The sequence below is a fragment of the Kluyvera sichuanensis genome (genome assembly GCF_014218705.1).
GTDB classification, from domain to species: domain Bacteria; phylum Pseudomonadota; class Gammaproteobacteria; order Enterobacterales; family Enterobacteriaceae; genus Kluyvera; species Kluyvera sichuanensis.
Window position 1 is genome coordinate 1 of the sequence record NZ_JABBJF010000014.1, and the last position, 57,671, is coordinate 57,671.

The 57,671-nt window shown below is 51.6% G+C and carries 54 protein-coding genes, 1 other RNA gene, 2 pseudogenes and 1 other annotated feature (1 of these 58 running past the window's edge); of the genes and pseudogenes, 39 read left to right on the top strand and 18 right to left on the bottom strand.

Annotated elements, in window-relative coordinates; translation table 11 throughout:
• Nucleotides 1–158: 158 nt before the first annotated feature.
• Entirely contained in the window at nucleotides 159–455 is a 297-nt protein-coding gene (locus HII27_RS14795; RefSeq protein ID WP_061285240.1) for a YciI family protein, read from the bottom strand.
• Between the two features lie 220 nt (nucleotides 456–675).
• Between HII27_RS14795 and tonB the strand changes: the two genes are divergently transcribed.
• A complete protein-coding gene (gene tonB, locus HII27_RS14800) occupies nucleotides 676–1,389 on the top strand; it encodes a TonB system transport protein TonB (RefSeq protein WP_223883231.1) in 714 nt (237 codons plus the stop codon).
• 29 nt (nucleotides 1,390–1,418) lie between these two features.
• Here tonB and HII27_RS14805 read toward each other — a convergent pair whose 3' ends face one another.
• Both HII27_RS14805 and pfkB read right to left on the bottom strand, forming a co-directional pair.
• Nucleotides 1,419–2,279 (bottom strand): fructosamine kinase family protein, encoded by an 861-nt coding sequence (locus HII27_RS14805; RefSeq protein WP_185668620.1) that lies wholly within the window; start codon nucleotides 2,277–2,279, stop codon nucleotides 1,419–1,421.
• 274 nt (nucleotides 2,280–2,553) lie between these two features.
• A complete protein-coding gene (pfkB, locus tag HII27_RS14810; RefSeq protein WP_185668621.1) occupies nucleotides 2,554–3,486 on the bottom strand; it encodes a 6-phosphofructokinase II in 933 nt (310 codons plus the stop codon).
• A 316-nt stretch (nucleotides 3,487–3,802) separates the two neighbouring features.
• On the opposite strand from pfkB, the gene HII27_RS14815 reads away from it, so the two are divergent.
• Both HII27_RS14815 and HII27_RS14820 read left to right on the top strand, forming a co-directional pair.
• Nucleotides 3,803–4,561 (top strand): DUF481 domain-containing protein, encoded by a 759-nt coding sequence (locus HII27_RS14815; RefSeq protein WP_185668622.1) that lies wholly within the window; start codon nucleotides 3,803–3,805, stop codon nucleotides 4,559–4,561.
• Between the two features lie 268 nt (nucleotides 4,562–4,829).
• A complete protein-coding gene (locus HII27_RS14820) occupies nucleotides 4,830–5,075 on the top strand; it encodes a YdgH/BhsA/McbA family protein (RefSeq protein ID WP_185668623.1) in 246 nt (81 codons plus the stop codon).
• Nucleotides 5,076–5,343: 268 nt separating this feature from the next.
• Here HII27_RS14820 and yniD read toward each other — a convergent pair whose 3' ends face one another.
• On the bottom strand, nucleotides 5,344–5,451 hold the full coding sequence (yniD, locus tag HII27_RS14825; RefSeq protein ID WP_185668624.1) for a small membrane protein YniD: 108 nt from the start codon (nucleotides 5,449–5,451) through the stop codon (nucleotides 5,344–5,346).
• Between the two features lie 292 nt (nucleotides 5,452–5,743).
• Between yniD and thrS the strand changes: the two genes are divergently transcribed.
• The 14 genes from thrS (at nucleotide 5,744) to selO (ending at nucleotide 18,470) form a co-directional block, all read left to right on the top strand.
• Nucleotides 5,744–7,672 (top strand): threonine--tRNA ligase, encoded by a 1,929-nt coding sequence (gene thrS, locus HII27_RS14830; protein WP_035896278.1) that lies wholly within the window; start codon nucleotides 5,744–5,746, stop codon nucleotides 7,670–7,672.
• 3 nt (nucleotides 7,673–7,675) lie between these two features.
• Nucleotides 7,676–8,218 (top strand): translation initiation factor IF-3, encoded by a 543-nt coding sequence (infC, locus tag HII27_RS14835; protein ID WP_071828920.1) that lies wholly within the window; start codon nucleotides 7,676–7,678, stop codon nucleotides 8,216–8,218.
• Nucleotides 8,219–8,314: 96 nt separating this feature from the next.
• Complete coding sequence (rpmI, locus tag HII27_RS14840) at nucleotides 8,315–8,512, top strand: 50S ribosomal protein L35 (protein WP_003030583.1); 198 nt, start codon at nucleotides 8,315–8,317, stop codon at nucleotides 8,510–8,512.
• Nucleotides 8,513–8,564: 52 nt separating this feature from the next.
• Nucleotides 8,565–8,921 carry a 50S ribosomal protein L20 gene (rplT, locus tag HII27_RS14845; protein WP_000124850.1) on the top strand — a complete coding sequence of 119 codons (357 nt, stop codon included), beginning with the start codon at nucleotides 8,565–8,567 and terminating at the stop codon, nucleotides 8,919–8,921.
• A gap of 118 nt (nucleotides 8,922–9,039) precedes the next feature.
• Nucleotides 9,040–9,164, top strand: a sequence feature (Phe leader region).
• Entirely contained in the window at nucleotides 9,045–9,089 is a 45-nt protein-coding gene (pheM, locus tag HII27_RS14850) for a pheST operon leader peptide PheM (RefSeq protein WP_001386830.1), read from the top strand. It overlaps the preceding feature by 45 nt.
• A gap of 60 nt (nucleotides 9,165–9,224) precedes the next feature.
• Entirely contained in the window at nucleotides 9,225–10,208 is a 984-nt protein-coding gene (gene pheS, locus HII27_RS14855; RefSeq protein ID WP_185668625.1) for a phenylalanine--tRNA ligase subunit alpha, read from the top strand.
• A gap of 15 nt (nucleotides 10,209–10,223) precedes the next feature.
• Nucleotides 10,224–12,611, top strand: a complete 2,388-nt coding sequence (gene pheT / locus HII27_RS14860; RefSeq protein ID WP_185668626.1) for a phenylalanine--tRNA ligase subunit beta — start codon at nucleotides 10,224–10,226, stop codon at nucleotides 12,609–12,611.
• A 4-nt stretch (nucleotides 12,612–12,615) separates the two neighbouring features.
• Entirely contained in the window at nucleotides 12,616–12,915 is a 300-nt protein-coding gene (gene ihfA, locus HII27_RS14865) for an integration host factor subunit alpha (RefSeq protein ID WP_003030571.1), read from the top strand.
• A 99-nt stretch (nucleotides 12,916–13,014) separates the two neighbouring features.
• Nucleotides 13,015–13,998: a vitamin B12 ABC transporter permease BtuC gene (gene btuC / locus HII27_RS14870; protein WP_185668627.1), complete on the top strand. Its 984-nt coding sequence runs from the start codon at nucleotides 13,015–13,017 to the stop codon at nucleotides 13,996–13,998.
• 100 nt (nucleotides 13,999–14,098) lie between these two features.
• A complete protein-coding gene (locus HII27_RS14875) occupies nucleotides 14,099–14,653 on the top strand; it encodes a glutathione peroxidase (RefSeq protein WP_185668628.1) in 555 nt (184 codons plus the stop codon).
• A complete protein-coding gene (gene btuD, locus HII27_RS14880; RefSeq protein ID WP_185668629.1) occupies nucleotides 14,650–15,411 on the top strand; it encodes a vitamin B12 ABC transporter ATP-binding protein BtuD in 762 nt (253 codons plus the stop codon). The genes HII27_RS14875 and btuD overlap by 4 nt, the downstream gene beginning before the upstream one ends.
• 96 nt (nucleotides 15,412–15,507) lie before the next feature.
• Nucleotides 15,508–15,972 carry an NlpC/P60 family protein gene (locus HII27_RS14885; protein ID WP_185668630.1) on the top strand — a complete coding sequence of 155 codons (465 nt, stop codon included), beginning with the start codon at nucleotides 15,508–15,510 and terminating at the stop codon, nucleotides 15,970–15,972.
• A gap of 280 nt (nucleotides 15,973–16,252) precedes the next feature.
• A complete protein-coding gene (locus tag HII27_RS14890) occupies nucleotides 16,253–16,966 on the top strand; it encodes an EAL domain-containing protein (protein ID WP_185668631.1) in 714 nt (237 codons plus the stop codon).
• A gap of 61 nt (nucleotides 16,967–17,027) precedes the next feature.
• Complete coding sequence (gene selO / locus HII27_RS14895) at nucleotides 17,028–18,470, top strand: protein adenylyltransferase SelO (protein WP_185668632.1); 1,443 nt, start codon at nucleotides 17,028–17,030, stop codon at nucleotides 18,468–18,470.
• A gap of 31 nt (nucleotides 18,471–18,501) precedes the next feature.
• Here the strand turns inward: selO and hemP are convergent, their stop codons facing one another.
• From hemP to ppsR, 3 genes are all read right to left on the bottom strand, one after another.
• Nucleotides 18,502–18,690, bottom strand: coding sequence for a hemin uptake protein HemP (hemP, locus tag HII27_RS14900; protein WP_185668633.1), 189 nt, complete (start codon nucleotides 18,688–18,690; stop codon nucleotides 18,502–18,504).
• A gap of 129 nt (nucleotides 18,691–18,819) precedes the next feature.
• Complete coding sequence (gene aroH / locus HII27_RS14905; RefSeq protein ID WP_185668634.1) at nucleotides 18,820–19,866, bottom strand: 3-deoxy-7-phosphoheptulonate synthase AroH; 1,047 nt, start codon at nucleotides 19,864–19,866, stop codon at nucleotides 18,820–18,822.
• A gap of 153 nt (nucleotides 19,867–20,019) precedes the next feature.
• A complete protein-coding gene (gene ppsR / locus HII27_RS14910; RefSeq protein ID WP_185668635.1) occupies nucleotides 20,020–20,853 on the bottom strand; it encodes a posphoenolpyruvate synthetase regulatory kinase/phosphorylase PpsR in 834 nt (277 codons plus the stop codon).
• A 329-nt stretch (nucleotides 20,854–21,182) separates the two neighbouring features.
• On the opposite strand from ppsR, the gene ppsA reads away from it, so the two are divergent.
• Nucleotides 21,183–23,561 (top strand): phosphoenolpyruvate synthase, encoded by a 2,379-nt coding sequence (ppsA, locus tag HII27_RS14915; protein WP_185668636.1) that lies wholly within the window; start codon nucleotides 21,183–21,185, stop codon nucleotides 23,559–23,561.
• 232 nt (nucleotides 23,562–23,793) lie between these two features.
• Nucleotides 23,794–26,163, top strand: coding sequence for a glycoside hydrolase family 3 N-terminal domain-containing protein (locus HII27_RS14920; protein WP_185668637.1), 2,370 nt, complete (start codon nucleotides 23,794–23,796; stop codon nucleotides 26,161–26,163).
• Nucleotides 26,164–26,223: 60 nt separating this feature from the next.
• On the opposite strand, the gene rprA is transcribed toward HII27_RS14920, so the two are convergent.
• Together rprA and ydiK are read right to left on the bottom strand one after the other, a co-directional pair.
• Nucleotides 26,224–26,323, bottom strand: an RNA gene (gene rprA, locus HII27_RS14925) — antisense sRNA RprA.
• A gap of 175 nt (nucleotides 26,324–26,498) precedes the next feature.
• Nucleotides 26,499–27,620 (bottom strand): AI-2E family transporter YdiK, encoded by a 1,122-nt coding sequence (gene ydiK / locus HII27_RS14930; protein WP_185668638.1) that lies wholly within the window; start codon nucleotides 27,618–27,620, stop codon nucleotides 26,499–26,501.
• A gap of 258 nt (nucleotides 27,621–27,878) precedes the next feature.
• On the opposite strand from ydiK, the gene ydiJ reads away from it, so the two are divergent.
• Together ydiJ and menI are read left to right on the top strand one after the other, a co-directional pair.
• Nucleotides 27,879–30,935, top strand: a complete 3,057-nt coding sequence (gene ydiJ / locus HII27_RS14935) for a D-2-hydroxyglutarate dehydrogenase YdiJ (protein ID WP_185668639.1) — start codon at nucleotides 27,879–27,881, stop codon at nucleotides 30,933–30,935.
• Nucleotides 30,932–31,342, top strand: coding sequence for a 1,4-dihydroxy-2-naphthoyl-CoA hydrolase (menI, locus tag HII27_RS14940; RefSeq protein ID WP_185668640.1), 411 nt, complete (start codon nucleotides 30,932–30,934; stop codon nucleotides 31,340–31,342). Before ydiJ ends, menI begins: the two co-directional genes overlap by 4 nt.
• A gap of 55 nt (nucleotides 31,343–31,397) precedes the next feature.
• On the opposite strand, the gene HII27_RS14945 is transcribed toward menI, so the two are convergent.
• Nucleotides 31,398–33,098 (bottom strand): penicillin-binding transpeptidase domain-containing protein, encoded by a 1,701-nt coding sequence (locus tag HII27_RS14945; protein WP_396401389.1) that lies wholly within the window; start codon nucleotides 33,096–33,098, stop codon nucleotides 31,398–31,400.
• A 757-nt stretch (nucleotides 33,099–33,855) separates the two neighbouring features.
• Between HII27_RS14945 and HII27_RS14950 the strand changes: the two genes are divergently transcribed.
• Together HII27_RS14950 and ompA are read left to right on the top strand one after the other, a co-directional pair.
• A complete protein-coding gene (locus HII27_RS14950) occupies nucleotides 33,856–35,028 on the top strand; it encodes an OmpP1/FadL family transporter (RefSeq protein ID WP_185668700.1) in 1,173 nt (390 codons plus the stop codon).
• Between the two features lie 170 nt (nucleotides 35,029–35,198).
• On the top strand, nucleotides 35,199–36,245 hold the full coding sequence (gene ompA, locus HII27_RS14955; protein ID WP_185668642.1) for a porin OmpA: 1,047 nt from the start codon (nucleotides 35,199–35,201) through the stop codon (nucleotides 36,243–36,245).
• Between the two features lie 48 nt (nucleotides 36,246–36,293).
• Here the strand turns inward: ompA and HII27_RS14960 are convergent, their stop codons facing one another.
• Nucleotides 36,294–36,611 carry a hypothetical protein gene (locus HII27_RS14960; protein ID WP_185668643.1) on the bottom strand — a complete coding sequence of 106 codons (318 nt, stop codon included), beginning with the start codon at nucleotides 36,609–36,611 and terminating at the stop codon, nucleotides 36,294–36,296.
• 279 nt (nucleotides 36,612–36,890) lie between these two features.
• On the opposite strand from HII27_RS14960, the gene HII27_RS14965 reads away from it, so the two are divergent.
• Nucleotides 36,891–37,760: a hypothetical protein gene (locus HII27_RS14965; RefSeq protein ID WP_185668644.1), complete on the top strand. Its 870-nt coding sequence runs from the start codon at nucleotides 36,891–36,893 to the stop codon at nucleotides 37,758–37,760.
• Between the two features lie 20 nt (nucleotides 37,761–37,780).
• On the opposite strand, the gene HII27_RS14970 is transcribed toward HII27_RS14965, so the two are convergent.
• Nucleotides 37,781–38,866, bottom strand: a complete 1,086-nt coding sequence (locus tag HII27_RS14970; protein WP_223883228.1) for a membrane-associated sensor domain-containing protein — start codon at nucleotides 38,864–38,866, stop codon at nucleotides 37,781–37,783.
• 178 nt (nucleotides 38,867–39,044) lie between these two features.
• Here HII27_RS14970 and HII27_RS14975 point away from each other — a divergent pair.
• The 4 genes and pseudogenes from HII27_RS14975 (at nucleotide 39,045) to HII27_RS14990 (ending at nucleotide 43,391) form a co-directional block, all read left to right on the top strand.
• A pseudogene (locus HII27_RS14975) lies at nucleotides 39,045–40,188 on the top strand (BamA/TamA family outer membrane protein).
• A gap of 30 nt (nucleotides 40,189–40,218) precedes the next feature.
• Nucleotides 40,219–41,157: a porin family protein gene (locus tag HII27_RS14980; RefSeq protein WP_185668646.1), complete on the top strand. Its 939-nt coding sequence runs from the start codon at nucleotides 40,219–40,221 to the stop codon at nucleotides 41,155–41,157.
• Nucleotides 41,157–42,284 carry a BamA/TamA family outer membrane protein gene (locus tag HII27_RS14985; protein WP_185668647.1) on the top strand — a complete coding sequence of 376 codons (1,128 nt, stop codon included), beginning with the start codon at nucleotides 41,157–41,159 and terminating at the stop codon, nucleotides 42,282–42,284. Before HII27_RS14980 ends, HII27_RS14985 begins: the two co-directional genes overlap by 1 nt.
• Complete coding sequence (locus HII27_RS14990; RefSeq protein ID WP_185668648.1) at nucleotides 42,285–43,391, top strand: DUF4056 domain-containing protein; 1,107 nt, start codon at nucleotides 42,285–42,287, stop codon at nucleotides 43,389–43,391.
• A 66-nt stretch (nucleotides 43,392–43,457) separates the two neighbouring features.
• Here the strand turns inward: HII27_RS14990 and ydfZ are convergent, their stop codons facing one another.
• Complete coding sequence (gene ydfZ / locus HII27_RS14995; RefSeq protein WP_185668649.1) at nucleotides 43,458–43,661, bottom strand: putative selenium delivery protein YdfZ; 204 nt, start codon at nucleotides 43,659–43,661, stop codon at nucleotides 43,458–43,460.
• Between the two features lie 138 nt (nucleotides 43,662–43,799).
• On the bottom strand, nucleotides 43,800–44,045 hold the full coding sequence (locus HII27_RS15000; protein WP_185668650.1) for a hypothetical protein: 246 nt from the start codon (nucleotides 44,043–44,045) through the stop codon (nucleotides 43,800–43,802).
• A 677-nt stretch (nucleotides 44,046–44,722) separates the two neighbouring features.
• On the opposite strand from HII27_RS15000, the gene HII27_RS15005 reads away from it, so the two are divergent.
• Both HII27_RS15005 and HII27_RS15010 read left to right on the top strand, forming a co-directional pair.
• A complete protein-coding gene (locus HII27_RS15005) occupies nucleotides 44,723–45,115 on the top strand; it encodes a hypothetical protein (RefSeq protein WP_185668651.1) in 393 nt (130 codons plus the stop codon).
• Nucleotides 45,116–45,156: 41 nt separating this feature from the next.
• Nucleotides 45,157–45,795 (top strand): helix-turn-helix transcriptional regulator, encoded by a 639-nt coding sequence (locus HII27_RS15010; protein WP_185668652.1) that lies wholly within the window; start codon nucleotides 45,157–45,159, stop codon nucleotides 45,793–45,795.
• Between the two features lie 246 nt (nucleotides 45,796–46,041).
• Here the strand turns inward: HII27_RS15010 and HII27_RS15015 are convergent, their stop codons facing one another.
• A complete protein-coding gene (locus HII27_RS15015) occupies nucleotides 46,042–46,413 on the bottom strand; it encodes a hypothetical protein (protein ID WP_185668653.1) in 372 nt (123 codons plus the stop codon).
• Nucleotides 46,414–46,895: 482 nt separating this feature from the next.
• Between HII27_RS15015 and HII27_RS15020 the strand changes: the two genes are divergently transcribed.
• Together HII27_RS15020 and HII27_RS15025 are read left to right on the top strand one after the other, a co-directional pair.
• The gene (locus tag HII27_RS15020) at nucleotides 46,896–47,312 is read left to right on the top strand and encodes a DNA breaking-rejoining protein (protein ID WP_223883230.1); all 417 of its coding nucleotides are present in this window, start codon (nucleotides 46,896–46,898) and stop codon (nucleotides 47,310–47,312) included.
• Between the two features lie 210 nt (nucleotides 47,313–47,522).
• Nucleotides 47,523–48,376 (top strand): annotated as a pseudogene (locus HII27_RS15025) (IS3 family transposase).
• A 252-nt stretch (nucleotides 48,377–48,628) separates the two neighbouring features.
• On the opposite strand, the gene HII27_RS15030 reads toward HII27_RS15025, so the two are convergent.
• Nucleotides 48,629–49,330: an outer membrane protein gene (locus HII27_RS15030; protein WP_185668654.1), complete on the bottom strand. Its 702-nt coding sequence runs from the start codon at nucleotides 49,328–49,330 to the stop codon at nucleotides 48,629–48,631.
• Nucleotides 49,331–50,391: 1,061 nt separating this feature from the next.
• Here HII27_RS15030 and sufA point away from each other — a divergent pair.
• The 7 genes from sufA (at nucleotide 50,392) to ldtE (ending at nucleotide 57,043) form a co-directional block, all read left to right on the top strand.
• Nucleotides 50,392–50,760: a Fe-S cluster assembly scaffold SufA gene (gene sufA / locus HII27_RS15035; protein ID WP_185668655.1), complete on the top strand. Its 369-nt coding sequence runs from the start codon at nucleotides 50,392–50,394 to the stop codon at nucleotides 50,758–50,760.
• Between the two features lie 10 nt (nucleotides 50,761–50,770).
• A complete protein-coding gene (gene sufB / locus HII27_RS15040; RefSeq protein WP_185668656.1) occupies nucleotides 50,771–52,258 on the top strand; it encodes a Fe-S cluster assembly protein SufB in 1,488 nt (495 codons plus the stop codon).
• A 17-nt stretch (nucleotides 52,259–52,275) separates the two neighbouring features.
• Nucleotides 52,276–53,022 carry a Fe-S cluster assembly ATPase SufC gene (gene sufC, locus HII27_RS15045; RefSeq protein WP_185668657.1) on the top strand — a complete coding sequence of 249 codons (747 nt, stop codon included), beginning with the start codon at nucleotides 52,276–52,278 and terminating at the stop codon, nucleotides 53,020–53,022.
• Complete coding sequence (gene sufD / locus HII27_RS15050) at nucleotides 52,997–54,271, top strand: Fe-S cluster assembly protein SufD (RefSeq protein WP_185668658.1); 1,275 nt, start codon at nucleotides 52,997–52,999, stop codon at nucleotides 54,269–54,271. Before sufC ends, sufD begins: the two co-directional genes overlap by 26 nt.
• Entirely contained in the window at nucleotides 54,268–55,488 is a 1,221-nt protein-coding gene (sufS, locus tag HII27_RS15055; protein WP_185668659.1) for a cysteine desulfurase SufS, read from the top strand. Before sufD ends, sufS begins: the two co-directional genes overlap by 4 nt.
• Nucleotides 55,489–55,500: 12 nt before the next feature.
• On the top strand, nucleotides 55,501–55,917 hold the full coding sequence (gene sufE, locus HII27_RS15060) for a cysteine desulfuration protein SufE (protein ID WP_185668660.1): 417 nt from the start codon (nucleotides 55,501–55,503) through the stop codon (nucleotides 55,915–55,917).
• A gap of 109 nt (nucleotides 55,918–56,026) precedes the next feature.
• On the top strand, nucleotides 56,027–57,043 hold the full coding sequence (gene ldtE, locus HII27_RS15065) for a L,D-transpeptidase LdtE (RefSeq protein WP_185668661.1): 1,017 nt from the start codon (nucleotides 56,027–56,029) through the stop codon (nucleotides 57,041–57,043).
• A gap of 65 nt (nucleotides 57,044–57,108) precedes the next feature.
• On the opposite strand, the gene HII27_RS15070 is transcribed toward ldtE, so the two are convergent.
• Both HII27_RS15070 and pykF read right to left on the bottom strand, forming a co-directional pair.
• Nucleotides 57,109–57,345: a major outer membrane lipoprotein gene (locus tag HII27_RS15070; RefSeq protein ID WP_002908860.1), complete on the bottom strand. Its 237-nt coding sequence runs from the start codon at nucleotides 57,343–57,345 to the stop codon at nucleotides 57,109–57,111.
• 311 nt (nucleotides 57,346–57,656) lie between these two features.
• Nucleotides 57,657–57,671 carry the 3' end of a pyruvate kinase PykF gene (pykF, locus tag HII27_RS15075; RefSeq protein ID WP_185668662.1) on the bottom strand. Its footprint extends 1,398 nt past the window's final position, so 15 of the gene's 1,413 nt are visible here — the last part of the coding sequence; its start codon lies off the right edge, out of view; the stop codon is at nucleotides 57,657–57,659.

Below are 57,671 nucleotides of genomic sequence, written 5' to 3' on the forward strand. Positions count from 1 at the left end.
TAGCGGAGCAGGAAGGACATCTGATGGAAATGGAAGCCACGCAAGCACCTTAAAATCACCATCATACACTAAATCAGTAAGTTGGCAGCATTACCAAGGGCACGAATAAAGTGTACTTATTTATGTCCTTCATTGATTTTTATAGTTATTTTAAAATATCAGAATACCTTTTTGAAAGGTTTTACTGAAACCTGCTGATATACACCCGCGGCAACGTACGGGTCGTCCTGCGCCCATGACTGCGCGGCTTCCAGTGATTCAAATTCTGCAATAACCGTTGAACCGCTAAAACCGGCGGCGCCCGGATCGTTGCTATCAACGGCAGGCATCGGGCCTGCGGTCAGCAGACGGCCTTCGTCGTGCAGAAGCTGCAGGCGAGCGAGGTGGGCAGGGCGAACGGAAAGACGTTTTTCAAGAGAGTCGGCGATATCCTGGGCATAGATGACGTAAAGCACGGGCGGAACTCCTGTTTAAATAATTTGCGAATTACGGTAAGGGAAAGCGTCAGCGACTGCAATGCAAAGTTTTAGCGGCGTGAAAAGTTGTGTTTTGGCGGGGGTTTTTTAGGCAGGAAGGGGAAAAAATTGATCGAAGATAAGATGTCTTATTGAATATGATTGTCATTTGCATTTAAAATCGGGGTCTCATTTTTCAACTGTAACGACTATGACTGCAATGACCCTTGATTTACCTCGCCGCTTTCCGTGGCTGACGTTACTCTCTGTTGGTATTCACGGTGCCGTCGTCGCTGGTCTGCTTTATACCTCGGTACATCAGGTTATTGAACTGCCCGCACCCGCTCAGCCGATTACCATTACCATGGTCGCGCCTGCCGATTTAGAGCCGCCACAGGCGGTGGTTCAGCCACAACCGGTCGTCGAGCCTGAACCCGAACCAGAGCCGGAACCGATCCCTGAAGTACCGCAGGCTCCGGTCGTTATTCATAAACCGAAGCCTAAGCCGAAACCTAAACCGAAGCCGGTGAAAAAGGTCGAGCAGCCGAAACCGGAAGTTAAGCCGGTTGAACAGCGTCCGCTTTCTACGGTGAACAACGATGCGCCGCCTGCGCGTTCCGTTGCTAACAATCTGCCGGGGGCAAGTGCGCCTTCGGTGAATACGCCAACGGGCCCACGTGCGCTAAATCGTCCGCAACCGGGTTACCCAACGCGTGCGCAGGCATTACGTATTGAAGGCAAGGTGCGAGTGAAGTTTGACGTGACCGCCGATGGCCGCGTTGAAAATGTAGAAATTCTCTCCGCTCAGCCATCTAACATGTTTGAACGTGACGTGAAAACGGCGATGCGCAAATGGCGCTACGAATCTGGTAAGCCGGGAACGGGGCTGATTATGAATATTGAGTTCCGCCTGAAGGGCGTACAGATGAACTAAAGCAAAGCCCCCGAAAGGGGGCTTTGTCGTTATACGGCAAGGACGTTATCCAGCGCCTTTTGCGCGATCACCAGATGCTGCCCGCCAAACAGAATGGCCCGGTTAATGAGGGTATACAGCTGATACACCGGCTGGCGTTCAAGGAAATCGGCCGGCAGCGGTGAGACGGACTGATAGCCATCGTAGATTTGCGGCGGCTGGTCAGGATGCAGCGGCAACATGGCAAGGTCGCACTCGCGGTCTCCCCAATAACAGGCAGGGTCAAATATATATGGCCCGTTTGGCCCCAGCGCGCAGTTGTTTGACCACAAATCACCGTGCAGTAAAGACGGCTGCGGCTGGTGGGAACTCAGGCGCTGCTGGACGTGGTCGACAATCGCATCGATATCCCCAAACTCCATACCTTTCTCTGCTGCTAATTCCAGCTGCCAGCCAATACGCTGTTCGGCGAAAAAGTTGGACCAGCGCCGTTGCCAGGCGTTGGGCTGCGGGGTGGTGGATAGGTCGTTGTCGAAGTCGAGACCAAACTGCGGCTGATCGCTCCATTCGTGCAAGCGGGCCAACTGTTGCCCCAGCAAGAAAGCATTATGCGCATCCAGCGGACGCGGCGGGAGATACTCCATGACCAGGAAGCTGTAGTCGCGATCGGAGCCGACGACGAAGACTTCAGGGACGGCCACGGTTTTGCTGCGAGAGAGCAGCTCAAGCTGGTCGGCCTCCGCAGTAAAAATGGGCAGTAATTCTCGTTCATCGCATTTGACGAAAAAATCTCGACCCGCATAGCGCATATGCCATGCGGCATGGATCTCTCCGCCGGGCAGTTCAGTACGCTGATCGATTTCGCCACTTCCAAGTTGCTCGCCTAACAGGTTACTGATCGCTTGCCACATGATGTCTCTCCCCATGTTTTCTGCCATATCATAAGGTTAGCGCATAAAGACCGGGTAAAAATACGAGCTAGACCGCACAACGGGTAAAAAGAGTGTAGAAAGCAGAGGCAAGGTCGTATGCCTTCTGCGACAAACGCATGATGGCTCACCCGTGGCAATGGTTGGTTCCACCATCGCGATGCACACCATTGTTAACAATGGAGTTTTGTTAGCATAGCCGATAACGGCAATTTCGCGACTCGCGGCGGGCTCCGCGAGTCCGATTTTTGAACATTTAGTGCTGTTGCAGATAATCGTAGATTTTTTGGGTATTTTCCCGTGAGCACAGGCGAGTACCCTGGTTGATCGTGGCTGCGCTGCCTGCGGCAACCCCAAAGCGGACCATCTCTTCAAGACTAGCGTGCTCAGCAAGTTTCAGAGTCATCGCGCCGACCATGCTATCCCCCGCACCCACGGTGCTCTGGCTTTTAATTGGTGGGGGAACGACCTGCACGCAGTTTTGTTCATCCACTGCCAACGCCCCCTGTGCTCCTAATGACACCACTACCCGACGCGCTTTACCGCTGCGGACAATCTCCTGCGCGGCATTGCGAACGTCATCAGGCTGGATGAGTTCACGCTGGACCAGCGCACTCAACTCTTTCTGATTCGGTTTAACCAGCTCGATTTGACCAATGGCTAACGCGGCGGTCAACGCATCACCAGAGCTGTCGATAACGCACCGCAGCCCATGGTGTTGAGCCGTTTTAATGAGCGTCGTGAACTGCTCCAGGGAAACGCCGGGCGGCAGGCTGCCGCTGATAACCAGCAGAGAGCCAGGCGCAATCAGCAGGATCTTTTGCTGAATTTGTTGCAGTTCATCTTCATTGAGCGTCGCACCGGGCATGACAAAGCGATATTGCTCGCCGCTGGTATTGACGTGGACGTGAAGGTTCTGGCGGGTCCACTCGTGCGCATTGATACTTTCAACGGGAACATTTTCCTGCTGGAGCAGGGCGACCAGGTGCTCGCCGGTGGCACCACCGGCAGGGAAGATGGCGGTAGCTCGGCCTCCGAGAAAGTTAATTGCGCGGGCAACGTTAATGCCGCCGCCGCCGGGCTCAAACACAGGGGAACTGCAGCGCAGTTTACCTTCTGGATAGATTTGTGGCGTTTGGGTGGCGCTGTCGAGTGAAGGGGCGAGCGTCAGCGTGTAGATCTGGACCATAGCGATAACCTCCCTTTATGAGCCGGCAAACGGCTCTGAACACAGTTGGGTTTAAGTCTGGCACTGGTTCATCGATAAGAAAAGTAACAACGGACTGATTTTTATAGAAAAGTGTAAAGAAGTCGTCGTTTTTTATTATGAAATAAAACGTGCTTTGAGAGGGCTCTTATTCAAAAAATGAAAGAAGAATAGATTGCTATGTTATACGTGCCTTTTTATAATTTGTTGCCTTTCTACGGACCACCCCATCGTTGATCCTCGCGAAAGTTTCCCGGGACGGAATCGTCTCCTATTTTGTTGTACGGACCTTTAATAAATGAAGCTTTTGAAGACAGTACCGGTAGCGGTTGTGCTGCTGGGGGGCGTGTTTGCGTCTATGTATGCAACCGCCAGTGATACCGTTTTTACTGTCATGGATGACCCAACTACCGCTAAAAAGCCTTTTGAAGGCAACGTCAATGCGGGCTATCTCTCGCAGTCTGGCAACACTAAAAGTACGTCAGCGACTGCAGATTCCACGCTCACATGGTACGGTAGCGAGACGGCATGGTCCTTGTGGGGCGCTGCCAGCAACACCTCTGCAAATGATGAACGTTCTTCCGAGAAATACTCCGTCGGTGGTCGTAGCCGTTACAATATGACACACGAAGACTACCTGTTTGGTCAGGCTAGCTGGTTAACCGATCGCTATAATGGTTACCATGAGCGCGACGTGTTTACGGCAGGTTATGGTCGCCAGTTCCTGAACGGGCCAATCCACAGCTTCCGTTTTGAATTCGGTCCTGGTGTTCGTTATGACGAATATACCGATGGCAATACGGAAACCCAGCCGCTGGGCTACGCTTCCGCTACCTACGCCTGGCAGATGACCGACACGGCTAAATTCACTCAGGGCGTTTCCGTCCTTGGGGCTGAAGATACCACCGTGAACTCAGAAACCGCGCTGAACGTTGCGATTAACGCACACTTTGGTTTGAAAGTGGCTTACAACGTGACCTGGAACTCTGAGCCACCAGCAACGGCGCCGAATCATACCGATCGCCGTACATCGCTGACCCTGGGTTACACGATGTAATCATTTACAGGCTGGGGAATCCCCGGCCTGTATTTTCAATTTATCGTTTTGTGTTATTATTAAAAACAACCGCTGTTTTATTTTATTAAAAATACAAGTTCTCCATAATATCTCCATATTCGACCTTTCTGACATATATTCAGTAAATTTGACACGAATAGCTAAATATTTTGACTAGGCAAAAGTGTGATCTGGATCTAGACTATGTTCAAGGGCGGAATGATGCCTTAGCGTTCTAAAGTCTTAATCAAGTCAGAGAATAAACATTATGAAAAATATCAAAATCGCATCTGCAGCTATTTTGCTGTCAGCACTCTCTTTCGGCGTATTTGCTGCCGAACCAGTAACTCAACCTGCCAGTTCTACAAACACCACTACCGCACAGCACATCGGTATCTCCAATGCGCACGACGTTGAAGCAGGCTCTAACATGGCGCCAGGCTCACAGTCTACCGGTCAGTCTATGGATGACGCATTTAACGTACACACCCTGGTTGCGGGCGGTTGGTCCTAATATTTCTGTGCTGTAATAATTTGATTTTTGTTCAGTTATTAATACCGGCAGAGAAAACCGGGTAGAGTGGTACCGGTTTTTCTTGCTGCTATTATTTTAAATTCAAATTTCAATTTTTGTATTTTACATGTAAATCTGTATTGGATTTAGCCGCACGTATTGTCAATTAATCTGCGTTAACAGCATTTTCTGTATATATTTTAATGTGCTGGCCAGAATGTTAAATTGGCTTCAATGCCTCACGTTATTAACCGTAACGCCCTCGTCATTATCCCCAGATCATCGCCGCCCATCGGAGCAGAAGCATTGCGCCGCAGATAGCGATCAGTACCAGTACCATTTTCCAGTGTTTTTTCGCGAATCGATGTGATGGCATTTTCTGTCTCTATGTCATTAAGATTAAACGTAGTGTATCAGAATTGTTGGTAAAGATAGCAGTGTGTACCCCATAGGGTAATTGCGGCTTTTATCATGTCCTGATGATGTGTAAACTAACCCACGGTGTTATCGGCAGGCGGATGCAGGCGGAGCAGGGTACATAATTTGTACACACTCCTCATTTTTTGCAGAGTGAAGCAGAAATCAATCCATAACCTGTTGATAAATTTAATCATATAGTTTTGTATGTGCTCTTTCGTGTGGGGCACCACTGCAAATAAGGACATTAAATGCCTGTAATTACTCTTCCTGATGGCAGCCAACGCCATTACGACCACGCCGTTAGCCCAATGGATGTTGCTCTGGACATCGGTCCTGGCCTGGCAAAAGCCACCATCGCTGGGCGCGTAAACGGTGAGCTGGTTGACGCTTCCGATCTGATTGAAAACGATGCCACCCTGTCGCTCATCACCGCAAAAGATGAAGACGGTCTGGAAATCATTCGTCACTCCTGTGCCCACCTGCTTGGTCATGCGATCAAACAGCTTTGGCCAAACACTAAAATGGCTATCGGCCCGGTGATTGACAACGGTTTCTATTATGACGTTGATCTTGACCATACGCTGACCCAGGAAGACATCGACGCGCTCGAAAAACGTATGCACGAGCTCGCCGAGAAAAACTACGATGTCATCAAGAAGAAAGTGAGCTGGCACGAAGCCCGCGAAACTTTCGTCAAACGTGGTGAGAACTATAAAGTTTCCATCCTCGATGAAAACATCGCGCATGATGACAAGCCTGGCTTGTATCATCACGAAGAATACGTCGACATGTGCCGTGGTCCGCACGTGCCGAATATGCGTTTCTGTCACTACTTCAAGCTGATGAAAACCGCCGGTGCTTACTGGCGCGGCGACAGCAACAACAAGATGCTGCAGCGTATCTATGGTACTGCATGGACGGACAAAAAAGCCCTCAATGCTTATCTGCAGCGTCTGGAAGAAGCGTCAAAACGCGATCACCGTAAAATCGGTAAGCAGCTCGACCTGTATCATATGCAGGAAGAGGCACCGGGTATGGTGTTCTGGCATAACGATGGCTGGACTATCTTCCGTGAACTGGAAACTTTCGTACGCTCTAAGCTGAAAGAGTACCAGTATCAGGAAGTGAAAGGCCCGTTCATGATGGACCGTGTGCTGTGGGAAAAAACCGGCCACTGGGACAACTACAAAGATGCGATGTTCACCACCTCTTCAGAGAACCGTGAATACTGCATCAAGCCAATGAACTGCCCAGGCCACGTTCAGATCTTCAACCAGGGTCTGAAATCCTACCGCGACCTGCCGCTGCGTATGGCGGAGTTCGGTAGCTGCCACCGTAATGAACCGTCAGGTGCACTGCATGGCTTGATGCGTGTACGCGGCTTCACTCAGGATGACGCCCATATCTTCTGTACGGAAGAGCAGGTGCGTGATGAAGTGAACGCATGCATTCGTTTAGTCTATGATATGTACAGCACTTTCGGTTTCGAAAAAATCGTGGTCAAACTTTCAACGCGTCCGGAAAAACGTATCGGCAGCGATGAAATGTGGGACCGTGCTGAAGCGGATCTGGCGGTTGCGCTGGAAGAAAACAACATCCCGTTTGAATATCAATTGGGTGAAGGCGCATTCTACGGTCCGAAAATTGAATTTACCCTGTATGACTGCCTCGATCGTGCATGGCAGTGCGGTACTGTACAGCTGGACTTCTCTCTGCCGTCTCGTCTGAGCGCCTCTTATGTAGGCGAGAACAACGAGCGTCAGGTACCGGTGATGATTCACCGCGCAATTCTGGGGTCTCTGGAGCGCTTTATTGGCATCCTGACCGAAGAGTTCGCTGGTTTCTTCCCAACATGGCTTGCCCCTGTGCAGGTTGTGGTGATGAATATCACTGATTCTCAGTCTGAATACGTTAACGAATTGACCCGTAAACTGCAAAATGCTGGCATTCGTGTAAAAGCGGACTTGAGAAATGAGAAGATTGGCTTTAAAATCCGCGAGCACACTTTACGTCGTGTCCCTTATATGTTGGTCTGCGGTGACAAAGAGGTGGAAGCTGGCAAAGTTGCCGTTCGCACCCGCCGTGGTAAAGACCTGGGCAGCCTGGACGTAAGTGAAGTGATTGAGAAGCTGCAACAAGAGATTCGCAGCCGCAGTCTTCAACAACTGGAGGAATAAGGTATTAAAGGCGGAAAACGAGTTCAAACGGCACGTCCGAATCGTATCAATGGCGAGATTCGCGCCCTGGAAGTTCGCTTGACAGGTCTGGAAGGCGAAGCTTTGGGTATTGTGAGTCTGAGAGAAGCTATCGAAAAGGCTGAAGAGGCCGGAGTAGATTTAGTTGAAATCAGCCCTAACGCCGAACCGCCAGTTTGTCGTATCATGGACTACGGCAAGTTCCTTTATGAAAAGAGTAAGTCTTCTAAGGAACAGAAGAAGAAGCAAAAAGTTATCCAGGTTAAGGAAATTAAATTCCGTCCTGGGACCGATGATGGCGATTACCAGGTAAAACTCCGCAGCCTGGTTCGCTTTCTCGAAGATGGCGATAAGGCTAAGATCACACTGCGTTTCCGCGGTCGTGAAATGGCCCACCAGCAGATCGGTATGGAAGTGCTTACGCGCGTCCGTGACGATCTGAGTGAACTGGCAGTAGTCGAATCCTTCCCTACGAAGATCGAAGGCCGCCAGATGATCATGGTGCTCGCTCCTAAGAAGAAACAGTAAGGCCTTCAAGTAGCAATGTTGGTGGAGCCTTAGGGCTTCACTGATATTGTTCGCCTACGTTTCGTTTATTAACAATGCGAAGTGGAAGTTATTAAGATGCCTAAAATTAAGACCGTACGCGGTGCTGCTAAGCGCTTCAAAAAAACCGGTGGTGGTGGATTTAAGCGTAAGCACGCAAACCTGCGTCATATTCTGACCAAAAAATCTACTAAACGTAAACGTCACCTGCGTCCAAAAGGCCTCGTGTCTAAAGGCGATCTGGGTCTGGTTATCGCGTGCCTGCCGTACGCATAAGCCGTTAACGTTTAATTTTTTTTACTAAGAATATAGATACAGGAGAGCTCACATGGCTCGCGTAAAACGTGGTGTAATTGCTCGTGCACGTCACAAAAAAATTCTGAAACAAGCTAAAGGCTACTACGGTGCGCGTTCTCGCGTATACCGCGTTGCCTTCCAGGCTGTTATCAAAGCTGGTCAGTACGCTTACCGTGACCGTCGTCAACGTAAACGTCAGTTCCGTCAGCTGTGGATTGCACGTATCAATGCAGCAGCACGTCAGAACGGTATTTCTTACAGCAAATTCATCAACGGCCTGAAAAAAGCCTCTGTTGAAATCGACCGTAAGATCCTGGCTGACATCGCAGTATTCGACAAAGTAGCGTTCACCGCTCTGGTCGAAAAAGCGAAAGCAGCACTGGCATAAGCCAGTTGGAAGAGGGAGCTAGTCTCCCTCTTTTCATTTTAACCGTATCAATGCATTGACATTTATCAGCGTAGACCTTTCAATAAAGACTCTACGGTTATTACCACACAAGGTAACGCAAGCATGAATGCTGCTATTTTCCGCTTCTTCTTTTACTTTAGCACCTGAACTCAGGAGGCTTGCGCGTGAAAGAAGAAACGAAAAATCAGCGCCAATAAGCCTCCGGATGGAGGCTTTTTTTGTATCTGAATTCGAGATTAAGTCCACCAAACCGGTGTCTGCACCGACATAATGAGGAAAACCATGTCACATCTCGCAGAGCTGGTTGCCAGTGCCAAGGCAGCCATTAACCAGGCTTCAGATGTTGCCGCGTTAGACAATGTCCGCGTCGAATATCTGGGTAAGAAAGGGCACTTGACCCTTCAGATGACCACACTGCGTGAACTGCCGCCAGAAGAGCGTCCAGCAGCGGGTGCCGTTATCAACGAAGCGAAAGAGCAGGTGCAGCAGGCACTGAACGCGCGTAAAGCCGATCTGGAAAGCGCCGTACTGAACGCCCGTTTGGCCGCAGAGACCATCGACATCTCCCTGCCGGGCCGTCGTATCGAAAACGGTGGTTTACACCCGGTTACTCGCACCATCGACCGTATTGAAAGTTTCTTCGGTGAGCTCGGCTTTACCGTGGCGACGGGTCCGGAAATCGAAGATGACTATCACAACTTCGATGCGCTGAATATTCCCGCGCACCACCCGGCACGCGCTGACCACGACACTTTCTGGTTTGATGCTACCCGTCTGCTGCGTACGCAGACCTCCGGCGTACAGATCCGCACCATGAAGGATCAGGAACCGCCAATCCGTATTATCGCGCCGGGCCGCGTATATCGTAACGACTACGATCAGACGCACACCCCAATGTTCCATCAGATGGAAGGTCTGATTGTTGATAAGAACATCAGCTTCACTAATCTGAAGGGCACGATTCACGACTTCCTGCGTAACTTCTTTGAAGAAGATCTGCAGATTCGTTTCCGTCCGTCCTACTTCCCGTTCACCGAACCTTCCGCTGAAGTGGATGTGATGGGCAAAAACGGTAAATGGCTGGAAGTTCTGGGCTGCGGCATGGTGCACCCGAACGTCCTGCGTAACGTCGGTATCGATCCGGAAGTTTATTCCGGCTTCGCCTTCGGTATGGGCATGGAGCGTCTGACCATGCTGCGTTACGGCGTCACCGACTTACGTGCATTCTTCGAAAACGATCTGCGTTTCCTCAAACAGTTTAAATAAGGGCAGGATAAAACAATGAAATTCAGTGAACTGTGGTTACGCGAATGGGTGAATCCGGCGATTGATAGCGAAGCGCTGTCGGGCCAAATCACCATGGCTGGTCTGGAAGTGGACGGCGTAGAAGCCGTTGCCGGTAGCTTTAACGGCGTGGTTGTTGGTGAAGTGGTGGAGTGCGGCCAGCACCCGAATGCAGACAAACTGCGTGTGACGAAAGTGAACGTAGGCGGCGAACGTCTGCTGGATATCGTCTGCGGTGCGCCAAACTGCCGTCAGGGCCTTAAGGTTGCCGTAGCGACCATCGGTGCCGTACTGCCAGGTGACTTCAAAATTAAAGCCGCTAAGCTGCGCGGTGAGCCGTCTGAAGGGATGCTGTGCTCGTTCTCTGAGCTGGGCATTTCCGACGACCATAGCGGTATTATCGAACTGCCGGCCGACGCGCCGCTGGGTACCGATATCCGTGAATACCTGAAGCTTGATGACAACACCATTGAAATCAGCGTGACGCCAAACCGCGCCGACTGCTTAGGCATTATCGGCGTTGCACGTGATGTCGCTGTGCTGAACAAGCTGCCGCTGAACGAGCCGGAAATCAACGCCGTTGCCGCTACCGTTGCCGACGTGCTGCCGATTCAGGTCGATGCTGCCGACGCGTGCCCACGTTACCTCGGCCGTGTGGTTAAAGGCATCAACGTTAAAGCGCCAACCCCGCTGTGGATGAAAGAAAAACTGCGTCGCTGCGGTATTCGTTCCATCGATGCAGTTGTTGATATCACCAACTACGTCCTGCTTGAACTGGGCCAGCCAATGCATGCGTTCGATAAAGATCGCATTGAAGGTGGCATCGTTGTACGTATGGCAAAAGAGGGTGAAACCCTGGTTCTGCTCGACGGCACCGAAGCGAAGCTGAACGCCGATACCCTGGTGATTGCTGACCATAACAAAGCGCTGGCGATGGCCGGTATCTTTGGCGGCGAGCACTCTGGCGTGAACGATGAAACGCAAAACGTGCTGCTGGAATCCGCATTCTTCAGCCCGCTGTCTATCACCGGCCGTGCACGCCGTCATGGTCTGCACACCGATGCGTCTCACCGTTATGAGCGCGGCGTTGACCCGGTACTGCAGTACAAAGCGATTGAACGCGCTACCGGCCTGCTCCTCGAAATCTGCGGCGGTGAAGCGGGTCCAATCATCGATGTCACTAACGATGCTACGCTGCCGAAGCGTGCGACCATCACCCTGCGCCGCAGCAAGCTGGATCGTCTGATTGGTCATCATATTGCCGATGAACAGGTGACCGATATCCTGACCCGTCTGGGCTGTGAAGTGACCGTGGGTAATGACGAATGGCAGGCGGTTGCACCGACCTGGCGCTTCGACATGGAAATTGAAGAAGATCTGATTGAAGAAGTGGCGCGTATTTACGGCTACAACAGCATCCCGAACGAGCCAGTACAGGCTGGTCTGGTGATGGGCAGCCATAAAGAAGCTAATCTGTCGCTCAAGCGTGTGAAAACCATGCTTAACGATAAAGGTTATCAGGAAGTGATTACCTATAGCTTCGTGGATCCGAAAGTTCAGCAGCTGGTTCACCCAGGTGAAGAAGCGCTGATTCTGCCAAACCCGATTTCCAGCGAAATGTCGGCCATGCGTCTGTCCCTATGGACCGGCCTGCTGTCTACCGTGGTTTATAACCAGAACCGTCAGCAGAGCCGCGTACGTATCTTTGAAACCGGTCTGCGCTTTGTGCCGGACACTCAGGCTCCGCTGGGTATTCGTCAGGACGTGATGCTGGGTGGTGTTATCTGCGGTAACCGCTACGATGAGCACTGGAACCTGGCAAAAGAGACCGTTGATTTCTATGATCTGAAGGGCGATCTGGAGTCCGTTCTCGACCTGACCGGTAAATTATCTGAAATTCAGTTCAAGGCAGAAGCAAACCCAGCCCTGCATCCGGGCCAGTCTGCGGCGATTTATCTGAAAGGTGAACGCGTTGGTTTCATTGGTGTTATTCACCCGGAACTCGAACGTAAGCTGGATCTGAACGGCCGCACTCTGGTGTTCGAACTGGAGTGGAACAAGCTCGCAGACCGCGTGGTTCCTCAGGCTCGTGACGTTTCTCGCTTCCCGGCAAACCGTCGCGACATCGCGGTTGTGGTTGCTGAAAACGTGCCTGCAGCAGATATTTTAAACGAATGTAAGAAAGTTGGCGTAAATCAGGTAGTTGGCGTAAACTTATTTGACGTGTACCGTGGTAAGGGTGTTGCGGAAGGCTATAAGAGCCTTGCTATCAGCCTGATCCTACAAGATACCAGCCGTACACTCGAAGAAGAGGAGATTGCCGCTACCGTCGCCAAATGTGTAGAGGCATTAAAAGAGCGATTCCAGGCATCATTGAGGGATTGAACCTATGGCGCTTACAAAAGCTGAAATGTCAGAATATCTGTTTGATAAGCTTGGGCTTAGCAAGCGGGATGCCAAAGAACTGGTTGAGCTGTTTTTCGAAGAGATCCGTCGCGCTCTTGAAAACGGTGAGCAGGTAAAACTCTCCGGTTTTGGTAACTTTGATTTGCGTGACAAAAACCAACGCCCGGGACGTAACCCTAAAACGGGTGAAGATATTCCCATTACAGCCCGGCGTGTGGTGACCTTCAGACCAGGACAGAAGTTAAAAAGCCGGGTCGAAAACGCAACACCCAAAGAAGAGTAATCTGAACTAACTAAAAAGGCCGCGCATGCGGCCTTTTTCTTTTCCTGGTGGCGTAACCACCGTAAAATCAAACGCTTCTCTACGAGCTTACGGATAACTATGCAGGTCTATGCATCCCAACAGCAGCGGCTTCACCGGCGCTGGCTCATCGCACTGTCGCTTCTTCTCCTGTTTATGCTGGCTATCGGCCTGTGTGCGGGCGACCAATGGATTGCACCTGGTGAGTGGTTCACGGCGAAAGGGCAGCTCTTTATCTGGCAAATCCGCCTGCCGCGTACGCTGGCGGTGGTGCTGGTGGGCGCTGCGCTGGCGTTGTCAGGGACCGTGATGCAGGCGCTGTTTGAGAACCCGTTGGCTGAGCCAGGTCTACTTGGAGTTTCAAATGGGGCAGGTGTAGGGCTGATTGCCGCGGTGATGCTGGGGCAAGGGCTGTTACCGGCCTGGGGGCCAGGGCTGGCGGCCATCGTTGGTGCGCTGACCATCACCACGATTCTGATGCGCTTTGCTCGCCGACACTTATCGACCAGCCGCCTGCTGCTGGCTGGGGTCGCACTGGGGATTATCTGTAGTGCACTGATGACCTGGGCCGTCTATTTCTCAACCTCGTTCGATCTGCGTCAGTTGATGTACTGGATGATGGGCGGTTTTGGCGGCGTTGACTGGCAGCAGCTCTGGCTGATGGCGGCGCTGGTTCCGGTCATCATCTGGCTTTGTTGGCAATCGCAGCCGCTAAACCTGTTAGCGCTGGGTGAAACCTCCGCGCGCCAGCTTGGGGTACCTATCGCGTTGTGGCGTAAACTGCTGGTGATGGCGACCGGCTGGCTGGTGGGCGTCAGCGTGGCGCTGGCAGGCGCTATCGGCTTTATCGGGCTGGTGGTGCCGCATATGCTGCGCCTGTGTGGCCTGACTGACCACCGGGTGCTGCTGCCAGCCAGCGCACTGGCTGGGGCCAGCACGCTGCTGTTTGCCGATATCGTGGCGCGTCTTGCGCTGTCCGCCGCTGAGTTACCGATTGGCGTGGTCACGGCCACCCTGGGCGCACCGGTGTTTATCTGGCTGCTGCTTAAATCGGGTAAATACTGAATTAACATCCTGGCTAAAAAGCCTTGGTGTCGCGCCCGCGTCTCTGGCTATTATGAAAGGCCGGGCGATAAGACCCCAAACACGCTGAAAAGAGGATGCTATGCAAACCAATGTTCTGAATACCCCCGTGACCACCATTGATGGTGAAAAAACCACCCTTGAAGGCTATAAGGGCAAGGTGCTGCTGATCGTTAACGTGGCCTCGAAATGTGGCCTGACGCCGCAGTATGAGCAGCTGGAAGCGCTGCAGGAGTCTTTGCAGGGGGAAGGCTTTACCGTGCTGGGCTTCCCATGTAATCAATTCCTGGGCCAGGAGCCGGGCAGCGAAGAAGAGATCAAAACCTTTTGCAGCACTACTTACGGCGTGACTTTCCCGCTGTTTAGCAAAGTTGAGGTGAACGGCGAGCAGCGCCATCCGCTCTATAGCCTGCTGACGCGCGCAGCGCCAGACGCCATTGCGCCAGAAGGCAGCGGTTTCTACGAGCGTATGGCGAGCAAAGGCCGCGCGCCCGCCCAGCCCGGCGATATCCTGTGGAACTTTGAGAAGTTTTTAATTGGTCGCGATGGTGAGGTGATTAACCGTTTCTCTCCTGATATGACGCCTGACGATCCTATTCTGACCTCAGCCATTAAGCAGGCTCTCGCGCAGTCATGATGCCCTTGATGCAGCTTCAGAACGTCAGTGAAAACGGCAGACTCCAGGGTATTACCGCCGACGTTAAGCGCGGTGAAATGGTGCATCTGGTGGGGCCAAACGGTGCCGGGAAAAGCACGTTGCTGACGAGAATGGCCGGGCTCAGTCGGGGGAAAGGGGTGATAACGCTCAACGGTCAGTCATTGGATGACTGGCCTGCAGCGCAGTTGGCTCGCCATCGCGCCTATCTTTCCCAACACCAGTCTGCACCGTTCGCTATGCCGGTCTGGCAGTTTCTGATGCTGCATCAATCTCATACCCAGGACGCTCCTTTGTCTGCTCACGTGGCGCAGGCGCTGGGATTAAGTAATAAGCTGGGCCGTAATGTCAGCCAGCTCTCCGGTGGGGAGTGGCAGCGCGTACGGCTAGCGGCGGTGATATTACAGATTCATCCCGCAGCCAACCCGGACGGTCAGTTATTATTACTGGATGAACCGATGAACAGCCTCGATGTTGCCCAGCAGGCGGCGCTGGATAAGCTGCTGGTGGAGTTGTGTGCTGCGGGCGTCGCCGTGGTGATGAGCAGCCATGATCTTAACTACACGCTGCGCCATGCTGACCGCACATGGTTATTATGTGAAGGGCAGATGATTGCCAGTGGCGAAACTGAAAGCGTATTGCAGACTGATTATTTAGCCGCCGCTTATAATATGACTTTCCAGAAACTGGAAATAGCTGGTCACCAAATGCTCATTTATGACAATGACGGCGAAAATTAATCCATACTCTTCTTGCCGCTATAGGCATTGCTTGCCAGCCGATCGCGAATCGATATAATTTGTTAGCTGATTAAAAAAACAGAGGATGCGCTGGATATGCGTTTCTGGACTCTTTTTCTTGTGGCATTCATTTTAGCAGGGTGTAGCAGCCACCGTGCGCCGCCGCCGAATCCCCGACTTTCGGATTCTATTGCCGTGATTGCCGGTCTTAATGACCAGCTACAAAACTGGCACGGTACGCCTTATCGCTACGGAGGCATGACTCGCCGTGGTGTGGACTGCTCGGCGTTTGTGCTGATGACTTTCCGCGATAAGTTTGAAATGCAGCTGCCGAGGGAGACGCGGCAACAGGCGAAGATTGGTACTGAGATAGACAAAGGCGATCTGTTACCCGGTGATCTGGTCTTTTTCAAAACCGGAGCGGGTGAAAGTGGGCTACACGTTGGTATTTACGATACCGATAACCAGTTTATTCACGCTTCGACCAGCCAGGGCGTGACGCGGTCCTCGCTGGATAACGTCTACTGGCGAAAAAATTTCTGGCAAGCCAGGCGAATTTAATCAAAAAGAAAAGGAGGCGAAATGCCTCCTTTTCTTTTAATAGGTTGTGAAATTTATAATAAGTAGCCTGCTATATTCATAATTTTGTTAGGCAAGATCATAGAACTTAAGGTTGATTGTGTTATTCCATTACTTTCGATTACAATCATTACGATCCAGTGACGGATTGATGAAATAAAAAGGAACCGATGAAAGGAATAGATACCGTCTCCATCACCGCAGGTTTTTTGCTTTGTGACGTCAGGAACCCGGACATGGCTTTAAGTGAAGGGCAGTCGCAATGATTGTATCGCTGGATAATACATATACTTCTCAGTTGTATTTTCTTCCCGCCCGAAATAGCGAGGGGCAACTTGTTGGTCTGAAGGTGGTGTGCCAGTTTACAGGCCTTAATAACCACGTCCGAATTCCTACAAGTCTGGTGTTACCCCGTCTTACTCAACAACAAGAAATAACGTTGTTTCAGGAAAAACTAGCCTTGCTGACCACCTGTCAGCTGTTCTTTATGCAGCATAATTTAACCGCATGGATAATGATCCCGCCGGGCGTGGTTGAAGCACTACTCAGCGACGATGAACTGGCCGCCAGCGTTCAGCGTTTACCTTTTCTTGAACTGGCCGTTAGTGAGCAGTATCCAGGTCTGAATGATATTGATGAAAACCATCCGCTCACCCGCTTGAGCCAACGTTTTCCGCTCGCACTCAGCGACTTTGGCGCAGGAAATGCGTCCACGAAGGCCGTTTTTGCCGGGCTATTCAAACGCATCGTGCTGGATAAGAGCTTTGTGCAGCGTCAGCTGAAATCACTCTCTTTTGAGCCGTTTATGCGTGCCATTGTGAGCCAGATTCAGCCTTACTGTCAGGGAATTATGGTGTCAGGTGTTGATGATGAAAATATCCGCCAGCGCGTTATTCCTTATGGATTTAGCGCGATGCTCGGTACGCTGTGGCCGGTGGTATCGGAATCTTCATTAATAACATTAGTGCAACAATAACCCTGCGTTTCCTCGGGTGTTTAACGTACCGTAACCCAATACACTACGGGCAGGAGGAACCATGAACCTGTCATTTAACACTCGCTGGCGCGATGAGCTGCCGGGATTTTACAGTGCGCTACAGCCGACGCCGTTAACCAATGCCCGTCTCATCTGGCATAACGCGCCTTTGGCGCACGAACTCGCTGTTCCTGATTCTCTATTTGCCCCTGAACACGGAGCTGGCGTCTGGGGCGGTGAAACGCTCTTGCCGGGCATGTCGCCGCTGGCGCAGGTCTATAGCGGGCACCAGTTTGGCGTCTGGGCCGGTCAGCTAGGCGATGGTCGGGGGATCCTGCTCGGTGAGCAACAGCTGGAAAACGATAAAACGGTTGACTGGCACCTGAAAGGCGCCGGGCTGACGCCCTATTCACGAATGGGGGATGGGCGCGCGGTATTACGCTCCACGCTGCGGGAGAGTCTGGCCTCTGAAGCGATGCACTACCTGGGCATCCCGGGCACCCGTGCGCTAGCGATCGTCACCAGTGACACGCCGGTTTATCGTGAAACCGTAGAGTCTGGCGCGATGCTGATGCGTATCGCCGAAAGCCACATTCGCTTTGGCCACTTCGAGCATTTCTACTATCGCCGGGAGATGGACCGCGTTCGTCAGCTGGCGGAATACACCGTTCGCCACCACTGGCCACATTTACAGGATGAGCCGGACTGCTATGGTTTGTGGTTCAAGGACGTAGTCGCCCGTACTGCCCGCATGATTGCCCGCTGGCAAACGGTCGGCTTCGCCCACGGGGTGATGAACACTGACAATATGTCGATTCTCGGCTTGACGCTGGACTACGGTCCGTTCGGCTTCCTTGATGATTACCAGCCGGGGTACATCTGTAACCACTCGGATCACCAGGGACGCTATCGCTTTGATAATCAACCTGCGGTTGGTCTGTGGAACCTGCAGTGCCTGGCGCAGGCGCTGTCGCCGCTCATTGACGTGGATACGCTCAATGCGGCGCTGGATAGCTATCAGTCGGTGCTGTTCCGGGAATACGGTCAGCGGATGCGTCAGAAGCTTGGACTCTTCAGCGAAGAGAACGGCGATAATGATCTGCTAAACGGGCTGTACGCGCTGATGGAACGTGAGGGCAGTGACTACACGCGAACCTTCCGTATGCTGAGCGAAACCGAGCAACAGAACGCTGCTTCACCGCTGCGCGACGAGTTTATTGACCGCGCAGCCTTTGATGCGTGGTTTACACAGTATCGCACGCGCTTGCAGCAGGAGCAGGTTGATGATGCCCTGCGCCAACGGGCGATGAAGCAGGCGAATCCTACCGTTGTCCTGCGTAACTGGCTGGCACAGCGCGCCATTGAACAGGCCGAAAAGGGCGATTATCAAGAGTTGCACCGTCTGCATGAAGCGCTTCGCGATCCGTGGAGCGACCGTGAAGATGACTATAGCCGCCGTCCGCCGGACTGGGGTAAACGGCTGGAAGTGAGCTGTTCAAGTTAATCAATACGCTGCGCTGCCGGTGGTGGCGCAGCTATTTCGTCAAAATGAGTTTTCCCGCCTGAGTCTGGCGCAGTAAATATTGCTGTTCACCGTGTTCGATGATGACTCGACCTTCCTGACCTAATAGCGCAAGGCTATCAATCCGACGATCGTTAGGGAGAGGACGAGGGGTGTTATCCTTTTGCGGTTCCACTGCTGCGCACGTATCCATTAGCGACATTTTTCATAATGAAAATCAATGTAACAATGATAACCATTATCAGTAATCGTTATATTAACCGCAAGCGTTATTTATCATTTTGTGTGATAAGGGATTTATTGCCCGCTGTAAAACAGCGGGCGGGGGAGACTACAGGCGGGTGGCGACGGCTGCAGCCAGTTTTTCCAGCAGCAGTTCGGTATCTTCCCAGCTCAGGCAAGGGTCGGTGATCGATTGACCGTAGGTCAGCGGTTGGTCGGCAACGATTTTCTGCGTGCCTTCGCGCAGGAAGCTTTCGGCCATGATCCCGGCAATCGCCGAGGAGCCGTTGCGGATCTGCTGACAGATGTCATCGCACACTTCCAGCTGACGGCGGTGCTGTTTCTGACAGTTACCGTGGCTGAAATCGACGACCAGATGCTCGGGCAGGTCGAATTCGTGCAGCGTATCGCAGGCTGCGGCAATATCGTCGGCGTGGTAGTTCGGCTTTTTGCCACCGCGCATGATGATATGCCCGTACGGGTTGCCGCTGGTCTGGTAAATGGTCATCTGGCCATTTTTGTCTGGCGACAGGAACATGTGGCTGGCGCGGGAGGCGCGAATGGCATCCACCGCGATCCGCGTGTTGCCGTCGGTGCCGTTTTTAAAGCCGACCGGGCAGGAGAGCGCAGAGGCCATCTCGCGGTGGATCTGACTTTCCGTGGTACGAGCACCAATAGCGCCCCAGCTGATGAGATCGGCGATAAACTGACCGGTCACCATATCGAGGAACTCGGTTGCCGTCGGCACGCCGAGGGTATTCACCTGCAGCAGTAATTTGCGTGCCTGCTCAATGCCGTGATTCACGCGGTAGCTGCCGTTTAGATCCGGGTCGGAGATCAGTCCTTTCCAACCAACTACGGTGCGCGGTTTTTCAAAATAGGTGCGCATCACGATTTCGAGTTCGCCCTGATGTTTTTCACGCAGCACCTGTAAACGGCGAGCGTAATCCATTGCAGCATCGAGGTCGTGAATGGAACAAGGGCCGACAATCGCCAGCAGACGGCGATCTTCGCCGTTGAGGATTTTTTCAATGCGACGGCGTGAAGCGGTAACGTGCGCAGCAACGTCCGCTGATACAGGGTGGCGCTGAGCAAGTTCAGCAGGCGTAATCAAGCTCTCAATGCGAGCGGTACGCAGTTCATCGGTCTTATTCATGGATATCTCAGAAATTTGTTGCTTCGCCAGTCAATATGCTGGGAAGTGATGCACATCACGATAAACCAATCCCCGCTAAATTCAAGGGCGGCGCGTAATGTGCGCTCAATCACACTGCTATGATAAACAAATTCGATGCATTGTACTAGTGTATTAGTACATTCTGCGGCTTAATCCCATGATGTCCATGATTTTAGTGGCAATTTCTTCAACCGAATAGTTGGTGCTGTTCAGCCACGGGATCTGATGTCGGCGGTACAGCGCCTCAACCTCGGCGACTTCCATTCGGCACTGGCGCATTGACGCATAGCGGCTATTTTCCCGGCGCTCCTCGCGGATGGCTGCCAGGCGTTCAGGGTTGATGGTCAGCCCGAAGAGTTTATGCTGCAGCGGCTTGAGCGACGCGGGCAGCACGAGGTTATCCATGTCGTCGGCAATAAACGGGTAGTTGGCGGCGCGGATACCAAACTGCATTGCCAGGTATAGGCTGGTAGGGGTTTTTCCACAGCGCGACACGCCAAGCAGAATAACCTGCGCCTGGTCGAGATTGCGCAGCGAGATACCGTCGTCGTGCGCCAGCGTGTAATCAATGGCGGCAATACGGGCGTCGTACTTGGTCAGGTTACTAGGCGTTAAGCCATGGGTGCGATGGGCGATAGGCGTCGGGTCAAGCTTCAGTTCTTCCTGCAATGGCGCCACCAGCGCCTGAACGATGTCCTGACAAAACCCTTCACATTGCAGAATAATGTCACGAATTTCGGGAATAACGATGGAATAGAAGACCAGCGGGCGAATACCGGTTTGCTGGTAGATAGCGTCAATCTGCTCCTTTACCGCCCTGGCACGACTCTCGCTTTCGATAAACGGCAGGGTGATGCTGTTAATCGCCACCGGAAACTGCGACATCACCGCATGGCCGAGGACTTCCGCCGTGATGGCGGTACCGTCAGAAATATAAAACACCTGCCTGTCGACTGCGTTATCCATATTGCTTGACTCCCATTAATTGCCTGAAAGGGTAAATTAAATTTAAACACAAGCCCGTGGTATTTGTCTTAAATTTAAAAATGAAACCGTATTTTTATTTTTAATGAAATGGCCGTTTCAATTTCCAAAAGCTACCAATAGACCGCTGGTTGCTGTGCCTTTTTAGCTGAATCAGTAGGTTATGAATAACCTGGAATCAATCCGAAAAAGTAAAAAAATAATTTGCTTACACGATTCACCGTTTTTTTCAGCCGTTTAAATATGCGAGGATAATTTAAGTAGTCAGTCGTTACTTATCACTGCTTCTTTAATCAAAAAAGGATTGTTCGATGTCCAACAATGGCTCGTCACCGCTGGTGCTTTGGTACAACCAACTCGGCATGAATGATGTAGACAGAGTTGGAGGCAAAAATGCCTCCTTGGGTGAAATGATTACGAATCTGTCCGGAATGGGTGTTTCTGTACCCAACGGATTTGCCACCACTGCCGATGCGTTTAATCAGTTTCTCGACCAGAGCGGCGTGAACCAGCAGATCTATCAACTGTTGGATAACACCGATATTGACGACGTTACCGCCCTGGCGAAAGCCGGCGCGCAGATCCGCCAGTGGATCATCGACACACCTTTCCAGAGCGAACTGGAACAGGCTATTCACGAAGCCTACAACCAACTGGCTGCCGACAACGCCAACGCCTCTTTTGCCGTGCGCTCCTCAGCCACTGCGGAAGACATGCCGGATGCGTCCTTCGCCGGTCAGCAGGAAACCTTCCTTAACGTCCAGGGCTATGAAGCGGTGCTGGTGGCGGTGAAGCACGTGTTTGCTTCGCTGTTCAACGACCGTGCCATCTCCTACCGCGTTCACCAGGGTTACGACCACCGCGGCGTCGCGCTCTCTGCTGGCGTTCAGCTGATGGTACGTTCTGACCTCGCGTCTTCTGGTGTGATGTTCTCTATTGATACTGAATCCGGCTTTGATCAGGTGGTATTTATCACCTCTGCGTGGGGCTTAGGTGAGATGGTCGTACAGGGCGCGGTCAACCCCGATGAATTCTACGTCCACAAACCGACGCTGGCCGCAGGCCGCCCGGCAATTGTGCGCCGTACCATGGGGTCGAAAAAGATCCGTATGGTTTACGCGCCTACGCAGGAGCACGGTAAGCAGGTACGTATTGAAGATGTGCCGCAGCAGCAGGGTGACATTTTCTCACTGACCAACGATGAAGTGCAGGAACTGGCGAAGCAGGCCGTGCAGATCGAGAAACACTACGGTCGTCCAATGGACATCGAGTGGGCAAAAGACGGTCACACCGGCAAACTGTTTATCGTTCAGGCTCGCCCGGAAACCGTGCGTTCCCGTGGTCAGGTGATGGAACGTTACACGCTGCACTCCCAGGGGCGTATTGTCTCTGAAGGCCGTGCCATCGGTCATCGCATCGGTGCAGGCCCGGTGAAAGTCATTCACGATATCAGCGAAATGAACCGTATCCAGCCTGGCGATGTGTTGGTCACCGACATGACCGACCCGGATTGGGAACCGATCATGAAAAAAGCGGCGGCGATTGTTACCAACCGTGGCGGTCGTACCTGTCACGCGGCGATTATCGCCCGTGAACTGGGTATTCCAGCGGTGGTGGGCTGCGGTGACGCCACCGAGCGCATGAAGGATGATGAGAAAGTCACCGTCTCCTGCGCCGAAGGCGACACTGGCTACGTCTACGCCGACCTGCTGGACTTCAGCGTGAAAAGCTCCAGCGTTGATACCATGCCGGATCTGCCGCTGAAGATTATGATGAACGTCGGTAACCCTGACCGTGCGTTCGACTTTGCCTGCCTGCCGAACGAGGGCGTCGGTCTAGCGCGCCTGGAGTTCATCATCAACCGTATGATCGGCGTGCACCCACGTGCGCTGCTGGAGTTTGATGACCAGGAGCCTAAGCTGCAAAACGAAATCCGCGAGATGATGAAAGGCTTCGACTCGCCGAAAGAGTTTTACGTAGGCCGTCTGACCGAAGGGATCGCGACACTGGGTGCGGCGTTCTACCCGAAACGCGTTATCGTCCGTCTCTCTGACTTCAAATCGAACGAATACGCCAACCTGGTGGGCGGCGAGCGTTACGAGCCGGAAGAAGAGAATCCGATGCTGGGCTTCCGTGGCGCTGGTCGCTACGTTTCCGATAGCTTCCGCGACTGCTTCGCGCTGGAGTGCGATGCGGTGAAGCGCGTGCGTAACGACATGGGGCTGACTAACGTTGAGATCATGGTGCCGTTCGTGCGTACCGTGGAGCAGGCGAAAGCGGTAGTGGACGAACTGGCGCGTCAGGGGCTGAAACGCGGTGAGAACGGACTCAAAATCATCATGATGTGTGAGATCCCGTCTAACGCCCTGTTGGCGGACCAGTTCCTTGAGCACTTTGACGGCTTCTCCATCGGCTCAAACGACATGACGCAGCTGGCGCTGGGTCTTGACCGTGACTCCGGCGTTGTCTCTGCGCTGTTCGACGAACGCAACGACGCGGTGAAAGCGCTGCTGTCGATGGCGATTCGCGCTGCGAAGAAGCAGGGGAAATATGTCGGTATTTGCGGTCAGGGTCCTTCTGACCACGAAGACTTTGCCGCCTGGCTGATGGAAGAGGGAATCGACAGCCTGTCGCTGAACCCGGACACCGTCGTACAGACCTGGCTGAGCCTGGCTGAACTGAAAAAGTAACGCTATCACGTACTAAAATCCCGGGCATCGTCCCGGGATTTTTTTGCCTATAGGGTTGCGGCGGATCACACTCCGGTAAGAAAACCAAAAATCATAAATCTGCTGGCAATTTCTACAATTGTTCCCCACGCATCACTTCTGAATACTGATTCGCAAATGTTAACACCGTGTGCTTACCCCTCATCATTAGCCAATGATTTCGGGTACTTATCAGCGACTCAGGAGAACGGCTATGACCCCGATTTATAAAGACCCTCAGCGCCCGATTCAGGAACGCGTGGCAGACTTACTGGCGCGCATGACCCCCGAAGAAAAATATGCCCAGATGCACGCCTGGTGGCTGGTGCTATCGGAAGACGGCAATCACCGTGAAAGAACGGATATGAGCGATGAGTTTGCTGGCGTCAGCGAGCAGACGTCGCTGCACGAGCGTTTAAAACTCGGCGTCGGGCAAATCACCCGCCCGCTGGGCACCCATATTGTGGATGCCAAAACTGGCGTTCGGGCGGCTAACCGGCTGCAAAAAATGATGATGGAAGAGACGCGGCTGGGTATTCCTGCGCTGTTCCACGAAGAGTGCCTGGTTGGGTTGCTGTGTAAAGACGCGACGCTGTTCCCGTCCTCGCTGAACTATGGATCCACCTGGGATGCGGAACTGGTTAAGCGTGCCGCCCAGCAAATCGGCGAAGAAGCGCGCTCTACCGGCTGCAAGCAGGGGCTCGCCCCGGTGCTTGATGTCTCCCGCGACGTTCGTTGGGGACGCACGGAAGAGACCTTTGGCGAAGACCCGTGGCTGGTGGGGGTGATGGCGTGTGCCTATGTTGAGGGCCTGCAGGGCGAAAAGCGAGACGTGCTGGCGACGCTGAAGCACTACGTTGGTCACTCGTTTAGCGAAGGGGCGCGTAACCATGCGCCGGTACATCTGGGTTTTCGTGAACTGAACGATAGCTTCCTGCTGCCGTTTGAAATGGCGGTCAAGCAGGCCAATGCTGGTTCGGTGATGCCGGCCTATCATGATATTGATAATCAACCGGGCCACAGTGACAGCTTCCTGCTGACCACCGTTCTGCGTGAGCGCTGGGGCTTTGACGGCATTGTGGTGGCGGATTACGGCGGGGTGAGCCTGCTGCATCAGCATCACGGCGTTGCGCAGGATGCGGCGGAATCGGCGGCGCTGGCATTCAACGCCGGGCTGGACGTTGAACTGCCAAAAGACGACTGTGCGCGTCATCTGGCGGAGGCGGTCGCTCGCGGGTTGATGACGCCGGAGAAAATCGATGAGATTGTGGCGCGTACTCTGACGGAGAAATTCCGTCTCGGCCTGTTTGAGCATCCGTATACCGATGAAGACGCCATTTCGCTGCAGTCTGATGCCACCCGGAAGGTGGCGCGCGAAGTCGCTACGCGTTCCATGACGCTGCTGGAAAATCGTCAGGCGCTACCGCTGACCGGTAAACCGACGCTGGCGGTAGTGGGCCCGACGGCGGATGATCCGCTGGCGCTGTTAAGCGGTTACAGCTTCCCGGTGCATCTGATCATCAGCGACATGATGGAGAAAACCTCACAGGTTACTACGCCGCTGGCGGCACTGCGCCATTATCTGGGGGATGACCACGTCCGCTTTGCTAAAGGCTGCCATATCATTGAGCAGCGTATGGCCGGTGCACCGGTCTTCCCAGGTGATAGCTCCGGTAAACCGATGCAGTCATCTCCAGTTTCGCACGATCTGAGTCTGATCCCGGAGGCGGTATGTGCCGCACAGGCGAGCGATGTGGTGGTGGCCTGCGTGGGCGATCTGGCCGGGCTATTCCAGAGTGGCACCGTCGGGGAAGGTTCCGATACCGACAGCCTGAACCTGCCGGGCGTGCAGCAACAATTGCTGCAGGCGCTGGTGGATACCGGTAAACCGGTAATTGTGGTGATGACCGGCGGTCGGCCATACAACCTTCAGGGGTTAGAATCCAAAGTGGCGGCCTTACTGCTGGCCTGGGCGCCGGGTCAGGAAGGTGGCTGGGCTGTTGCCGATGTCTTAACCGGTCGTGCCGAACCGCAAGGGCGTCTGGTGGTCAGTGTACCGAAAAGTGCAGGAGCGATGCCGTTTTACTATAACCACAAGCTGAAAAGCGGCGGCACGCCGTTTGCCTTCCACTTCGGCGCGCTGTACCCGTTTGGCTATGGTAAGGGCTGGGGCGAATTTAGCTACGGCACGCCGCAGTTACTGCAAAACCAGGTCGCTATCGACGGTGAAATTACCCTTAGCGTCACGGTTAAAAATAACGGCGAGCACAGCGGCAGCGAAGTGGTTCAGCTGTACGTGCGGGACAAGGTTGCCTCAATGGTGCGTCCATTACAGGAGTTAAAAGCCTTCCAGCGTGTGACGTTGTCACCGAATGAACAGGCCACGCTCACCTTCACCGTGCCGGTTGATATGCTGAATTTCACTAGCTACGACGGTCAGCGCATTGTTGAGCCCGGTGAGTTCGAACTGCAGTTGGGCAGCTCGTGCGCGCAGATTCATGGGCGAGCAACGGTGCAGGTGACGGGTGAAACTCGCATGCTGCCATTTGACTGGCGCATGATGAGCCGCTGCGAAGTACGTTAATTTCCTCTTATTCCCGGAGTCGGTGTAGGGCGCTGACGCCGGAATTTTGCCAGATGACAGACAAAAAAAAGCCCAACGTGGGAGTTGGGCAAAGACTACACACAGCAATTCGGTGTTTCTCTCAGGGGATATATAAATCAAGGGGTTGATCTAGTACCTTGGAACTTATACTAGGCCATGCCCGGTTTTAGCGTCGATCAGATTCGTCTCAATAGTTAAAGAAATGTGAATAATTTCCGTAGCATGTCGCAGGAAGCGAAGGAAAGGCGCTGGGCAAGAAGGGGTAACGGTGAATTTTGCTTAAGTATAAGGCGGGTTGCCCCGCCTTTTTTACCTTACGGTTTTGGATAGTTATTCTGCTCAAGCTCGGCCAGCTCTTCCAGAACCTGATCCGGGTCTCGTGACGGCGGCGGCACTTCGTGCAGCCAGGCATCAAACAGACGCCAGGAGACGGCCAGCAGCACCGGGCCAATGAACAGGCCGATCATGCCGAATGCGACCAGGCCGCCGATAACGCCGGAGAGGATCAGAATCATCGGCAGGTCAGCACCCATACGGATTAGCATCGGGCGAATCACGTTATCCATCGTCCCAACCACACAACTCCAGACCAGCAGCACCGTGCCCCAGGTGGTATCACCCGTCCAGTAAAGCCAGATAATGCACGGAACCAGCACGATCAACGGCCCCAACTGCACCAGGCAGGAGAAGATCATCACCACCGTCAGCAGCGTAGCGTACGGCACGCCAGAGATACCGAGGCCGATGCCGCCAAGCACCGCCTGCGTCAGTGCGGTGACGACCACGCCCAGCGCCACGGCGCGAATCGCCTGGCCCGCCAGCAGCACCGCCGCATCGCCGCGTTTTGCCGCCAGACGGGTTGCGAAGTAGCGCATACCAAACGCCACCTTTTCACCTTGCCAGTACAGCAGGGCGCTGAACAGCAGCATCAGGGTGCTGTGCATCAGGAATCGTCCGACGTGCGCGGCTTGACCGACAAACCAGGTGGTCGTGGTGCCGATATACGGGCGAACTTTCGCCATCAGCGCACTGCCGCCCATATCCAGCAGGCTGTGCCAGCCACTGTAGAGTTTGGCACCCACAAAGGGAATGCTGTTCAGCCAGGCCAGATCGGGCAGGCTCAGCGTACCGCTGGTAATGGCGTGCACCAACGGCGTGGATCCATCAACCAGGCTGTTAACCAGCAGCGCGATGGGGATAACGAACAGTAAAAAAAGCAGCAGCGTCATGACCAGTACGGCCAAAGAACGGCGGCCAAAAAGTTTGCGCTGGAACCAGAGCAGGACCGGCCAGGTGGCAATAACGATAGTCGATGCCCAGGCGAAGCCCAGAATAAACGGCTGAACTATCCATAAACAGGCGATGATCATCAGTGCCAAAAACAGCACGGATAGCAGTATTTGTGGAATATCACGAGGCCGAGGATTCGTGTTCATAAATGAGTTTTACCTTCAGTTGCTTGTCAGCGTGTTGACGCAGCGTAAATCCGTTCATTGATAATAATATCAATAAATTCCCGGCGCTGATTCTGCGACAAAATCTACCGGGCGTATAAGAAAAAAATGTGATAAAAGAATAACTGCACGACGCAAACGATTAATAACTCTCTACACATCATCTTTGCCGCTTGTTGCCTCGCGTAAACCGGCAAGATTTTGTGCGTACAACACAACATTCAGAAAGGGTCACAAGTAATGATCCCACAGATTTCCCAAGCACCTGGCGTAGTTCAGCTGGTGCTGAATTATTTGCAAGCACTGGAGCAACAAGGCTTTACCGGCGACACCGCCACCCGCTATGCCGACAGGCTGACGATGGCGACCGATAACAGTATCTACCAGCTTCTTCCCGATGCGGTGATCTTCCCGCGTTCGACCGCAGACGTTGCGCTTCTGGCCCGTTTAGCGGCAGAAGAGCGCTTCCAGTCCCTGATTTTCACCCCGCGCGGCGGCGGTACTGGCACCAACGGCCAGGCGCTGAATCAGGGCATCATTATTGACATGTCTCGCTACATGAACCGCATTATTGAGATCAACCCGGAAGAGGGGTGGGTGCGCGTTGAAGCGGGAGTCATTAAAGATCAGCTTAACCAGTATTTAAAACCTCATGGTTATTTTTTCGCCCCTGAGCTGTCGACCAGTAACCGCGCAACGCTGGGCGGGATGATTAATACCGATGCCTCCGGGCAGGGTTCGCTGGTGTACGGTAAAACGTCTGACCATGTACTAGGCGTGCGCGCCGTGCTGTTGGGCGGCGATATTCTTGATACCCAGCCGGTGCCGGTGGCGCTGGCCGAAACGCTGGCGAAAGAACAGTCGGCGGCGGGGCGTATCTACCGAACCGTTTATGAACGCTGTCGGGAAAACCGTCAGCTGATTATCGATAAATTCCCGAAACTGAACCGCTTCCTCACGGGCTACGACCTGCGCCACGTCTTTAATGACGAGATGACCCAGTTTGACCTGACGCGCGTGTTGACGGGCTCAGAAGGCACACTGGCCTTTATCACTGAAGCGCGGCTGGACATCACGCCGCTGCCGAAGGTGCGCCGACTGGTCAATATCAAATATGACTCCTTTGATTCTGCACTGCGTAACGCGCCGTTCATGGTCGAAGCGCGTGCGCTGTCCGTTGAAACGGTGGACTCAAAGGTGCTAAACCTGGCGCGGGAAGATATTGTCTGGCACTCGGTGAATGAACTGATTACCGACGTGCCGGACAAAGAGATGCTGGGGCTGAATATCGTCGAGTTCGCGGGTGACGACGACGCGCTGATTGAAGGTCAGGTGTCGGCGCTTTGCCAGCGGCTGGACGAGTTGATTGCCCAGCAGGAAGCGGGCGTTATCGGCTGGCAGCGCTGTAACGAGCTGGACGGCATCGAGCGTATTTACGCGATGCGTAAAAAAGCGGTCGGACTGCTCGGCAACGCTAAAGGGGCCGCCAAGCCGATTCCGTTTGCGGAAGATACCTGTGTGCCGCCGGAACATCTGGCGGACTATATTGTTGAATTCCGCGCGCTGCTCGATAGCCACGGCCTGAGCTACGGCATGTTCGGCCACGTCGATGCTGGCGTGCTGCACGTGCGCCCGGCGCTGGATATGTGCGACCCGCAGCAGGAGATCTTAATGAAACAGATCTCCGACGATGTGGTCGCGCTGACCGCGAAGTACGGTGGCCTGTTATGGGGCGAGCACGGCAAAGGTTTCCGCGCCGAGTACAGCCCAGCGTTCTTTGGCGAACAGCTTTACGGCGAACTGCGCAAAGTAAAAGCGGCTTTTGACCCGGATAACCGCCTGAATCCAGGGAAAATCTGCCCGCCGGAAGGCGTGGATTCGCCAATGATGAAGGTGGATGCGGTAAAACGCGGCACCTACGATCGCCAAATCCCGGTGACGGTTCGTTCGGCATGGCGCGGGGCGATGGAGTGCAACGGCAACGGCCTGTGCTTCAACTTTGATGCCAAAAGCCCGATGTGTCCGTCGATGAAAATCACCAACAACCGTATGCATTCGCCGAAAGGCCGCGCGACGCTGGTGCGTGAATGGCTGCGTTTGCTGGCGGATCGTGGCGTAGACCCGCTGCTGCTGGAAAAAGAGCTGCCGGAGAAACGCGCCAGCCTGCGCTCGATGATCGAACGGACGCGCAATAGCTGGCATGCCCGCAAAGGGGAATACGATTTCTCGCATGAAGTGAAAGAGGCGATGTCCGGCTGTCTGGCCTGTAAAGCCTGTTCCACTCAGTGTCCGATAAAAATTGATGTGCCGGAGTTCCGCTCTCGCTTCCTGCAGCTCTACCACACCCGCTACCTGCGCCCGGTGCGCGATCACCTGGTGGCAACGGTTGAAAGCTATGCGCCGCTGATGGCACGCGCGCCGAAAACCTTCAACTTCTTTATGAGCCAGCCGCTGGTACGTAAGCTGTCGGAAAAGCATATCGGCATGATCGATCTGCCGCTGCTTTCGGTACCGTCGCTGCAAAAACAGATGGTGACCCACCGTTCGGCAAATATGACGCTTGAACAACTGGAGTCGCTGGCGCCTGAACAAAAAGCGCAGACCGTGCTGGTGGTGCAGGATCCGTTCACCAGCTACTACGATGCGCAGGTGGTGGCAGACTTTGTCCGTCTGGTTGAAAAACTGGGCTTCCAGCCGGTGCTGCTGCCGTTCTCGCCGAACGGCAAGGCACAACATATTAAAGGCTTCGTCAGCCGCTTTACGAAGACGGCGCAAAAAACCGCTGATTACCTCAACCGTGTGGCGGAATTGGATATGCCGATGGTCGGGGTCGACCCAGCGCTGGTGCTTTGCTATCGCGATGAGTACAAGCAGGTGCTTGGTGATAAGCGCGGTGACTTCAACGTCATGCTGGTGCACGAATGGCTACCGCAGGTGCTGGAGCGCAAAGAAAATGCGCTGCCGTCCGGTGAACCCTGGTATCTGTTTGGTCACTGCACCGAGGTGACGGCGCTGCCAACCGCGCCTAAGCAGTGGGCTTCAATCTTTGCCCATTTCGGCGCGAAGCTTGAGAACGTCAGCGTAGGCTGCTGCGGTATGGCCGGAACCTATGGACATGAAGTCAAAAACCACGCCAATTCACTGGGCATTTACGAGCTTTCCTGGCATCAGGCGATGCAAAAGCTTCCCCGTAATCGCTGCCTGGCGACCGGCTACTCTTGTCGAAGCCAGGTGAAACGTGTGGAAGGTAACGGCGTGCGCCATCCACTGCAAGCGCTGCTGGAGATGATGGGATGATCTGGAAACGACAAACAACGCTCGAAGCCCTCAATGCGATGGGTGAAGGCAATATGGTGGGGCTGCTGGATATTCAGTTTGACCATATCGATGGCGATTCGATTGCGGCGACGATGCCGGTGGATCACCGTACGCACCAGCCGTTTGGGCTGTTGCACGGCGGTGCTTCAGTGGTGCTGGCGGAAACGCTGGGTTCGGTGGCGGGCTATCTGTGCACCGAAGGGGAAGATCGGGTGGTAGGGTTGGAAGTGAACGCCAACCATATTCGTTCGGCCCGCAGCGGGCGCGTACGCGGCGTATGCAAAGCGCTGCACGCCGGTCGTCGTCATCAGGTCTGGCAGATTGAAATTTTTGATGAGCAAGGTCGTTTATGCTGCTCGTCGCGCTTAACCACCGCCGTCGTCTAGTCTAACCGGCCGGTATGGCTACCCATTCCGGGGAGCCATACCGTTTCCTGCCTCATTACTGCAACAGCGCATCCGGCGCGATATTCATATTCTTCAGCACTGGCCCCATGATATTGCCAAAGATAGGCGCTGCCACCGAGCCACCAAAGTGGGTGCCTGCGGTTGGATTGTTCACGACCACCACCAGCGCCACTTCAGGATGGCTGACCGGTGCGACGCCCGCGGTGTAGTTCACGTAGCCGCCATCGTATTTACCGCTGTCGCCCAGTTTCTCTGCCGTACCGGTTTTGGTCGCCAGTCTATAGCCAGGCACGGCCGCTCTCACGCCGCTGCCGCCGGGCAGCACGTCGCTCTCCATCATATGGACCACGGTTTTGACAATGTTCGGATCGGCAACCTGCTGGCCCATCACCGGCGGCGTGACTTTGGTTATCGACAACGGGCGATAGACGCCATAGGAGCCCATCGTGGCGTATTCTCGGGCAATTTGCAGCGGCGTGACGCGGAGACCATAGCCGAATGAGAAGGTGGCACGTTCAATGTCCGCCCACTGCTGGCGGTGGAGCGGGAAGTAGCCCACGCTTTCGCCGCTCAGGCCAAGATCGGTTGGTTTACCGAGGCCAAATGCCTGATAGGTGTCGACCAACGCCTGCGCCGGCATCGCCAGGGCAATGTGGGATACACCAATATCGCTCGATTTTTGCAGAATACCGGTTGGCGTGAGCTGAGGCCAATGACCAACGTCACGGATCAGATGCCCATTCACGCTATACGGCGTGGTGTTCAGCAGCGTATTAGGCTGGATGATATTGCGTTCCAGCCCTTCAATAATCACCAGCGGTTTCACCGTAGAGCCCGGTTCAAAGCTGTCGTTGATCGCCACATCGCGCATCTGCGTCTGGGTGGCGTTATCAAAGTTATTCGGGTTGTAAGAAGGGTAAGAGGCCATCGCGAGGATTTCGCCGGTATCAATTTTGACCAATACCGCCGCGCCGGAATCGGCCTTATTCAGCAGGACGCCGTCGCGCAGTTTGCTATAAAGCGTGTACTGATCGAATTTATCGATACTGAGTTGCACCGTCGGTGCCTGTTTTGGCGCATCGTAATTTAATACGCTGATAATGCCGCCATTGGCATCCTTACGGTAAATTTCTTTTCCCGGCTCACCCTGCAGAATATTGTCGTAGCCTTTTTCCACCCCGTTCAGGCCGGTATTATCCGCGCCGACAATGCCAATTAAGGGGGCGGAGGCTTCACCCATTGGATAGAAGCGGCTGTCGTCGTAAATTTCGCTGATGCCTTTTATATGGAGGTCAGCAACATCTTTGGCGATACCGAGCTCAACTTTGCGACCGAGAAAAAGAAAGTGACGGTGCGCGTTCTGATAAATTTTGCTCGCAATTTGGTCTGGCGTGGTATTTAACGCCGAGGCGAGGTACTGCCATTTGGGATCGCGGAAATTAGGGCTATCCTCAACCACTTTTACCGGATCGACCACCACATCGCGCGAAGGTACGCTCATCGCCAGTGCTTCACCGTTCCGGTCTACCAGCGTTCCACGGTTTGTTGGCAGCACCACGGTACGCAGCGAACGTTGATCGGCCTCGCGCGTCAGCATCGGGTGATTTAAAAATTGCAGATCCGCCACTCGCACCAGTAAAACAGCAAGGCAAAACAGAATACCCAGACAGAGTATTATGTAACGAGATGTAATAAATGAGTCTTTATTTTGCTTTTCTGTTGATTTTGTTTTCATTTGTAACATTAAACCACATGAATTTTTATTTTTTTAATTAAATGCTAGGCGGTCAGCGGTTTAATCGTGACCACAATGATGCGATGCAAATATCCATTTACCAGACGAGCTGAATAATCAGTTTACAGGGAACGTCATTGATAACAAGTCATTAAGTTAACAGATTATTTCAACATGAAAGGGATATTATCCTGAGCCAGTTAGGGGACGTTAGATGGGATATAGCGAATGATAGCGACAGAAAAACCATCCGATGGTGGTTTTTATCGTTACTGACTGTATGGTTATTTCGCTCGAAACCGGGATGTTATCGGAATTATCCGGCTTAGTTGGCTAATGTTGCTTCAGCTATCATGCAGGTTGAACCAGAGGGCATGGTTGTCTTTTCACCATAACGGCTGTGCTGAACTTGTAACCATAAACTTCCCACGCAGGGAAAGCATCATTGATGCGATGAGCAGTCGTACTGACAGGCGAATTTAAAAATAAAGCTCATTATTATCTTATCTTTTACTGTTGTTTTTATTAAACAAATTATGGTGAAAATATATAACGCGGTTCTCAATATTTAATCCTGGATAAAACAAGCGAAGACAGCGTTCATTCTCTATCACTATGATACGGTTTAGGTTTAATAATAATTATTTTGTCTTATTGCGGCGATACTTCTACGCTTTAAATGCCGTGATTCAGGTTCTTTTAGAACCAAAGATAATCCACGCTTTCTGTTGCAAGGTAACCAAATGAATAAAAAACAATTATTATCACGGGTCTTTTTTTTACAACGTACAGCCATGCAAGTGCGCTCTATTTTTATGAAATTGGCACGGAAGATACTGCATTAGCAGGCGCGGGGCAGGCGGCACGTGCTCAGGATGCGTCAACGCTATTGACTAACCCCGCAGGTATGACGCGTTTACCGGATCACATGGTCACCGGCGGACTGCAGGCAATGGGGGGAAATATTCCCTACACTCTGGATGATGAAACGGCGGGGCGCCAAAGCCCGGGCAATATTATGAAGCTTTTTCCCAACGCCAGCATGTTTTATACCCAGCGTTTAAGCGACACGGTTTCAGCTGGCCTGGGTTTGTACGGCAACTATGGGCTCGGGATTGATTTTGGTAATTGGGCTGGGGATCGTCTGATTAAAAAAAGTACCATGGTAGCGATGACGCTCAGCCCCGGTATTGCCTGGAAATTAAGTGATAAAGTTTCTGTTGGGGCGGCAACCGGACTGAACTACGGTGTGCTTTCACTGACGCGAAACGTTGATGGCAATGATGAAAAACAAAACGACCATGATTGGGCGATGAATTACCGCCTGGGCCTGTTGATGGATTTAACCGATCAAACACGAGCCGGTATTACCTGGACGAGCAAAACGGACTATCACTTTAATATCGATGGTAAAGCCCGTTTTCCTAACGTGCCAAACGTCGAGTATAACCTGCCGATCGCTGCTCAGGTTCGCGCACCACAGCAGATAATGATGAGTCTTGTTCACGACGTTAATAAACAATGGTCGGTGATGGGCGACCTTGGCTGGCAAGACTGGAGCCAGTTTGGTAGTCCGCAGATTTCAGTTAACGGACAATCCAGTGATAAAACCAACCGACTGAAGGATACGTGGCATACGGCATTGGGCGTTCAGTATCGCCCGGATGAACAGTGGCGTGTTAATGCTGGGGTGGCGTTTGACAGCACGCCGTACAAATCACAAAGCGATGTCGCGCTTTCCCTACCGACCGGCGACGAGTGGCGTTTTGCCACCGGAGCCCAATATCAGATTACCCCTGCCAGCAATATCGGGGTGGCGGTGGAATACCTGCATATGCAGTCTTCACAGGTTAAATCAGCGGCATTTGGTGGCGAATACAACCACCCGTGGCTATGGTTTGCGAGCGTCAATTATAGCTACCAATTTTAAGCGGAATAATCGCTTCTCATACCGTAGCCGCGATGGTGTCCAGAATTCGGGGGGCTCGATTTATCCAGAAATAAACAAGTTATCGATTATCAGCACACGCTAAAAAAACTATTGTAGCGCCACTTCTTAGGTAACTCACTGACTAATGGCAACGCTATAATAGGATGATTATGAAAAAGGCGCTTATTACACTCATTATTGCAAATGCACTGACTGCCTCCACGGCTTTCGCAGCTGCGGACGCAGGAACCTGGTATACCGGCGGTAAATTTGGCTGGTCGCACTATTCGGATACCAGCACCAGCCAGCAAACCAATGCTGATGGAAATAAGTTCGGCGATGTGGGCAAGAATAGCGATAATGTGGGCGGTGGCGTATTTACGGGCTACCAGATTACCCCCTGGCTGGCCGTTGAAGGTGGCTATGATTATTTGGGTAATATGCAGTTTAATGGCCGAAACGGTGCATCGGGTTCTCAGATGAAAAGCCAGGGTCTGCAACTGTCATTAAAAGCCAGTTATGGACTGACGGATAGCTGGGATCTGTATGGTCGCGCAGGGGCAATGGGCTATCGCGCCGAGTCTGATATTAAAGGCCACAATCGCTTTGATACCGGTGTGCGTCCTGTCGTCGCTGTCGGTACGGAATATGCCTTTAATAAGAACTGGGCTGGCCGTCTGGAATATCAGTGGGTGAGCAATGTGGGTAATGAAAACCAGATTGGCGTATCAAGCGATGTCCACTCTGTCACGGCGGGCCTCTCGTACCGTTTTGGTCAGCATGATGATGCAGCGGTTGTCGCTGCGCCAGCCGCTGCTGTTGTTGCCGCTCCGCAGCCACAGCGTTTTAACTTAAAATCCGATGTGATGTTTGGCTATGATTCTGCGGCATTAACGGCTGAAGGCAAAGCGGCTATTGCCCAGCTTTATCACAACCCAGGAATGCAGCCGGCGAACGATAAAATGACGGTGGTTATTGGCTATAGCGACCGGACTGGTGCTGCCAATTATAACCAGCAACTTTCTGCCCAGCGTGCTCAGGCCGTTGCCGACGAGTTAGTCGCTTTGGGGATGCCTGCGGGTAACATTACCGCCGAAGGCCGTGGTGCCAGTGATTCAGTGACCGGTGCGAGCTGTGATGGACAGTCTGGTCAGCAACTGATTAACTGCCTGGCGCCAGACCGCCATGTGGTGGTCGAGATAACTGACAAGCAGTAATTCAGCACCAAAAAAGCCCTTCTTATCTTCGGATAAGAAGGGCTTTTTTTAATTACATAACAGTGAATTCAATGCGCTGCTAAGATGTTGTAATCCGCTCATATTAGCTTCTTGCAGATAGTAACCGTTAATCAGCTGAATTTTATCTAATTTGGATAACAAACTGTATACTTTGTATGTTGTGCTTTCAGAATCAAAAATTGCCTCAATATCAATGTTATTAAGAAACTCTTTCTTTAGGTAATCCTGAATCTGCTTGATAGTGTATTTGTTTCTGTGGTGAAGATAACCCATGTTACTTTGGTTCTGCGATGTGTCTTCTGCTTCGCATTTTATTATTGGCACCTGCAGCATTTCAATTTTCATCAGTATCTTTCGTGAAACTTCTTCACACGGGGTTAACGTCCCCGACAGTATGAGTGTATGAAGGGTTCTCATCACCTTTTCCTCTTTATGTATAGAACCCAACTTAATATCATAATCATGGCTATATATGATGATGATTGTTATTTATAAATAAACTTCATGTGCTTTTTAAGGAAGTTTAGAATTAAATTATTTACTGCTTAACGCTGCATGTGCGGAGTGGTACGATTTTTGACCAATTCAATCATCGCTATGATATGAGTGCTGCAGAGAATAACTATGTTTATCGATTCATTAGTGTCAAAAATTAAAACCAAACTGTGGGGTTATTTTCTTCCCAGGTTTACGTCCAAAGACTGTAAGGACGATAGGGTCTACAATTACTACGGCGTTTATTTTTCAGATGTAAAACAAGAAAAATATCAGCTGGTCAAGCTGATTGGTAAAAGTGTAGTCCTTGAGAAATGGAATGCTGAGCAACATGCATACGTTGCAAGATTGAATATCGCGGTTAGCGATATTGAGAAAATGAATGTTGAAATCATTCATTGGAAAAAGTATGGTCCGCTTAGGTTCGACTCTATTGTTCTTTTTGCGATTAACTATTTTACGCGGATCGCCTATCTGAAGAATCTGATTATTCGCACTAAAAACAAACTGTTCGTTCAGTTGCCGCAGAACAGGGAAATGACCGGGCTTGATCGTATCACGCTGCTGAAAGTACTGGTGAGCGAGTATGTACGCCAATCGCCTGAAAAGACGCATACCGGAGTGACCGGTAATGAAGTGATTGATTTACTGTATGGTACGCTTTGGTATCACCATATAAAGAATGAAGATTTTAGACGTAAGATTTTGCTACTGCTGCAATCGCTGGTGATTACAGGCGATGTCAAACTTGAAGAGGGCAAATACCTTATTCAAGGCCAGGCGATTTCTACGATTGTCGCGTGGGAGTCGGACGAAAGAAGGGATAAACAGCAACTCAGAATTCAGAAGAACATTAATCGCTTAATGCTGATTATCACGGCCTCAACGCTGATGATCACCCTGGCCATTTTGGCGCAGGCTGGTATCGTTAACTTGCATAATCTTTGGCTGCATCTGACCCAACTGAAGCCGATTCGCCTCTTGTTTAAATTGCTCTAAACCCAGGTGGGGATACCTCGCTAAGCCCTGGCGAATGACACCTGGTTTCGCCCAGCTTGTTTGGCTTTATAGAGTTCTTTATCGGCATCTTCAGCCAGTTTATCCAGTGAGCTACCTGATTTCCATTGGGCAACGCCGAAACTGGCGCTAAGCCAGGCAGAGTGTTGGGATCCTTGATGGGGAATCTTTGCATCACTGATAGTCTGGCGAATTCTTTCAGCAATCATAACGGCTTCCTGAATGTGGCTGCAGCGGCTGAGCACGATAAATTCTTCACCGCCAAAGCGGAACGCGGTATCCGTTGATTTTCGCAGCGACTGGGATAGGCATTTTGCGGTCTTCACCAGGCATTCATCACCCGCGACATGGCCGTAGATATCGTTATACTGCTTGAAAAAATCGATATCCATAATAATCATAAATAGCCTCTCGCCAGGTTTTCTCAGTAGCTGGACATTCTCTTCGAAGTGCGTGTTCAGGCTGCCTTTGTTCAGCAACCCGGTAAGAGAATCGCGATGAGCCAGTCGAGTAAGTTTTTTAATCAGCATACTTTTGGCGAATTCGCTGTTCTGTGTGCGAACATACCATTCCAGAAGAATATATCGGGCACTTATTACCACTGCGAAAATAATGATTGTCCCAGAGACCTGCAGCAGATTAAATTTTTCAAAAGAAGTCAATTCACTAAAGATCATCGAAAATACAATGGGGGCGCAAAAAAGAGTTAATATCCTTCCTGATATATAGAATGAAATGGTTGCCGGTAATAAAAGGGTGATGAGCAAGGCGAGGGAGGTTGCTGGCGTATTGTAATTTTGAATCATAAAGTAAAACATTCCGCCCCATAACAAACCTAAAACTAGCACCAGAAGGGATAACGTTAGTGGCTGGAATTTCTTTTTGACATGCCTTCTCAAATAAAACCCTAACAATGAAATGATGATGATAACAAAACACAATTTGTTGATTATGGAACTATTGAGGTAGTGAGGTGAGTGAGAGACATTGCTGGCCAGCGTCCATAGACAAAAAATCACATTAAGACTAAGAAACCAGATGTAGCCCCATGAGTTAACGATATCTAAAATTTTCTTACTGTCGGTCATTACCTTCATTGTCTATGGCTCGCAATGTTTAACTCCAGTCTGAAATTATAGTCTAAACACCTCTGTTGCTACGTCTTGAATTCGTTTAAGACTGGACTAAGCTCAAATGAACCTACGGTGTTTAAGCCTTACGCGCAATAATAAAAATATATGTATCTGGGTGATAGCCATGATCAGAATGCGGGCTGGAGAATGTGCGTGGCCATTGCGGTGGTTAATCCTGCTGCTGCCATTGCTATGCTGGAAAGCGCAAGCTAACGGCCTGTTTGATCCTGAAGATGGCATGCTGGATATGAGTCGCTACCTGCAGGATAACCAATATGGTTTTTTACCTGTTCCCGTCGTGATTACGGAGCCCGCCGTGGGATACGGCGGTGGATTATTTGGCCTTTTTTTGCATGGCAAAGGTAAACGTGAGGGTGAACGCTTTGTTCCTCCGCCGATCAGCGCTTTTGGCGGTGGGGGAACCCAAAATGGAACCTGGTTTGTGGGGGGGCGGACATCGCCATACCTGGCAGGACGACCATATTCGTTATCTGGTGGCGGGGGGGTATGCGGATATTAATCTGGATATTTATACCGGTGATGTGATTGGCTTTGGTCGCAACAAGGCGATAAACACCGAAACCAAAGGCTACGGCGGCGTGCAAAAGCTGCTCTTTCGCCTTGGTGATACGCCTGTATTCCTCGGCGCCTCGCAGTTCTGGGCAAAAATGGATATCTCCGCCAAAAATAATCCCGTTATCGACAGCATCTGGAAGCGTGTGTTGGGGGAGAGCAGTACCTCCTCGGCTTTCGGTATCGTCGCGGAGTATGACACCACGGATAATCTCTTTTGGCCCAGTCGCGGCGTCTCTCTTTCGGGGGAATACCAGTTATATGGCGGTGCGCTAGGCGGAGATTATCAATACGATTTGCTGACCCTGGACGGCAAGACGTTCCTGCCGCTGAATCCTACCTGGACGCTGGCCCTCGCCGGAAATTATCAAAGCCTTTCCCATCAGGATAACCACCTGCCGCCGATGGCACGGCCCTATATCGCGCTACGAGGGATCTCCCGTTATCGCTATCAGGGAAATGATGTTGCCACGGTACAAACACAGCTGGCCTGGCAGGCTACGCCGCGCTGGATTATTCAGGGCTTTATTGGTGCCGGAAGCGCTGCAGATACCTCATCCGATCTGTTTCACACCGCAGAGGTCGCCTGGGGTACAGGGTTTCGCTATTTGATTGCCCGTGAATATGGGTTACGTACCGGAGTCGATATCGCGTTTAGCGATAACGAACAGGCGGTTTATTTCAACGTAGGCTCAGGGTTATAAGCGAGCTGCAGGAAAGGTGGGCGCTCAATAATGAGATGGAAGCATACTGTTTTGCCATTGCTGTTGATATCAGGCGCGGTAACAGCGGCTGAGGGTGATGACCGTACCTTTCCTATCTGGGGTGACGAGGCCAGAGCGCGAGGCTATTCCATTCCATTGCCTTTTGGTATCAACATTAACTATATGAATATGCGCCAGAATATCGATGTCGATAGCATCAGTTTTTCAGGACTGGCGCTGGGGAATCATCCTATTCCAACGGACATGTTTAATATTGATGCCGGGCATACACGAGAAAAAAGCAAATCAGAAACGGTGCGTCTCGATATGTGGGTTTTCCCCTTTCTGAATGTGTACGGATTAGTCGGGCACTCCCGGGGATCATCCGTCTCCAACGTATCGGTTGATGCGGATCCCACGCGCTATACCGGTATTGACCGATTAATAGCCGGGGCCGTGCATCAGCTTTATCAAAGCGGCGATCTTCAGAATATTGATTTTAAACTGGATTTTAAAGGTACAACCTTCGGTACCGGCATCACGCTGGCTGGGGGATATGAAAACTGGTTTGCGCTGGTGGACACCAACTATACGCGGACGGACTTCGATATTCTTGACGGCAAAATTTCGGCATTAACCGTCTCTCCACGCATCGGGTATCGCTTTAATCTCCAGGGCCCTGCAGGACCATCACATCTGAGCGTCTGGCTAGGAAGCATGTACCAGGACGTTCAACAGGAGTTTAAAGGAAGCCTTTCAGACCTGAGTATGCCCGCTGCGCTACAGCCATTAATTGATGCGGTCAATCAGAACGGTGAGGGGCGATTTGATGTTAAACAGCGACTGACGTCACCCTGGAATGTGCTGGTGGGGAGCCAGTATGAGATTACACCTCATTTTAATCTCCTGACGGAGTTTGGCTTTAAAGAACGTAACAGCTTCTTTATTGCTGGCGAATATCGCTTCTGATGATAACCAGACCTCTTATTCTGGCGGGACTCCTGCTGCTAAGCTATCAATCGGGGGCGATTTCCCTTGATAGAAAGTCAGTGGATGAGCTGCTGACAAAGCTTGGCGCGGACAATCAATACGATCCGGCGAAAGGAATTAACTGGAGTGTGCTACCAGGTCCATTCTATACGCCCGAATTAAAGCTTGGGTTGGGGATGGCCGTGGCGGGGATTTACCGCGTTGACCCGTCCGATAGCACGACACAAAACTCATCGCTGTCGTTCACCGGGTTTGTCAGTTCGAGCGGGGCGTTAGGTATCGGCCTCAACAATTACACTTTTTTCACCGACGATCGCTGGCGACTCTTTGTTGATGGCTCAATTGCCAAAGTACCCACCAGCTTTTGGGGGAGCGGTTACGATGCCGCCCAGGGTGGTGAACAGAGCTACACCAATAATTCTGTAGGTCTGCATCCGGTGTTGCTGCGTGAGGTGACCGATAGTCTCTATATAGGCGCTGGTTGGGATTTTTCATCCATGCAGGCGAACGTAGAAAATGCCCATCCAGGAGACGTTTTTTCCACATGGCATGCGGATGCTTCGCCGCTTTCTTCCGGGGCGTCGGTGGCAGTGAACTATGATTCTCGCGATGTGGTGACGCGCCCTGAGCATGGGCAATTCTTTAAGGTGGAATATACCGTCTATGATCCGGCATTGGGCTCAGATACGCATTTCACGGCGGCAGAACTTCAGTACGATTATTACCATCTTCTCAATGAGAAAACCGTATTAGCCTTTGATCTCTGGGGACGTTTTACGCGTGGCGATGTTCCGTGGGATAAGCTTTCAATGGCGGGAGATGACCGACGATTACGGGGCTATTACCAGGGGCGGTATCGCGATAAAGATGTCGTAAGCGGGCAGGTGGAGTACCGACGCAAACTCAGTTGGCGACACGGCTACGTACTTTGGCTGGGTGCCGGGGCGTTGGGAAATGATGCCGGTGATTTAAGCCACCATCCGCTGCTACCGACCGCTGGCGTGGGGTATCGCTTTGAGGTTAAACCGGCGATGAATATCAGGCTTGATCTTGGCTTTGGCAGAGAGAGCGCAGGGTTCTATTTTCAGGTCGCAGAGGCTTTTTAAATGGCTAAATGGCTATTGTTGCTGCTCATTGCCATGACGGGCGCTCAGGCAAGCGGCGATTTATTATCGCTAAAGCAGGCCAGTCAAGTATCCCCCGTAGCGGCGCACCTTAATGCGCCGGAATCGCTACGCCCGTGCTGTGCATTTGGGCACGATCTGCACGTGCGTGCGCTTGGCGTGCCGATTCCCTTCTATCAGATTGGCAATGTGCTCGCGCTGGATGCGCTGGGCGAGCATCGGTACAACGATAACGCCTTCGGTGCGGTTGAAAATATTGTCGGGTTAAGCAAAGAAGAGAACGGCCTTGTCTATACCCATCGAGGTGGTTTTATCGACATCGCCCACGTTCGCGATACTGCGGATAACACCTTCTTTCTTTTCTCTAAAATCTACCCCAAGTTAGGCCAGCGCTGGCGTTATTTTTATAGCAATGAGCTGGGGGTCAGGCGCATACAATTAAACGCTTTTACCCCACCGGCCGAGTTGAGTGCGCGCTATACGCTTGCCGCCTGGCTCGCCGGACGTTTAGCCTTTGAATTGGCGCAGTGGCATGAAATTGCGCAGTGGTACGGATTCCAGTCTGTTCCCGGCTTTTCAGAGGCGATCTCTGCCTTTTCACCGGAGGACCTCTATTCTAATCTGCTCGGCGCGCGCCTTGCGGTTGTATTGATTCTGCAAGGCAAAGCCGGAACCGTCGATGGCTATAATGCGGCGATGACATCCGCGTTGAAAGAGGCGCTGCTGAGTCTGGATATTGCGACACGTACCGAAACCGAAAAGAAATTTCGCGAGTTAGATGGGGAGTGGTGGAACAGTAAGCGAAGAGTGCCCGATAAATTTCTGGTCTTAAAAAGAAACTACAACCTGAATATCAACCGCTTACCCACGCCTGTTGCCAATGAAAACGCTCAGCCGCTGATGTTGACGTTTCCTGCCGTAGTTGAAGGGTATCAACTTTCACATTTGGGGGCGCTGAAAATCTATCCTGGGAAAGCGATGCAGTTACTTCCCCCACCCAAATCCTTCTACAGCCCGCAGCAGTTTCAAAAACTGGCCGATAAGGCAGCGCGTTCGGACAAGGTGCTTCTTGAGAGGATACAAAAATAATTAAGGCCACAATCGTGGCCTTAGGCTGATATTGTCGACGCGGGTTTGCGTCAATCTGATCGCGTATCAGTTGAAGCCAAGACGGATCAAATCCAGCGGGCAATAGACGCCATCGCAACCCTCAATCTCAACGGAGTCAGTACGGCGAATTTGTTCAGCCGTTTTACCTTCACCATGAATTGACCGGATAACGCCCGTCGCGCCATTGTTAGCAATCATGACGCGGCTGCCGATAGTGATAGCGTTACGGTTACGATCGTAGGTTTTCATCGTCTCCTCCTTTCACATTTCAAGATGGGATACATTTGCGGTGTGAATTAATACCGCGATAGAAAGCGCCATGTTTTGAGCTTTGTCAAAAGAGAGGTTTATCTGTTGTATGACGTACCTGGATTATCAAAGAGGGGATTAAGATTTTGGGGAACCGATAAACCAGATAATGAATCCAGCGGCAGCGCCTGCACCGGCAATGCTGAGGTAGAGTAGGGCGTGTTCAAGAAAATAGTCCTGTAAGGTCATCCGCCCAGTCCAGACATCCTCAGATGATTCACCGATGGCAAAGTCAATGAAGACCAGTACACAGATGAACATGAGCGCATAAGTCATCATCATGTAGCAAAGTGAGAAAAAATTGAATGAGGAATGGCTGCGCACGGGGGAACCCTGGTTTGGTTTGAGCGGGTAAGATAGCCTATTGTGATGCAGATGCCTAGATGTGAAAAGCAACGATCTGGCTGGTGAAAGGCAACGTTGAGAGTGAAATGTTTGAGTGGGGAAATCGGATAAAGGCACGTGTTCGTTCACCTAATTTGATGCAATGCTTAAGATGCTCTGCCCGCGATTGATATAACCGAGCCACAATATATCGGTTGGTTAAGTTTTCAGTTGATCATGCCCGGACTCATTTATCGCGTAGTGTTGAATGGCGTGATTGATTAAAAGATAAGCATAGAAAGCCTGAGGTAGCGGAAGTTATGGTGACGACTAGACGAAATGCCAAAAAGACTGATGAGAATTAATGGTGAATAAATGCACACGATCAACAATCCCACGCATCACGCGTTTCAATGAAATTGATTTTGATCAATTTCATTGAAAAAAACGAATGCTCCATTTCTAATTCTAAGTCTTTTTTGTGATACCTAATAAGGGGTATCTTCGGGCTGTGTTTGGCTTTTTTTTCTAAAAACACACATTCTACCAAATTTAATTCTTTTAATAGTGGTGATTTGTAGTGATTTGTATTGATTGTTTTTCGTTTGAAAATGTAATTGTAACTCCTATTGTGTCTCGGTAATCTCGAAAACAACCATATAACAAACGGGGTGGCGGTGGATAATAATATAAAACTTCTTGGTTATAGAATTGATAATAGACTTTATTATTCAGTGGAAAATAAAACCTTGTTCTCTTTAGATGGCAGTGAGAAGAGCATTCCACTCAGAACAACCAAAGCACGCTTGCTCGAATATTTATTATTTAAATCTGGTGATGAAGTCATTACCGACCAGGAGTTGCTAAAAAATATCTGGGATAAATATGGATTAAGCTCTTCAAGTCAACGTCTGTGGTTAGTTATGAGAGAATTGAAAGTCATCCTGTGCGGGTTCAATGTTTCAGATGACCTGTTTATTCGAGTAGAAAACAATGGCTATCTCGTTGATGTTGCGTTTGTTCGTGAAGTTGTCGAATTTACAAGAAAAATGAAGGTTGAGGAACGCTAGGCTATAGCAGAGAAAAGCTGCCGAATTTTTAGCACACTTTAATGGAGGGTAATAAAATAAACCCAGTGTTCAGAAGAACAAAAAACAATCTAATAGTTGTGTACACGAGTAACTATTGGTTTTACCAGGGGATAAAGTTTTCTCTTAAAGACTTTGATGTATTCCACAATACAGATGAATGCATCGATTTTAATCAACGGAAAATGATATTTGTGGACGCGAATATCCTTCTAGAAGGAAAAAGTAAAGATTTTGCCTCTTTTATTTATTCGAATTGTATTGATCGGGTCGTGTGGTTGACAGGTCATGATACGGGAATGGTGTATCCACTTTGGGCGACTGGTGACCGAGTCATCAATATTAATGAGAGTAGAGACTCTTTCTCATATTTTTTGCGTGCAGCGGCGACAGAGCTATCGATGGACGGTATTGCATACTACACATCGCTTTCGCCAACAGAAGCCCTTATCCTAAACTATCTTGCGAAGGGCTTCTCCATTACTCAGATTGCTTTTGTGACGGACAGAGCGCCGAAAACGATCTATCAGCACCGAGCGATGATACTGAGAAAGCTAGGCTATAAAAATGCTGCTTTCATGCAATCTATATTTTTGAGGTACGGCAAGCTGATGTGGACCAACAGAAGACCACGTTTGGCCGACATTTCTGCAGCATCCTAGCCAGATATATCTTGAGATATAGCAAAATGCCGTGTATTGATGAGTCGTCGTACCTGGCCTGCACACGCTGCACTAAGGTCGTTCGTTATGCTCGCCGTAATGTCGAAATTTTTAACCAGGAATGCTGGAGTCTGTATTAATCTAATTATCTTTTTCGGAAAAAACGGTATCAGCAAAACTTAGGGTATTGAGCCTGAACGAAATCAAACCCGCTACTGCGCAGGTTTGATTTTAATGCCAGCAATTTTAATTTTGGCAAACTATATCTGCTATATAAGCAGCCGCACTTGAACCACCTTTCACATAATCAAATTGGTTAGTGACTTTTCCGCTTAAATTATATAAGGTTATTCTCCCATATTCGTTTTTACATGCCTGAGTAGAAATTGTGAACCGGCTATATAAAATATTGGCGTGGGAAGCTCTGGATATTGGGATTTGTTGAATAATAATTGAACGAATCCCTTTCGATTCTGTAAAAGACCGCTTTTTAGCATAAAAATTAGAATCGTTTGTATCTGTAAGAAAAATCCAGCCTTCGACGTTGTCTGCTGCGAATACAGAGAATGAGGATATGGCTAAAAATATTGCTCCGGTTAACTGTGATGTATTGGGCATTAATAAATTTCCTCGTTTTTAACCCAGCTCTGTGTGCGTAGATGTGATACCTCACCATTCCGTTATCGGCATTATTCACAATTTATTTAACAAATAAATGCATGTCTTTGCCCTGTTTGCTTTTTGATCTTTAATCCTTTCAGACTGCTGAGAATCTTCACTTTGAGCTGTCGTTAAATCAGCCCGAGAGTCTGATCCCCATCAAACCCAGCACCCGCCATGCAGCGAGATGAGAGGCCATGAAAATGAACAATGACCCGCGCTTCTGCACGGAGTTTCTTTATCTGCTCCAAGGCTAGTTACACGGTGATACGCCGATTGGCGCTGTTCTGCTTTCCGTCGCAATGGCGCTGAAAGCGGTTAAAAATGATGAAACATCACGCGGTTCACATTAGCCATTCCAAAACCCATCTGCGGGTGGGTTTGATAATGGCACTCCATATGATATAAGGGAATGCATATAATTTATGGATGTTAATAACATGAAAGCTAATAATAAAATTGTATATGGGGTGTTTTTATTTCTGAGCTTTTCTATGTCTGCATTAGCGAATAATGCTTACAAAGCTGAAGAAACACATGCTGTTCAGTTTCAGAGAGGAGCGAGCGGTGCTGTGGTTAATGGAAAAGTTACAGGCAACCAAGATGTTGATTATACGTTAACTGCAAAACAGGGGCAGTTAATCACAGTAAAGATGGAGAGCGCCTGGCCGCACCCCTTCTTTTCGGTTTTTGAGCCTAAAGGAAAAGTTATTTTCGACGGTATGAGTGATGGGGATTCCTTCTCCGGGCAGTTGCCATCATCAGGGAAATACATCATACGTGTCTACCAGAAAGGGAATGCAAAGGATGCTGGCGAGACTCATGCCTTTAAATTGACGATAAAGATAACAAACTAAATGCCAATTTAGTTAAGTCACCTATTGGCGGTTTTTTATTGTCATCACAAAGGCCACCTTCGGGTGGCTTTTTTAATGGCTTTAACCATAGAAGTTAGATGTCAGAAATCACGGTTACACCTGCACAGCAGATCCGCTTTGTCCTGCTCCCTGTTGATTAATACACTGCGATATTAGTCATGTCTTCATAAGCCACATGAGGGCATCCCCATGAAGAAGCGTTTTTCCGACGAACAGATCATCAGTATCCTCCGCGAAGCTGAAGCCGGGATTTCTGCCCGTGAACTCTACCGCAAGCACACCATTTCCGATGCCACCTTTTATACCTGGTGTAAGAAGTATGGCGGTATGGAGGTGTCCGAGGTTAAGAGCCTGAAGTCTCTTGAGGAAGAGAAAGCCAGACTCAAGAAGCTGCTTGCCGAAGCCATGCTGGATAAGGAGGCACTTCAAGTGGCTCTGGGGCGAAAGTACTGACGACAGACCACAAGCGCGTGTACCGCCTTTATCATCTGAGAGGGCTGGGCGTAAAACGCAGACGACGTCGTAAAGGGCTAGCAACAGAACGTCTACCGCTGCTCCGCCCGGTGGAGCCCAACCTGACCTGGTCGATGGATTTTGTCATGGATGTGCTCGCCACTGGTCGTAGGATCAAGTGCCTGGCTTGTGTGGACGACTTCACGAAGGAGTGCATGACAATTACCATCGCATTCGGGATTTCAGGTGTTCAGGTCACGTGTATTCTGGACAGTATTGCACTGTTTCGAGGCTATCCGGCGACGATAAGAACGGACCATGGGCCGGAGTTCACCTGCCGCGTACTGGATCAATGGGCCTTTGAGCATGGTGTTGAGTTGCGCTTAATCCAGCCGGACAAGCCAACGCAGAACGGATTTATTGAGAGTTTTAACGGACGATTTCGCGATGAATGTCTGAATGAGCATTGGTTCAGCGATATCTTTCACGCCAGGAAAGTTATTAATGACTGGCGGCAGGATTATAACGAGTGTCGTCCACATTCAGCACTGAGTTATCAGACGCCATCAGAGTTTGTAGCACGGTGGTGAAATGGAAAATGTGAAGGTAAACAAACAGACATTACTAACTGATGGTTGTATCTAATACTTGGGGCAGGTCATGGCCGCCGCGCCCACAAAATTAATACTACAGCGTTTTACCACGGATTTATGCGCGAAAATTACTGTCATTCAGTAAGCTGATGCCGCTTTCGCACTGAACCTGTTCTGGGCTGCCCGAGCAACGGATCCTATGGTAAATTTTAGATGGAGGTAGCCTTTTAAACTACCTCCTGTTTTGACTTAAAACTTATACGCTACGCCAAGCATCAAATCATTAGATGCAACTTTTGAACTTGTTTTGATGGAATCGGTTTCAGTTCCAGCAGTAATGGTTTTGCTGCCGGTGACTTTGCCACCGTCAATATATCGGTAGCTTGCATCAATAGAGAAGTTTGATGTGATGTCGTATTTGACCCCAGCACCGACACCCCATGCAAAATTGTTTGCGTCACCTGAAACATCGACAACATCCGCGAAAGATTGGGTGCTTTTGAGGTGTGCCAGGCCAATACCTGCGGTTAAATAAGGTGTGAAGTCTGACGTGTTACGGAAATCGTAGTAGCCGTTAACCATGTAGGTATCCATGCGTACTTTGTTTTTCAGTTCCAGCGAACTGCTTCCGACATTAAAGGACTGAGAATTTTTTGCATCACCTCTGAATTTTGCCGCAACCTCAATTCTCACGGGTGCCTGAAATTGGTCATAGAAGTCGTAACCAACAGCAACACCGCCACCGAAAACGCTTTTGTGTTTGTTCTTAAAGTCGAAGGAAAAAGGCTCAGTAAGGCCCGTTTGTGAAACGGTATCAGTAGCATTTACATCTTTAGTGTTAATGATTGATGTGCCTACCTCGCCAGCAACATATACGCCATTGCTTGCAGACGCTGCTGCTGAGTAAGTGGTTAGTAAGGCAATTGTCGACGCTATCAAAATTTTTTTCATTTTGTAAATACCTGTAGAGAGTGTTTGGCCAAAGCCACTTAAGTGCGTTGATATTTTATACGAATGATTGTGCAATCTTAATGATTACATGTAAATATATTTTCAAATGTAAACATTCACGTCCTAAAAACAAGTTGTCCGATTTCTGCTCGCTATATGGCTATAACATACTGATTTAATAGTAAAGTATATAAATATTGCAATCCATTTTTTGACTTCATATCCATTATGAGTCAGGTTCAATTCTTAGTTGAAAATGATTATCAAAACTCAAAAGTAAATTTTTATAATCGGTAGGTTAGAGAGGCGCTATATGTGTTATTGAAGGGGAGCTCAGAACAAAAGTGTTATCGCCTGCATCCGAGCCCTTATCTGATCGACCTGGAAAATGGGCCAAGAGAAGAACTGCCAGAAGATGAAGGTAGGTATACAGGGTCACTCCCAGTTTTCAGGGCGATTACGTACATCATCAACGATGCCAGTACGGGAGAGTTTGACGCCTACCCTGTGATCTGATCGAGTAAAAAGCTTGCTTAGAGTTATTCGGCGTTGGGCATGAATTGGACAAAAAATTAGTGCAAAACAACTCAAAACCGGTGAAGGTGGTGATTCGTCTTGCGCTAATGCTCTTGAAAACCACTAACTTAAACTCGAAATTGGGGGGCAGATTGGGGGCAAAATGCTTTCAGGGGGCAAGTATGGGGCGTCAAAAAGACCATATATGTCCCTATATGTCCATACCTCACTTTTCCTAACCCACTGATTATCCTCTAAGTGCCTGATTCACTGAACCTCTCAAAACCGATTAAATAAATAGGCATTAGCTATACATCTTTAGTACTTCCCATCCAGTCACCTATCACCATCAATAAACCCATTATTTTTCAAAGCATTGTAAAAATAAATCTATCTCAATCGGCGATTGTTGCAGGGTCTATGCTTATAAAAAGGCATAAATAAAGGGAAAACGGGGAATACCCCCACGCGATGCGGGTTGAAGTGATAATCATTATCACTAACATGGCGTTATCCCTTTGTGGTTCCACTGATGAGGTAGACCTATGGATTTGCATTCAGGAACTTTCGATCCCAGTGATGTGACCTGGCGCGGCGTGACGCTTACCCCCGCTGCGGCGGCGCATATACGGGAGTTGGTCAAACAGCAACCCGGTATTCAGGGCGTGCGGCTTGGGGTGAAACAGACCGGCTGCGCAGGCTTTGGCTATGTGCTGGACGCGGTGAGTGAACCGAATAAAGACGATCTGCTGTTCGAAGCCGACGGCGCGAAGCTGTGGGTACCTTTAAGCGCGATGCCGTTTATTGACGGCACGGAAGTGGATTACGTGCGGGAAGGCCTGAACCAGCTGTTTAAATATCATAACCCGAAGGCGCAGAACGAATGTGGCTGCGGCGAAAGCTTCGGGGTATAGGCGGTACATAATGACGCGTAATACTGATGCAAGTGACGATGTCCAGACCTGGGCCGGCGGCCCGCTGAACTATAAAGAAGGGTTTTTTACCCAACTACAGACCGACGAACTGGCGAAAGGGATCAATGAAGAGGTGGTGCGGGCGATTTCAGCCCGACGTAATGAACCCGAGTGGATGCTGGAATTCCGCCTGAAGGCTTACCATGCCTGGACCCAGATGGAAGAGCCGCACTGGCTAAAAGCCCACTACGCTTCGCTGAACTATCAGGACTATAGCTATTACTCTGCGCCGTCGTGCGGCAACTGCGATGATACCTGTGCTTCTGAACCGGGCGCACAGCAGCAAACCGGGGCCAGCAGCTTTTTGACCGATGAAGTTGAAGCGGCCTTCAACCAGCTCGGCGTGCCGGTGCGCGAAGGCAAAGAGGTGGCGGTGGATGCCATTTTTGACTCCGTTTCGGTAGCGACTACCTATCGCGAAAAATTGGGCGAGCAGGGGATCATTTTCTGCTCCTTTGGCGAAGCGATCCACGATCACCCTGAACTGGTCCAGCGCTACCTCGGCACCGTCGTACCTGAAAACGACAACTTTTTCGCCGCGCTGAATGCGGCGGTGGCCTCGGACGGCACCTTTATCTACATCCCGAAAGGGGTGCGCTGTCCGATGGAACTCTCGACCTATTTTCGTATTAACGCCGAGAAAACCGGCCAGTTTGAACGCACGATTCTGATTGCCGATGAAGGCAGCTACGTCAGCTATATCGAAGGCTGTTCTGCCCCGGTGCGCGACAGCTACCAGCTGCATGCGGCGGTCGTTGAGGTGATCATCCATAAAGATGCGGAAGTGAAATACTCCACCGTGCAGAACTGGTTCCCCGGCGACAACAACAGCGGCGGGATCCTCAACTTCGTCACCAAGCGTGCGCTGTGCGAAGGGGAAAACAGCAAGATGTCCTGGACGCAGTCGGAAACCGGCTCGGCGATCACCTGGAAATACCCGAGCTGCATCCTGCGCGGGGATAACTCGGTTGGTGAGTTCTTCTCGGTGGCACTGACCAGCGGCCATCAGCAGGCCGACACCGGCACTAAGATGATCCACATCGGCAAAAATACCCGCTCGACGATTATTTCGAAGGGGATATCCGCCGGGCATAGCCAGAACAGCTATCGCGGGCTGGTAAAAATCATGCCGTCGGCAACCAATGCGCGTAACTACACCCAGTGCGACTCAATGCTGATTGGCCCCGACTGCGGGGCGCATACCTTTCCGTACGTTGAATGCCGCAATAACAGCGCACAGCTGGAGCATGAAGCTACCACCTCACGCATCGGTGAAGATCAGCTGTTCTACTGCCTGCAGCGCGGCATCAGCGAAGATGACGCTATTTCAATGATCGTGAACGGCTTTTGTAAGGATGTTTTCTCGGAGCTGCCGCTGGAGTTCGCCGTGGAAGCGCAAAAACTGCTGGCTATCAGCCTTGAACACAGCGTCGGTTAAGGATTAAAGGAAACGGTATGTTGAATATCAACGAATTAGAAGTCTCGGTTGACGATAAAGCAATCCTGCGCGGCGTTAACCTGAACGTGCGCCCAGGCGAGGTGCACGCCATTATGGGGCCGAATGGCTCAGGGAAAAGTACGCTCTCCGCGACGCTGGCAGGCCGTGAGGATTACACCGTTACCGGCGGTTCGGTAACGTTTAAGGGCAACGACCTGCTGGCGCTGTCGCCGGAAGAGCGAGCCGGAGAGGGCATCTTTATGGCCTTCCAGTATCCGGTCGAGATCCCAGGGGTCAGCAACCAGTTCTTCCTACAAACCGCGCTGAACTCGGTGCGCGCGCATCGCGGGCAGGAACCGCTGGATCGTTTTGACTTTCAGGATCTGATGGAAGAGAAAATCGATCTGCTGAAGATGCCCGCGGATCTCCTGACCCGTTCGGTCAACGTCGGTTTCTCCGGCGGCGAGAAGAAGCGCAACGATATTCTACAGATGGCGGTGCTGGAGCCGGAGCTTTGCATTCTCGATGAAACGGACTCCGGGCTGGATATCGATGCCCTCAAAATCGTCGCCGACGGCGTGAACTCGCTGCGCGACGGTAAGCGGGCGTTTATCATCGTCACCCACTACCAGCGCATTCTGGATTACATCAAGCCGGACGTGGTGCACGTGCTCTACCAAGGGCGCATTGTGAAATCCGGCGACTTCCGTCTGGTGAAACAACTGGAGGAGCAGGGCTATGGCTGGCTTAGCGAACAACAGTAGCGCGCTGCAACAGTGGCATGCGCTGTTCCAGTCGCGGGGCGGCAACGTGTCGCCTCAGGCGCAGCAGCACCTCCAGCAGGTACAAAAGCTGGGTCTGCCAACACGTAAAGATGAAGACTGGAAGTACACTTCGCTGGATAAACTACTTGCCAGCACTTTCGTCGCTCCGGCACTGCCAGCGCTGACCGTCGCAGAGCGCGATGCGCACGCGGTGGCGTTGGATGCCTACCGGCTGGTGTTTGTTGACGGGCAGTTCGATGCCCGACTGAGCGACGATTTATCGGCGAGCGGGTTTGAGGTGACGGTGGATAACCAGCGTCAATCGCTGCCGGATGCCGTGCACGGTGAAGTCTTCCTCCATCTGACCGAAGGGCTGGCAACCAGCGTGACCCATATTGCGGTGGCGCGTCATCAGCGTCCAGCAAAACCGCTGCTGTTGCTGCACATTACCCGCGGCCTTGATTCTGATGAGATGAACACTGCGCACTATCGTCACCATCTCCGCCTGGCGGAAGGGGCGCAGGCGACGGTGATTGAACAGTACGTGAGCCTGAATGCGGCGCGCCATTTTACCGGTGCGAGGTTGACCGCAGAGGTGGCGGACAACGCGCAACTTCAGCATCTTAAGCTGAACTGTGAAAATGCCCTGAGCTACCACTTCGCCCACAACGATCTGCGATTAGGGCGCGATGCCTCGGCCTTCAGCCACAGCTTCCTGTTGGGCGCGGCGGTCACCCGTCACCACACCAGCACACAGCTGAATGGCGAGAACAGCACTCTACGGGTTAACAGCCTGTCGATGCCGGTGGGCAATGAAGTGTGTGATACCCGTACCTGGCTTGAACATAATCAGGGTTACTGCAACAGCCGCCAGCTCCATAAAACCATCGTGAACGATAAGGGGCGGGCGGTGTTTAACGGCGTGATTACCGTGGCGCCGCACGCGATTAAAACCGACGGGCAGATGACCAACAACAATCTATTGCTCGGTCGTCTGGCGGAAGTGGATACCAAGCCACAGCTGGAAATCTACGCCGATGACGTGAAGTGCAGCCACGGTGCCACCGTGGGGCGTATCGACGATGAGCAGCTCTTTTACTTACGCTCACGCGGGATAGCGCAGGAGGAGGCGAAAAAAATCATCCTCTATGCATTTGCCGCCGGGCTGACCGATGCCATTGCCCTGGAAGCGCTCAAGCAGCACGTGCTGGCGCGCATTGGGCTGCGTCTGGCAGGAGGTAAACAATGACTTTTTCCGTACAACAGGTTCGCGGTGATTTTCCGGTGCTGGCGCGTGAGGTTCACGGTCAGCCGCTGGTGTATCTCGACTCGGCCGCCAGCGCGCAAAAACCAGAGCAGGTGATCAACGCCGAAGCGACCTTTTATCGCCACGGCTATGCCGCCGTACACCGCGGGATCCACACGCTAAGCGCCGAAGCCACGCAGCGTATGGAAGATGTGCGTCAGAAAGTGGCGCACTTTCTCCATGCTGCCAGCGCCGAAGAGATCGTGTTTGTCCGCGGCACCACCGAGGCGATTAACCTGGTGGCGAATAGTTGGGGAAACAGCAACGTCAAGGCCGGTGACAATATCGTGATTACCGCCATGGAGCATCACGCCAATATCGTGCCCTGGCAGATGCTCTGTGCGCGCAGTGGGGCGGAACTGCGGGTGATTCCACTCACGCCTGACGGCACTCTGCAACTTGATGCCGTAGAGGCGCTGTTTGACGAACGTACCCGGCTGCTGGCCGTCACCCAGGTCTCTAACGTACTGGGCACGGAAAATCCGCTACCGGCGCTGATCGCCCTGGCCCATCGCCACGGTGCGAAGGTGCTGGTGGACGGCGCGCAGGCGGTGATGCACCTGCCGGTGGACGTACAGACGTTGGACTGCGATTTCTATGCCTTCTCCGGTCATAAGCTCTATGGCCCGACCGGGATCGGTGCGCTGTACGTCAAAGCGGAGATCCTGCAGGAGATGCCACCGTGGGAAGGGGGCGGCTCAATGATCGCCACCGTCAGCCTGACCGAAGGCACCACCTGGACCAAAGCGCCGTGGCGTTTTGAAGCGGGTACGCCTAACACCGGCGGCATTATTGGCCTCGGCGCGGCACTGGACTACGTGAATGCGCTGGGGCTGACGGCGATCGACGAATACGAGCAGACCCTGATGCGCTATGCGCTGGACGCGCTGACTACCGTGCCGGACCTGCACCTATACGGCCCCGCCGAGCGCCGTGGGGTAATTGCCTTTAACCTCGGCAAGCATCACGCCTATGACGTGGGCAGTTTTCTCGATAACTACGGCATCGCCGTACGTACCGGCCACCACTGCGCCATGCCGTTGATGGCATTTTACCAGGTTCCCGCCATGTGCCGGGCCTCGCTGGCGATGTACAACACCGTTGAAGAGGTCGACAGGCTGGTGGCAGGGTTACAGCGCATCAGGCGCTTATTGGGTTAACAGGGAGCGACGATGGCGGCTTTACCGGATAAAGACAAACTGCTGCGCAATTTCACGCGCTGCGCCAACTGGGAAGAGAAGTACCTCTATATCATCGAGCTGGGGCAGCGCCTGGCACCGTTAAGCACCGAGTTGCACAGCCCTGAACACCTTATTCAGGGCTGCCAGAGCCAGGTGTGGATAGTCATGGGGCGCGATGAACAGGGCCGGATAACGCTGCAGGGCGATAGCGATGCCGCGATTGTTAAGGGCTTGATTGCCGTGGTGTTTATCCTCTACGATGGCATGACCGCCGCCGACGTTCAGACTTTCGATGTTCGCCCCTGGTTTGAACAGCTGGCGCTGGCGCAGCATCTGACACCGTCGCGTTCCCAGGGGCTGGAGGCGATGATTCGGGCAATTCGTACGCAAGCAGCAAGTTTTAGCTAATATCAAATAGACAGCTTTCATTCTGTTACGAAAGGCGGGTTTAAGCCCGCCACGCTGGTGGTTCAGCTTTCTGGCACGTTGTCAGTGAATATGAATAAGGAATCCAGATATGAAGCGCGCGTCCCTCTTAACACTCAGCATTTTAGGAGCCCTCAGCGCCATTTCCAGCGCCTGGGCCGTTGACTACCCATTACCCCCCGCCAATAGTCGTTTAATCGGCCAGAATCAAACCTACACCGTTCAGGACGGTGATAAGAACCTACAGGCCATCGCCCGGCGCTTTGATACGGCGGCGATGCTGATCCTCGAGGCCAACAATACCATCGCGCCGGTGCCAAGACCCGGTACCGTTGTGACTATCCCGTCGCAGATGCTATTGCCGGATGTGCCGCGTGAAGGGATTGTGGTGAACCTGGCTGAACTGCGCCTTTACTACTTCCCGCCGGGAGAGCAGCAGGTGCAGGTCTATCCTATTGGCATCGGTCTGCAAGGGCTGGAGACGCCGGAAATGACGACACGCGTGGGGCAGAAGATCCCGAACCCGACCTGGACGCCAACGGCGGGCATCCGCGCGCGTTCCCTGGAACGTGGCGTCACGTTGCCCGCGGTGGTTCCTGCGGGTCCCGGTAACCCGCTGGGCCTCTTTGCGCTGCGCCTGGCGTACGGTAACGGCGAATATCTCATTCACGGCACTAACGCCCCGGACAGCGTCGGTCTGCGCGTCAGCTCGGGTTGTATTCGCATGAATGCGCCAGATATCAAAGCGCTGTTTGCTCAGGTACGCAGTGGAACGCCGGTCAGGGTGATCAACGAACCGGTGAAGTACGCCGTCGAGCCGGATGGTTCTCGCTATCTGGAAGTGCATCGCCCGCTGTCGCAGAACGAAGCACAAGACACGCAAACCATGAAGATGACGTTATCCCCTGGCTTTAAGCAGTTCGTCCAGCAGGCGAGCGTAAGCGAAGACCAGGTGAAGAAAACGCTGTCGCGTCGTGCCGGTTATCCGGTGATTATCTCTACGGGGAAAGGAACGGCTTCTGCGGCTGAACCGGTGCTGTCGGTACAGAACAGTGCGCGGGGAGAAACGGTGGGGGCAGAAACGTCATCCGGAAAGGTGACGCAGTAGAGCAGGGGAAAATCGCAGGCAAAAAAAATGGCGCACAATGTGCGCCATTTTTATTACCAGAACTCTTACTTACGGTAAGAGTGAGCCTGGTTGTCCAGACGCTGGTTAGCACGAGCTGCGTCGTCTTTAGCAGCCTGAACGTCGGAACGCATTGCGTTCACGTCGTTGCTCAGCTGGTCAACTTTAGCGTTCAGAGTCTGAACGTCAGAAGACAGCTGATCGATTTTAGCATTGCTGGAGCAACCTGCCAGCAGAGTAGAACCCAGGATTACCGCGCCCAGTACCAGTTTAGTACGATTCATTATAAATACCCTCTAGATTGAGTTAATCTCCATGTAGCGTTACAAGTATTACACAAACTTTTTTATATTGAGAATATTTTTTTATGCGTTTTCCCTTATTTTTGATCGTTCGCTCAAAGAACCATCGACTTTAGGATTTTGTGGCGAAAAAGTGTGTGAAAACAGGGAACTTCCATCGGATTCATCTTAGAAAAACCGAGTTTAAATAGTGACAGCCTATTTGATTTTTTATTGAGCTCAGTTATCTGAGTGTATAAAAAAAGCGCCCAGAGGGCGCTTTTTTAAGCAAACTATAATAAGTATGTGGATTATTACAGTACGTGCAC

Coding starts and splice junctions, on each gene's coding strand:
- tonB (WP_223883231.1), top strand. CDS start 676: ATGACCCTTGATTTACCTCGCCGCTTTCCGTGGCTGACGTTACTCTCT.
- HII27_RS14805 (WP_185668620.1), bottom strand. CDS start 2,279: ATGTGGCAAGCGATCAGTAACCTGTTAGGCGAGCAACTTGGAAGTGGC.
- pfkB (WP_185668621.1), bottom strand. CDS start 3,486: ATGGTCCAGATCTACACGCTGACGCTCGCCCCTTCACTCGACAGCGCC.
- HII27_RS14815 (WP_185668622.1), top strand. CDS start 3,803: ATGAAGCTTTTGAAGACAGTACCGGTAGCGGTTGTGCTGCTGGGGGGC.
- HII27_RS14820 (WP_185668623.1), top strand. CDS start 4,830: ATGAAAAATATCAAAATCGCATCTGCAGCTATTTTGCTGTCAGCACTC.
- yniD (WP_185668624.1), bottom strand. CDS start 5,451: ATGCCATCACATCGATTCGCGAAAAAACACTGGAAAATGGTACTGGTA.
- thrS (WP_035896278.1), top strand. CDS start 5,744: ATGCCTGTAATTACTCTTCCTGATGGCAGCCAACGCCATTACGACCAC.
- rpmI (WP_003030583.1), top strand. CDS start 8,315: ATGCCTAAAATTAAGACCGTACGCGGTGCTGCTAAGCGCTTCAAAAAA.
- rplT (WP_000124850.1), top strand. CDS start 8,565: ATGGCTCGCGTAAAACGTGGTGTAATTGCTCGTGCACGTCACAAAAAA.
- pheS (WP_185668625.1), top strand. CDS start 9,225: ATGTCACATCTCGCAGAGCTGGTTGCCAGTGCCAAGGCAGCCATTAAC.
- pheT (WP_185668626.1), top strand. CDS start 10,224: ATGAAATTCAGTGAACTGTGGTTACGCGAATGGGTGAATCCGGCGATT.
- ihfA (WP_003030571.1), top strand. CDS start 12,616: ATGGCGCTTACAAAAGCTGAAATGTCAGAATATCTGTTTGATAAGCTT.
- btuC (WP_185668627.1), top strand. CDS start 13,015: ATGCAGGTCTATGCATCCCAACAGCAGCGGCTTCACCGGCGCTGGCTC.
- HII27_RS14875 (WP_185668628.1), top strand. CDS start 14,099: ATGCAAACCAATGTTCTGAATACCCCCGTGACCACCATTGATGGTGAA.
- btuD (WP_185668629.1), top strand. CDS start 14,650: ATGATGCCCTTGATGCAGCTTCAGAACGTCAGTGAAAACGGCAGACTC.
- HII27_RS14885 (WP_185668630.1), top strand. CDS start 15,508: ATGCGTTTCTGGACTCTTTTTCTTGTGGCATTCATTTTAGCAGGGTGT.
- HII27_RS14890 (WP_185668631.1), top strand. CDS start 16,253: ATGATTGTATCGCTGGATAATACATATACTTCTCAGTTGTATTTTCTT.
- selO (WP_185668632.1), top strand. CDS start 17,028: ATGAACCTGTCATTTAACACTCGCTGGCGCGATGAGCTGCCGGGATTT.
- hemP (WP_185668633.1), bottom strand. CDS start 18,690: ATGTCGCTAATGGATACGTGCGCAGCAGTGGAACCGCAAAAGGATAAC.
- aroH (WP_185668634.1), bottom strand. CDS start 19,866: ATGAATAAGACCGATGAACTGCGTACCGCTCGCATTGAGAGCTTGATT.
- ppsR (WP_185668635.1), bottom strand. CDS start 20,853: ATGGATAACGCAGTCGACAGGCAGGTGTTTTATATTTCTGACGGTACC.
- ppsA (WP_185668636.1), top strand. CDS start 21,183: ATGTCCAACAATGGCTCGTCACCGCTGGTGCTTTGGTACAACCAACTC.
- HII27_RS14920 (WP_185668637.1), top strand. CDS start 23,794: ATGACCCCGATTTATAAAGACCCTCAGCGCCCGATTCAGGAACGCGTG.
- ydiK (WP_185668638.1), bottom strand. CDS start 27,620: ATGAACACGAATCCTCGGCCTCGTGATATTCCACAAATACTGCTATCC.
- ydiJ (WP_185668639.1), top strand. CDS start 27,879: ATGATCCCACAGATTTCCCAAGCACCTGGCGTAGTTCAGCTGGTGCTG.
- menI (WP_185668640.1), top strand. CDS start 30,932: ATGATCTGGAAACGACAAACAACGCTCGAAGCCCTCAATGCGATGGGT.
- HII27_RS14945 (WP_396401389.1), bottom strand. CDS start 33,098: ATGAAAACAAAATCAACAGAAAAGCAAAATAAAGACTCATTTATTACA.
- ompA (WP_185668642.1), top strand. CDS start 35,199: ATGAAAAAGGCGCTTATTACACTCATTATTGCAAATGCACTGACTGCC.
- HII27_RS14960 (WP_185668643.1), bottom strand. CDS start 36,611: ATGAAAATTGAAATGCTGCAGGTGCCAATAATAAAATGCGAAGCAGAA.
- HII27_RS14965 (WP_185668644.1), top strand. CDS start 36,891: ATGTTTATCGATTCATTAGTGTCAAAAATTAAAACCAAACTGTGGGGT.
- HII27_RS14970 (WP_223883228.1), bottom strand. CDS start 38,866: ATGACCGACAGTAAGAAAATTTTAGATATCGTTAACTCATGGGGCTAC.
- HII27_RS14980 (WP_185668646.1), top strand. CDS start 40,219: ATGAGATGGAAGCATACTGTTTTGCCATTGCTGTTGATATCAGGCGCG.
- HII27_RS14985 (WP_185668647.1), top strand. CDS start 41,157: ATGATAACCAGACCTCTTATTCTGGCGGGACTCCTGCTGCTAAGCTAT.
- HII27_RS14990 (WP_185668648.1), top strand. CDS start 42,285: ATGGCTAAATGGCTATTGTTGCTGCTCATTGCCATGACGGGCGCTCAG.
- ydfZ (WP_185668649.1), bottom strand. CDS start 43,661: ATGAAAACCTACGATCGTAACCGTAACGCTATCACTATCGGCAGCCGC.
- HII27_RS15010 (WP_185668652.1), top strand. CDS start 45,157: ATGGAGGGTAATAAAATAAACCCAGTGTTCAGAAGAACAAAAAACAAT.
- HII27_RS15015 (WP_185668653.1), bottom strand. CDS start 46,413: ATGCCCAATACATCACAGTTAACCGGAGCAATATTTTTAGCCATATCC.
- HII27_RS15020 (WP_223883230.1), top strand. CDS start 46,896: ATGAAAGCTAATAATAAAATTGTATATGGGGTGTTTTTATTTCTGAGC.
- HII27_RS15030 (WP_185668654.1), bottom strand. CDS start 49,330: ATGAAAAAAATTTTGATAGCGTCGACAATTGCCTTACTAACCACTTAC.
- sufA (WP_185668655.1), top strand. CDS start 50,392: ATGGATTTGCATTCAGGAACTTTCGATCCCAGTGATGTGACCTGGCGC.
- sufB (WP_185668656.1), top strand. CDS start 50,771: ATGACGCGTAATACTGATGCAAGTGACGATGTCCAGACCTGGGCCGGC.
- sufC (WP_185668657.1), top strand. CDS start 52,276: ATGTTGAATATCAACGAATTAGAAGTCTCGGTTGACGATAAAGCAATC.
- sufD (WP_185668658.1), top strand. CDS start 52,997: ATGGCTGGCTTAGCGAACAACAGTAGCGCGCTGCAACAGTGGCATGCG.
- sufS (WP_185668659.1), top strand. CDS start 54,268: ATGACTTTTTCCGTACAACAGGTTCGCGGTGATTTTCCGGTGCTGGCG.
- sufE (WP_185668660.1), top strand. CDS start 55,501: ATGGCGGCTTTACCGGATAAAGACAAACTGCTGCGCAATTTCACGCGC.
- ldtE (WP_185668661.1), top strand. CDS start 56,027: ATGAAGCGCGCGTCCCTCTTAACACTCAGCATTTTAGGAGCCCTCAGC.
- HII27_RS15070 (WP_002908860.1), bottom strand. CDS start 57,345: ATGAATCGTACTAAACTGGTACTGGGCGCGGTAATCCTGGGTTCTACT.